The organism is Peribacillus sp. NPDC097295, from assembly GCF_044761665.1.
Taxonomy (GTDB): domain Bacteria; phylum Bacillota; class Bacilli; order Bacillales; family DSM-1321; genus Peribacillus.
Window position 1 is genome coordinate 370,693 of sequence record NZ_JBIWCW010000003.1, and the last position, 57,671, is coordinate 428,363.

55 protein-coding genes, 1 tRNA gene and 1 pseudogene (1 of these 57 running past the window's edge) are annotated in these 57,671 nt (G+C 39.9%); 45 read left to right on the plus strand and 12 right to left on the minus strand.

Going from position 1 to position 57,671, the window contains the following annotated elements; all coding sequences use genetic code 11:
- From spoVAD to spoVIF, 4 genes are all read left to right on the plus strand, one after another.
- Positions 1-1,016: the 3' portion of a stage V sporulation protein AD gene (spoVAD, locus tag ACIQXN_RS08160; RefSeq protein WP_402964430.1), read on the plus strand. The gene continues 10 nt to the left of window position 1, outside the view; 1,016 of the gene's 1,026 nt are visible here — the last part of the coding sequence; its start codon lies beyond the left edge, outside the window; the stop codon is at positions 1,014-1,016.
- Between the two features lie 16 nt (positions 1,017-1,032).
- Positions 1,033-1,389 carry a stage V sporulation protein AE gene (gene spoVAE / locus ACIQXN_RS08165; protein WP_402964433.1) on the plus strand — a complete coding sequence of 119 codons (357 nt, stop codon included), beginning with the start codon at positions 1,033-1,035 and terminating at the stop codon, positions 1,387-1,389.
- Positions 1,390-1,495: 106 nt separating this feature from the next.
- Positions 1,496-1,648, plus strand: a complete 153-nt coding sequence (locus ACIQXN_RS08170; protein WP_402964436.1) for a YjcZ family sporulation protein — start codon at positions 1,496-1,498, stop codon at positions 1,646-1,648.
- 99 nt (positions 1,649-1,747) lie between these two features.
- Complete coding sequence (gene spoVIF / locus ACIQXN_RS08175) at positions 1,748-2,002, plus strand: sporulation-specific transcription regulator SpoVIF (protein WP_402964439.1); 255 nt, start codon at positions 1,748-1,750, stop codon at positions 2,000-2,002.
- Between the two features lie 53 nt (positions 2,003-2,055).
- On the opposite strand, the gene ACIQXN_RS08180 is transcribed toward spoVIF, so the two are convergent.
- Entirely contained in the window at positions 2,056-4,329 is a 2,274-nt protein-coding gene (locus ACIQXN_RS08180) for an ATP-dependent helicase (protein ID WP_402964442.1), read from the minus strand.
- A 150-nt stretch (positions 4,330-4,479) separates the two neighbouring features.
- Between ACIQXN_RS08180 and ACIQXN_RS08185 the strand changes: the two genes are divergently transcribed.
- The gene (locus ACIQXN_RS08185) at positions 4,480-4,776 is read left to right on the plus strand and encodes a hypothetical protein (RefSeq protein ID WP_402964445.1); all 297 of its coding nucleotides are present in this window, start codon (positions 4,480-4,482) and stop codon (positions 4,774-4,776) included.
- A 53-nt stretch (positions 4,777-4,829) separates the two neighbouring features.
- On the opposite strand, the gene ACIQXN_RS08190 is transcribed toward ACIQXN_RS08185, so the two are convergent.
- From ACIQXN_RS08190 to ACIQXN_RS08210, 5 genes are all read right to left on the minus strand, one after another.
- Positions 4,830-5,318, minus strand: coding sequence for a spore coat protein (locus tag ACIQXN_RS08190; protein ID WP_402964448.1), 489 nt, complete (start codon positions 5,316-5,318; stop codon positions 4,830-4,832).
- A gap of 239 nt (positions 5,319-5,557) precedes the next feature.
- Positions 5,558-5,818 carry a hypothetical protein gene (locus ACIQXN_RS08195; protein ID WP_402964451.1) on the minus strand — a complete coding sequence of 87 codons (261 nt, stop codon included), beginning with the start codon at positions 5,816-5,818 and terminating at the stop codon, positions 5,558-5,560.
- A 146-nt stretch (positions 5,819-5,964) separates the two neighbouring features.
- A complete protein-coding gene (locus ACIQXN_RS08200) occupies positions 5,965-6,393 on the minus strand; it encodes a GNAT family N-acetyltransferase (RefSeq protein WP_402964454.1) in 429 nt (142 codons plus the stop codon).
- A gap of 4 nt (positions 6,394-6,397) precedes the next feature.
- Complete coding sequence (locus tag ACIQXN_RS08205) at positions 6,398-6,913, minus strand: YjcG family protein (protein ID WP_402964457.1); 516 nt, start codon at positions 6,911-6,913, stop codon at positions 6,398-6,400.
- An 80-nt stretch (positions 6,914-6,993) separates the two neighbouring features.
- Complete coding sequence (locus tag ACIQXN_RS08210; RefSeq protein WP_402964460.1) at positions 6,994-7,716, minus strand: alpha/beta hydrolase; 723 nt, start codon at positions 7,714-7,716, stop codon at positions 6,994-6,996.
- A gap of 182 nt (positions 7,717-7,898) precedes the next feature.
- Between ACIQXN_RS08210 and ACIQXN_RS08215 the strand changes: the two genes are divergently transcribed.
- A complete protein-coding gene (locus ACIQXN_RS08215) occupies positions 7,899-8,456 on the plus strand; it encodes a phosphatidylglycerophosphatase A family protein (RefSeq protein ID WP_402964463.1) in 558 nt (185 codons plus the stop codon).
- Between the two features lie 38 nt (positions 8,457-8,494).
- On the opposite strand, the gene ACIQXN_RS08220 is transcribed toward ACIQXN_RS08215, so the two are convergent.
- Positions 8,495-8,716: a hypothetical protein gene (locus ACIQXN_RS08220; RefSeq protein ID WP_402964466.1), complete on the minus strand. Its 222-nt coding sequence runs from the start codon at positions 8,714-8,716 to the stop codon at positions 8,495-8,497.
- 213 nt (positions 8,717-8,929) lie between these two features.
- Between ACIQXN_RS08220 and ACIQXN_RS08225 the strand changes: the two genes are divergently transcribed.
- The 5 genes from ACIQXN_RS08225 to ACIQXN_RS08245 all read left to right on the plus strand — a co-directional run bounded on the left by ACIQXN_RS08225 (position 8,930) and on the right by ACIQXN_RS08245 (position 12,724).
- Positions 8,930-9,001, plus strand: a tRNA-Val gene (locus tag ACIQXN_RS08225).
- A 194-nt stretch (positions 9,002-9,195) separates the two neighbouring features.
- Positions 9,196-10,104 carry a UDP-N-acetylmuramate dehydrogenase gene (murB, locus tag ACIQXN_RS08230; protein ID WP_402964469.1) on the plus strand — a complete coding sequence of 303 codons (909 nt, stop codon included), beginning with the start codon at positions 9,196-9,198 and terminating at the stop codon, positions 10,102-10,104.
- 201 nt (positions 10,105-10,305) lie between these two features.
- Positions 10,306-11,328: an SMI1/KNR4 family protein gene (locus ACIQXN_RS08235; protein WP_402964472.1), complete on the plus strand. Its 1,023-nt coding sequence runs from the start codon at positions 10,306-10,308 to the stop codon at positions 11,326-11,328.
- Positions 11,329-11,751: 423 nt separating this feature from the next.
- Positions 11,752-11,979: a hypothetical protein gene (locus ACIQXN_RS08240; protein ID WP_402964475.1), complete on the plus strand. Its 228-nt coding sequence runs from the start codon at positions 11,752-11,754 to the stop codon at positions 11,977-11,979.
- Between the two features lie 220 nt (positions 11,980-12,199).
- The gene (locus tag ACIQXN_RS08245; protein WP_402964478.1) at positions 12,200-12,724 is read left to right on the plus strand and encodes a type 1 glutamine amidotransferase domain-containing protein; all 525 of its coding nucleotides are present in this window, start codon (positions 12,200-12,202) and stop codon (positions 12,722-12,724) included.
- A gap of 55 nt (positions 12,725-12,779) precedes the next feature.
- Here the strand turns inward: ACIQXN_RS08245 and ACIQXN_RS08250 are convergent, their stop codons facing one another.
- On the minus strand, positions 12,780-13,946 hold the full coding sequence (locus ACIQXN_RS08250) for an ROK family transcriptional regulator (RefSeq protein WP_402964481.1): 1,167 nt from the start codon (positions 13,944-13,946) through the stop codon (positions 12,780-12,782).
- 168 nt (positions 13,947-14,114) lie between these two features.
- Between ACIQXN_RS08250 and xylA the strand changes: the two genes are divergently transcribed.
- From xylA to ACIQXN_RS08290, 8 genes are all read left to right on the plus strand, one after another.
- Entirely contained in the window at positions 14,115-15,437 is a 1,323-nt protein-coding gene (gene xylA, locus ACIQXN_RS08255; protein WP_402964484.1) for a xylose isomerase, read from the plus strand.
- A 170-nt stretch (positions 15,438-15,607) separates the two neighbouring features.
- Positions 15,608-16,996, plus strand: a complete 1,389-nt coding sequence (xylE, locus tag ACIQXN_RS08260; RefSeq protein ID WP_402964487.1) for a D-xylose transporter XylE — start codon at positions 15,608-15,610, stop codon at positions 16,994-16,996.
- A gap of 87 nt (positions 16,997-17,083) precedes the next feature.
- Positions 17,084-18,586 (plus strand): xylulokinase, encoded by a 1,503-nt coding sequence (gene xylB / locus ACIQXN_RS08265; protein WP_402964490.1) that lies wholly within the window; start codon positions 17,084-17,086, stop codon positions 18,584-18,586.
- Between the two features lie 37 nt (positions 18,587-18,623).
- Entirely contained in the window at positions 18,624-19,679 is a 1,056-nt protein-coding gene (locus ACIQXN_RS08270) for an aldose epimerase family protein (RefSeq protein ID WP_402964493.1), read from the plus strand.
- A 456-nt stretch (positions 19,680-20,135) separates the two neighbouring features.
- Positions 20,136-22,238 carry a YhgE/Pip family protein gene (locus ACIQXN_RS08275; protein WP_402964496.1) on the plus strand — a complete coding sequence of 701 codons (2,103 nt, stop codon included), beginning with the start codon at positions 20,136-20,138 and terminating at the stop codon, positions 22,236-22,238.
- Positions 22,239-22,565: 327 nt separating this feature from the next.
- Complete coding sequence (locus ACIQXN_RS08280; RefSeq protein ID WP_402964499.1) at positions 22,566-23,408, plus strand: ABC transporter ATP-binding protein; 843 nt, start codon at positions 22,566-22,568, stop codon at positions 23,406-23,408.
- Positions 23,341-24,096: an ABC transporter permease gene (locus ACIQXN_RS08285; RefSeq protein ID WP_402964502.1), complete on the plus strand. Its 756-nt coding sequence runs from the start codon at positions 23,341-23,343 to the stop codon at positions 24,094-24,096. The genes ACIQXN_RS08280 and ACIQXN_RS08285 overlap by 68 nt, the downstream gene beginning before the upstream one ends.
- A gap of 35 nt (positions 24,097-24,131) precedes the next feature.
- Complete coding sequence (locus ACIQXN_RS08290) at positions 24,132-25,145, plus strand: aliphatic sulfonate ABC transporter substrate-binding protein (protein WP_402964505.1); 1,014 nt, start codon at positions 24,132-24,134, stop codon at positions 25,143-25,145.
- 58 nt (positions 25,146-25,203) lie between these two features.
- On the opposite strand, the gene ACIQXN_RS08295 is transcribed toward ACIQXN_RS08290, so the two are convergent.
- Positions 25,204-26,142: a DHH family phosphoesterase gene (locus ACIQXN_RS08295; RefSeq protein ID WP_402964508.1), complete on the minus strand. Its 939-nt coding sequence runs from the start codon at positions 26,140-26,142 to the stop codon at positions 25,204-25,206.
- Positions 26,143-26,410: 268 nt separating this feature from the next.
- Here ACIQXN_RS08295 and ACIQXN_RS08300 point away from each other — a divergent pair, with 268 nt between their 5' ends.
- From ACIQXN_RS08300 to rhaS, 12 genes are all read left to right on the plus strand, one after another.
- The gene (locus tag ACIQXN_RS08300; protein WP_402964511.1) at positions 26,411-27,178 is read left to right on the plus strand and encodes a DeoR/GlpR family DNA-binding transcription regulator; all 768 of its coding nucleotides are present in this window, start codon (positions 26,411-26,413) and stop codon (positions 27,176-27,178) included.
- A 186-nt stretch (positions 27,179-27,364) separates the two neighbouring features.
- Positions 27,365-28,405, plus strand: a complete 1,041-nt coding sequence (locus ACIQXN_RS08305; RefSeq protein WP_402964514.1) for an autoinducer 2 ABC transporter substrate-binding protein — start codon at positions 27,365-27,367, stop codon at positions 28,403-28,405.
- Positions 28,395-30,224 (plus strand): cache domain-containing sensor histidine kinase, encoded by a 1,830-nt coding sequence (locus tag ACIQXN_RS08310; RefSeq protein WP_402964517.1) that lies wholly within the window; start codon positions 28,395-28,397, stop codon positions 30,222-30,224. Before ACIQXN_RS08305 ends, ACIQXN_RS08310 begins: the two co-directional genes overlap by 11 nt.
- Positions 30,208-31,860 (plus strand): response regulator transcription factor, encoded by a 1,653-nt coding sequence (locus ACIQXN_RS08315; RefSeq protein ID WP_402964520.1) that lies wholly within the window; start codon positions 30,208-30,210, stop codon positions 31,858-31,860. Before ACIQXN_RS08310 ends, ACIQXN_RS08315 begins: the two co-directional genes overlap by 17 nt.
- A gap of 542 nt (positions 31,861-32,402) precedes the next feature.
- Complete coding sequence (locus tag ACIQXN_RS08320; RefSeq protein ID WP_402964523.1) at positions 32,403-32,570, plus strand: hypothetical protein; 168 nt, start codon at positions 32,403-32,405, stop codon at positions 32,568-32,570.
- A 27-nt stretch (positions 32,571-32,597) separates the two neighbouring features.
- Entirely contained in the window at positions 32,598-32,765 is a 168-nt protein-coding gene (locus ACIQXN_RS21540) for a reverse transcriptase domain-containing protein (protein WP_483878337.1), read from the plus strand.
- 19 nt (positions 32,766-32,784) lie between these two features.
- Positions 32,785-33,000: a hypothetical protein gene (locus ACIQXN_RS21545; RefSeq protein WP_483878338.1), complete on the plus strand. Its 216-nt coding sequence runs from the start codon at positions 32,785-32,787 to the stop codon at positions 32,998-33,000.
- Between the two features lie 165 nt (positions 33,001-33,165).
- Positions 33,166-33,429, plus strand: a complete 264-nt coding sequence (locus ACIQXN_RS21550) for a group II intron maturase-specific domain-containing protein (protein ID WP_483878335.1) — start codon at positions 33,166-33,168, stop codon at positions 33,427-33,429.
- 664 nt (positions 33,430-34,093) lie between these two features.
- Entirely contained in the window at positions 34,094-35,602 is a 1,509-nt protein-coding gene (locus tag ACIQXN_RS08335; RefSeq protein ID WP_402964526.1) for a sugar ABC transporter ATP-binding protein, read from the plus strand.
- Between the two features lie 30 nt (positions 35,603-35,632).
- Positions 35,633-36,670 (plus strand): ABC transporter permease, encoded by a 1,038-nt coding sequence (locus ACIQXN_RS08340; RefSeq protein WP_402964529.1) that lies wholly within the window; start codon positions 35,633-35,635, stop codon positions 36,668-36,670.
- Positions 36,671-36,674: 4 nt separating this feature from the next.
- A complete protein-coding gene (locus tag ACIQXN_RS08345; RefSeq protein ID WP_402964532.1) occupies positions 36,675-37,712 on the plus strand; it encodes an ABC transporter permease in 1,038 nt (345 codons plus the stop codon).
- Between the two features lie 55 nt (positions 37,713-37,767).
- Complete coding sequence (rhaS, locus tag ACIQXN_RS08350) at positions 37,768-38,808, plus strand: rhamnose ABC transporter substrate-binding protein (protein ID WP_402964535.1); 1,041 nt, start codon at positions 37,768-37,770, stop codon at positions 38,806-38,808.
- Positions 38,809-38,937: 129 nt separating this feature from the next.
- On the opposite strand, the gene ACIQXN_RS08355 is transcribed toward rhaS, so the two are convergent.
- Complete coding sequence (locus ACIQXN_RS08355; protein ID WP_402964538.1) at positions 38,938-41,007, minus strand: bifunctional aldolase/short-chain dehydrogenase; 2,070 nt, start codon at positions 41,005-41,007, stop codon at positions 38,938-38,940.
- A 369-nt stretch (positions 41,008-41,376) separates the two neighbouring features.
- Here ACIQXN_RS08355 and rhaB point away from each other — a divergent pair, with 369 nt between their 5' ends.
- The 5 genes from rhaB (at position 41,377) to ACIQXN_RS08380 (ending at position 46,665) form a co-directional block, all read left to right on the plus strand.
- Complete coding sequence (rhaB, locus tag ACIQXN_RS08360; RefSeq protein ID WP_402964541.1) at positions 41,377-42,837, plus strand: rhamnulokinase; 1,461 nt, start codon at positions 41,377-41,379, stop codon at positions 42,835-42,837.
- Entirely contained in the window at positions 42,821-44,080 is a 1,260-nt protein-coding gene (rhaA, locus tag ACIQXN_RS08365) for an L-rhamnose isomerase (protein WP_402964544.1), read from the plus strand. Before rhaB ends, rhaA begins: the two co-directional genes overlap by 17 nt.
- A gap of 26 nt (positions 44,081-44,106) precedes the next feature.
- On the plus strand, positions 44,107-44,421 hold the full coding sequence (gene rhaM, locus ACIQXN_RS08370; RefSeq protein ID WP_402964547.1) for an L-rhamnose mutarotase: 315 nt from the start codon (positions 44,107-44,109) through the stop codon (positions 44,419-44,421).
- A gap of 76 nt (positions 44,422-44,497) precedes the next feature.
- On the plus strand, positions 44,498-45,778 hold the full coding sequence (locus ACIQXN_RS08375; RefSeq protein ID WP_402964550.1) for an MFS transporter: 1,281 nt from the start codon (positions 44,498-44,500) through the stop codon (positions 45,776-45,778).
- 521 nt (positions 45,779-46,299) lie between these two features.
- Complete coding sequence (locus ACIQXN_RS08380; RefSeq protein WP_402964692.1) at positions 46,300-46,665, plus strand: hypothetical protein; 366 nt, start codon at positions 46,300-46,302, stop codon at positions 46,663-46,665.
- Positions 46,666-46,746: 81 nt separating this feature from the next.
- Here ACIQXN_RS08380 and ACIQXN_RS08385 read toward each other — a convergent pair.
- Positions 46,747-46,824, minus strand: a pseudogene (locus ACIQXN_RS08385) (CotG/ExsB N-terminal domain-containing protein); the annotation flags it as partial.
- Between the two features lie 152 nt (positions 46,825-46,976).
- On the opposite strand from ACIQXN_RS08385, the gene ACIQXN_RS08390 reads away from it, so the two are divergent.
- Both ACIQXN_RS08390 and ACIQXN_RS08395 read left to right on the plus strand, forming a co-directional pair.
- Positions 46,977-48,068 carry a CotH kinase family protein gene (locus ACIQXN_RS08390; RefSeq protein ID WP_402964553.1) on the plus strand — a complete coding sequence of 364 codons (1,092 nt, stop codon included), beginning with the start codon at positions 46,977-46,979 and terminating at the stop codon, positions 48,066-48,068.
- Positions 48,069-48,225: 157 nt separating this feature from the next.
- Positions 48,226-49,179 carry a TRM11 family SAM-dependent methyltransferase gene (locus tag ACIQXN_RS08395; RefSeq protein ID WP_402964556.1) on the plus strand — a complete coding sequence of 318 codons (954 nt, stop codon included), beginning with the start codon at positions 48,226-48,228 and terminating at the stop codon, positions 49,177-49,179.
- 174 nt (positions 49,180-49,353) lie between these two features.
- Here the strand turns inward: ACIQXN_RS08395 and ACIQXN_RS08400 are convergent, their stop codons facing one another.
- Positions 49,354-49,653 carry a hypothetical protein gene (locus ACIQXN_RS08400; RefSeq protein ID WP_402964559.1) on the minus strand — a complete coding sequence of 100 codons (300 nt, stop codon included), beginning with the start codon at positions 49,651-49,653 and terminating at the stop codon, positions 49,354-49,356.
- Between the two features lie 146 nt (positions 49,654-49,799).
- On the opposite strand from ACIQXN_RS08400, the gene ACIQXN_RS08405 reads away from it, so the two are divergent.
- From ACIQXN_RS08405 to ACIQXN_RS08435, 7 genes are all read left to right on the plus strand, one after another.
- The gene (locus ACIQXN_RS08405; RefSeq protein ID WP_402964562.1) at positions 49,800-50,738 is read left to right on the plus strand and encodes a DNA-binding transcriptional repressor DeoR; all 939 of its coding nucleotides are present in this window, start codon (positions 49,800-49,802) and stop codon (positions 50,736-50,738) included.
- Positions 50,739-50,971: 233 nt separating this feature from the next.
- The gene (gene deoC, locus ACIQXN_RS08410; protein ID WP_402964564.1) at positions 50,972-51,637 is read left to right on the plus strand and encodes a deoxyribose-phosphate aldolase; all 666 of its coding nucleotides are present in this window, start codon (positions 50,972-50,974) and stop codon (positions 51,635-51,637) included.
- Between the two features lie 106 nt (positions 51,638-51,743).
- Entirely contained in the window at positions 51,744-53,090 is a 1,347-nt protein-coding gene (gene fucP, locus ACIQXN_RS08415; protein ID WP_402964567.1) for an L-fucose:H+ symporter permease, read from the plus strand.
- A 103-nt stretch (positions 53,091-53,193) separates the two neighbouring features.
- Positions 53,194-54,207, plus strand: coding sequence for an aldose 1-epimerase family protein (locus tag ACIQXN_RS08420; RefSeq protein WP_402964570.1), 1,014 nt, complete (start codon positions 53,194-53,196; stop codon positions 54,205-54,207).
- A 13-nt stretch (positions 54,208-54,220) separates the two neighbouring features.
- Positions 54,221-55,141 carry a ribokinase gene (gene rbsK / locus ACIQXN_RS08425; RefSeq protein WP_402964573.1) on the plus strand — a complete coding sequence of 307 codons (921 nt, stop codon included), beginning with the start codon at positions 54,221-54,223 and terminating at the stop codon, positions 55,139-55,141.
- Positions 55,142-55,423: 282 nt separating this feature from the next.
- Positions 55,424-56,419 carry a 2-hydroxyacid dehydrogenase gene (locus tag ACIQXN_RS08430; protein WP_402964576.1) on the plus strand — a complete coding sequence of 332 codons (996 nt, stop codon included), beginning with the start codon at positions 55,424-55,426 and terminating at the stop codon, positions 56,417-56,419.
- A 5-nt stretch (positions 56,420-56,424) separates the two neighbouring features.
- Positions 56,425-57,660, plus strand: coding sequence for a multidrug effflux MFS transporter (locus ACIQXN_RS08435; RefSeq protein WP_402964579.1), 1,236 nt, complete (start codon positions 56,425-56,427; stop codon positions 57,658-57,660).
- Positions 57,661-57,671: the final 11 nt, after the last annotated feature.

The following is a 57,671-nucleotide window of genomic DNA, read 5'->3' on the forward strand; positions in this document are numbered from 1 at the left end:
GGAAACAAACGTGGACGTTCGCTAATAGACCTATCATTTTGGGTACGGGGGTAACAGGAGGACCTTTTGAAGCAAACGGTGATATTCCAGGTGACTTTGATATTCTGTATAGCGATTTATGGATGGAGCAGGATTCATATGAGAAAGCTCATCGTCATCTGTTGGAAAAAGCAATGGAGATTGCATTGGAAAGAGGGAAAATTAAAAAGGAAGACGTACAGTTTCTCTTGGCAGGTGATTTAATCAACCAACTCACTCCGACCAGCCTAGCTGCCAGGAGCAATGGAATTCCGTACTTTGGTCTGTTTGGTGCCTGCTCTACCTCTATGGAGGGCCTTGCACTGGCTGCTTTCATCACAAATTATGGAGGGGCAGACTATATACTGACGGGTGCTTCGAGCCATAATGCAGCTGTTGAGAAACAATTCCGCTATCCGACGGAGTATGGGGGACAAAAACCTCCCACCGCTCAATGGACGATAACGGGTGCTGGAGTTGCGTTGGTGACTCCCAATGGTACAAGGCAGGAGGCATACCCTCATATCGTTTCCGCCACCATTGGGAGAGTCATTGACATGGGGTTAAAGGATCCTTTCAATATGGGTGGAGCCATGGCTCCAGCTGCAGTAGATACCATTTTATCTCATTTTGAGGATACGGGGCTAACTCCTGATGATTACGATTTAATCGTCACTGGAGACTTAGGAAAGATAGGAAGGTCGACCGCATTGGATCTGTTAGCGGAAAAAGGATGTAGGATCAACCAGGAAAAATTCAAGGATTGCGGACTGATAGTTTATAAAGAAGATCAGCCTGTTTTAGCAGGCGGCAGTGGTGCTGGTTGCTCCGCCGTAGTGTTATATGGACATTTGTTTAATGAGATGAGTCAGGGAAAATATAAACGAATTCTGATGGTGGCGACAGGGGCATTATTATCACCGTTAACGGTTCAGCAAAAAGAAACCATTCCATGCATTGCTCATGCGGTGGCCATTGAGTATGGGACCAATGCATGATAAAGGAGAGATTTAGATGTTAGCAATGTTTTTTTGGGCCTTTGTCATCGGAGGTTTAATTTGTGTCATCGGTCAGTTATTATTTGATGTGGCTAAGCTGACACCGGCGCATACATTGAGCTTATTCGTAGTCATTGGAGCCATATTAGGTGGGTTTGAATTATATGAACCGCTTGTAGACTTTGCAGGTGCCGGAGCGACCATTCCCATTGTTTCCTTTGGAAATTCCCTTGTGAACGGAGCGATGTTAGAAGCTGATAAGCATGGGATTGTCGGGGTCCTAACGGGCATGTTTGAAATCACAAGTTCTGGGATTTCAGCGGCCATCATCTTCGGATTTATCGGGGCATTGGTATTTAGACCGAAAGGGTGAAGCCCTTCAAAAGAAATAGGCATGGCGATTAGGACATGGCCTATACATAATGTCCCACCCTACATATAGTATCAGTAAGCTCAATTTGAGAGCGAGGTGATAGTATATGTTTGGTTATGGTGGCTACGGATGTGGCGGTTGTAATGAAGGCTATGGATATGGCGGGGGCGGTTACAGTGGCGGCGGTTATGGCTCCACGTTTGTCTTGATCGTTGTATTGTTCATCCTACTAGTTATTGTAGGGGCTTCTTTCTGCTAGAAGTAATTGGGATAGGCTTAAGCCTATCCCTTTTTTTATGGTCCCTGCACAAATTCCGGATTCCCCCATAAGATAGATACAGAAAAGGAGGGGCTTAGCATGGATAATAATTTGTTTAAAAACATAGAAGGAAGAACGGGAGTAAACATGAAGGATGTAATGGAATTGGCGAACTCCCTACAAGGTGCCAATTTTAAAGATGAAGCGACGGTTAGGACTATCATTAAACGGGTTTCTCAAATCGCTAATAAACCCGTCAATAAGGAAATGGAAGACAAAATCGTACATTCTATCGTTGCAGAGGGAAATAAACTGGATTTCGGGACGATTTCCAATATGATGAATAAAAAATAATAAAGAAAACAGGAGCCTAAAGTAAATGGGGGCTCCTGTTTTCTTTGGTATCGCTAAAAATTCAAGAACCGTGACGGCTGGGCTGTCCGTCCACGTCTCGTTTGTGGTACCGAGAGATAAAGGTTCTTTTTGGCCCTGGTCGCGGCCACATAGAGTAATCTTCTTTCCTCTTCAAGTGGGTCAAGATCGCCCTTTCGGTATGAATCCAGGGCAAAATCATGAGGGATGCTGCCGTCAACAGCGGCCAGGACATAAACGGACTGGTATTCAAGGCCCTTAGAACGGTGGATCGTCGTGAGCTGTATGGCATCTTTAAAGTGCTTGGACAGCTGTTTTACTTCCTGAACCATGGCCGTCATATGATCGACATGGTCCAGGAAGGCAGCGACGGTTGGGAACCGATTTGCGGCCACCTTCAAATCACGAATATCATCCGAACCCTTTTCAAGATTTGCTTCATTTCCCCGTTTTTTTACATACTCCTGATACCCCAAATCCTTTTCGATGATTTCTATGGCTACAAGGGGAGACATGGTTTTAATAGAACGGATTTGCGCAGGTATCGCCTTTAGCTTTCGTTCCTGAAAGGCATGACCCGTTTTCACAAAGGCAAATGCGTCAATGAAATCACAATCTTGCAGGATGGTTTGTGCTTTTAATTCCTGTAAGACACCTTGCCTTAAAAACAAGGAAGAAAGGACGTCTGAAGCTGCCTTGCTATCCTGAGGATGCAGGCTTAACCGCATGAACGCAAGCATGCCATGGATGACCCGGCGTTCATAAAAGGAATCGGCATCCTTTTCAATCACGAAGGGCAAATTGGAAGAAGCTAACCTTTCAAAAATGGCACGCGACATCGTATGCGTTCTATAAAGGATGGCAAAGTCACCAGGATTGGCGCCTTTGGAAATCTTTTCTTGAATGTCAGTAACGATCATCGTCGCTTCTAACTCTTCATCATACGGATAAAATAATACGGCTGGGTTTCCCTGATTATGCTGGGCACGCATCGTTTTATCCATCCGGTGCTGATTTCGTTTTATCATTCGGTTTGCTGTCGCAACGATCTCATGGGAGGAACGATAATTTTCGGTCAACTTCACAATTTGGGAACCAGGGAAATCATGTTTGAAATTCAGTATATATTTCGGATCACTACCACGGAATGAATAGATGGCCTGATCGTCATCTCCGACCGCACAAACATTTTTTGTTTCCGCAGAAAGGAGTTTTATCAATTCATATTGAACTTTATTAATATCCTGGAACTCGTCCACTAAAAAATAGCGGAACCGTTGCTGATATTTGAGTAACGATTCAGGGTGGCTTTTCAAATATACATAACAACCGACTAGCATATCATCGAAATCGTATTTGCTTGTTTGTTCTTTATAGGCTTCGTATTTTTTATATAAGAATAGACAGGATTTCTCCCAATCATCATTCGGTTTGACATCATCCGGAAAGATTAATGAGTTTTTCCAAAGCCCGATTTGCTGAAGGGCCTGATCATAGGCGAATTCCTTTTCATCAAGCTCCAATTCCCGACCAGCTTGTTTCAATATTTTTTCTTTTTCCCAATTCCACTTCAACAAGAATTCCCGTTGCCATTTTGCAGGTTCATGAAAGATCAGGATTTTATAAAAAATGCTGTGGAAAGTACCACTAACAATTTGAGAGACGAGGGAAGGGGTCATATAAGGATAGCTGATTAGCCGTTGTTGCATTTCCTTGGCAGATTTGGCTGTAAAGGTTACAAGCATGATGCTTTTTGGATTAATTTTTTCGACAGTTAGCATATAGGCAGTCCGTACCGTCAATACTCTGGTCTTGCCACTTCCTGCCCCGGATAAAACAAGAACGGGGCCTTCAATCGTTTTGGCCGCCTTTAACTGTTCATCATCCAGTATTACCCCGTTAGAAGATAGCTCCTGAAAGTAGGGGTCCTTTTGTTCAGTGCTGACGGATGTTTTATTTAAAAAGGGAGAATTGCCTGTAATGGTCCTACTTTTTAAAAATGGTTCGATGACTGGCTTTGTTTCTGTAATCGTTCGTGATTTAGGCATCTTGAATCCGTTTCGTTCCATGTATTCTAAAGGTTTAGTCTCATTTTTTTGTATAAAACTTGGCATTTCACAAGCAGTTCGTGAAGGGTCACTGTGATAAAAATAAGGTGTTTCATGAATCCCAATGAATAATTTCACGGATTTATCACATATGACACAAGAAAGCTGATCACGTTTTCCTTTTTCAAAAAGTGTCTGCAGCTCACTAGCCGAAACAGTAAGTAGATGTACGATTTCATTTCCTGATTTAGCTTGATTCATATAAATGGATACCTCAAATCTATTAAAAAATATCGGCAATCTCCATTTTACCAGAGAAATAGAAAAAAAGAATGTGAAAAAGATGTTTCATATTATTCTGAAGTGGGTAAGTGAATGGAAGAGAATCTTTTATGTGAGGAGGGTTAATAAATGGGATACATAGCGCCAATAACACAATTCGAGTATATTCAATATGCGAACCGGACAGTTGAAGCGGGGAGGAAACCGAGAATCGTTGATGGAACGACACCCATTCAGCCAATTCGTTTTGACCAAGTACTAGAAGACGAAACGAAACGGTCCGAAAAATTTGACCAAGTCACGAACGTGAAAGAGGATGGTTCTTCAAGTACAGGTAAGTATAAGAATCATTTAATGATGAGGGCTCATGAAGAAATCCAGGTAGAAATGACAGGAAAAGGCGGGTATGTAAACGAGATGGCTTGAATTTCCCATGAAAATACAAAAGGACACGAAGAGTGTCCTTTTTGTGCTTTCTTTTAAAGAATGTCGATTTCAACGATTAGAGCTAGTAACAATTGTAGTAAAAGTTGAATGTTAAGAGCAATTTGAGCATCAGTTGTTGTCACTTCAATATCACGGCTGTTTTCTACAATTGTTTTTTGGCGAGTGATTTGTTTTACATTAGAAGATTGGATCAACTCTTGGGTAATGCGATCAGCATTATCGGCATCTGCAATGGAAATGCTGACGATTACTGCGATTGCTGCTTGGAGGGCCGCTTGTAAAGAAAGTGCAGCTTTTACATCTGTAGAAGTGATATTTACATTACAAGAATCTTTAATGTAAATGAGTTCTTCAGAAAGCTGGAGTTGTGAATTATCCTGTTTTGCCTCTTGGTCAATCTGTGTGTCATCATTGCCGCAAAATCCAGTTAGTGGATGGTTGGAATTAGAATCTAGGGCTGACCATGATCTGTCAGAGCCTTCGTGTGTATTACAATTGCTACGATATACATTTTGGTTCATGTCATTTTTCCTCCTTAGGATATATACTCCCTATTAAAATATGCGTAGATGATAAATCTGGTTGGACGAATAAATCATTTCAATCGTTTATTTTTTTGTGAGTAAGGAAAATTTTAAGTTTAGTGAAAGTAATTTTTAACGAAGCTAATATGTTAGGGATGAAATGTAAGAGCTGCTCAGTCATGTTTTATTTGTACTGTCTTATCGACAAGTAAGGTTTTAGATGAAGAACAATGATGTTATTGTTCTTTGGAATCTTTGTACTTAGTTTGATAGGAATTCGTGACTGGGTTGACGTCATGTTCGGTTATTTTCTTTTCTTTATTGATGAGAATTTGAGACTGTTCTTGTAAATAGCGAACGGTCTCTTTAAGGTTGTTTCTCTCTTTTTCGGTCAGATCGACTTTATCTTTTTTGAAGCCATGCTTCCTCATAGTCCGTGAAACAAGCAATTCCATTAGCCTTTTTTGTGATTCCTCTAAATTAAATTCATTACTCATGAAATTTTCCCTCCTTCTTACTTTCTATATATAGACTATGTTCATTTGCAGAGATTGACATAGAACGGAACTGTTTTTTTATAATAAATGGGTAGGTAAAAAAAACGCTGTTCCCTTAGCGAAATCAAAGGGAACAGCGTTTTTTATTATGAAATCTGTTTAATCATCGTCTTGTGTGCAATGCCAGCATCCATAAATTCCTCGGAAATGATGTCATAACCTAATTTTGAGTAAAAGGGGATGGCATGCAATTGAGCATCTAGCTTCAGTTGGGAGATGTCTTGTGAAACGGCATATTGTTCAATGGCATTCATGACCATGGCACCGGCCCCGGTCTTGCGGGCCGGTGGAAGTACACAAATGCGCTGAACCTTACCAATGCCATCTATAATCCGGAATCTACCCGCACCGACAGGGAGTTCTTCATCGTTATATAAAACGAAGTGAATGGAATCTTCTTCATATTGATCGATCTCTTCTTCAAGTGGGACATGTTGTTCCTCGACAAAAACTTTTTTTCTAATGGTATAAGCATACTCACGTTCTTGGTCGTTCTCGACAATTTTTACAAACACGAAATTATTCAGCTCCTAAACGAAATGTTTCATATACGGTCCACGTACCATCTTCCAGTTGATATAATAAATGAATTCTTTTGACTTCCTCTTCGTGGCTTACATCAAGCATGCTCAATTGGCCTAACACATCCGAATGTTCATTATCCGATAAATCTTGTGCAATCGTTATATGTGGAATAAAAGCATGTTCGGAGTCAGTTTTGAAGAACTTTTCATCATGAAGGATTTCATGTAACCCTTCAAGTTCCTTGGACATCTCTACCTTAAAATAAATGGTGTTGCTGACGGGTTGGAAAGATTTCGCTTTCGTAACATTCAAGGTGAAAGGCTGGAACTTCCGTGCAATGTCCTCCAACCGTTCTGCAATTGCGGAAATTTCCGTTTCAGTCGCTTCAAACGGTTGTTTAAGTGTTAGATGTGGTGGAATAAAAGCATACTTCGTATCATACCGTTTTCGGTAGGAGTTTGCTAAATCTTGAAGTTTTTTTGAAGGGAAAATTGCAACACCATATTTCATATTGTGGCCTCCTAGGATTATGATTTAATCTTTTGAATATTTAGGTCAAGGAGTCTGTCCTTATAGCCTAATGTAATACTTTAGAACATTTCTAAAAGGGCTCTTTTTAAATCTGCCTGCCAAAACTTCCAAGTGTGATTACCTTCAAATTCCTCATAGAAACAAGTGAACCCTTTTTGATTAAGTAAGTTATGCAATTCCCGATTGGGTACGATGAAGTTTTCCCGATTCCCATCTGTTGTTGGAACGTCGGTCTCTTCTGTTCCAATCACATGATAAAGTTCAAGTAGATGAGGTTCCTCGAAATTACGGACGGCATCCATCACAACTTCATTGGCAAGCGGTGACTGCATGATGCATTTGCCGAATGTATGAGGATATTTAAGTGCGGTCAGTAAAGAAACTGTACCGCCAAGAGAATCCCCTATCAATGCCCGGCCATGCCCCATTTGATAGGTTGGGAATTCCTCATCTAAAAACGGAACAAGTTCATGGGCTAGGAAACGTATGTAGGCGTCGTGTTGTTCTCCATCAGGATGATACTTCCTTCTGCGGTCAAACCGATCTTTATAAGGAATACCGATGATTATAACATTCTCAATTTCATCGTTTCCTAATAGTTCATCCGTCACACGACCAATTCTGCCCATTTGGAAGTAATCGCGACCATCTTGAGCAATGACGAGCGTATATTTATAAAGTGGTGAAAAATTAGCCGGTAAATACACAAGTAGCTCTAATTCCTCAGATAATGCTTCACTTCTAAACATATATTCTTTTATCGTGCCTTTGCGTAAACTCATTTCCCGCACCTCTATGGATTTATATTGAATATTAACCTTACTTAGTTATTTTAGCATAGCCTAGATTCTTTTTCTCCTATGAAGGATAGGGAAAAGTGAATTTTTGTTTTATTTTCTAAATATTTAAAATATAAAATGTTATAATGAAAAGATATAAAAAAATAAATGGGGAGGCAGATAAAATGGCAGATGTACGCGTCCATAGCAGAGAAGTTACAAGAGCGGCTAAGCAAACATTAATAGACCGGGGTGTCAGTGTCGAAGCTATTGCGGAGATTGTCTATGAATTGCAATTCCCATACAAAGCTGACTTGAAACGGGAGGAATGCATTAAAAGCGTCGAGCGGGTGCTTCTAAAAAGAGAAATTCAGCATGCTATATTAGTCGGTGTTGAACTTGATAAACTCGCAGAACAAAAGAAGCTCTCGGAACCGTTACAATCCATTGTTGAATCTGATGAAGGGCTGTTTGGTGTGGATGAAACGATAGCGTTTGGTGCGGTACTCGGATACGGTAGCATTGCCGTCACAACCTTTGGGCATTTGGATAAAAATAAAATCGGTGTCATTCATGAGTTAGATAAGAAGCAAGAGGGAGTGGTGCATACATTTCTGGATGATATCGTTGCAAGCATAGCCGCAAGTGCCGCATCAAGATTGGCTCACCGTCTAAGAGATGACGAAGAGTCTTTAACGGAGCAGGAGAAGGATATTCAGGAAGAAGAGGAGTTAATCGGATAAACTCGGGACCTAAAGCGATATGTTAGGGGGTTAAAGGCTCATCCTGACCTCCCATATCTGGACTTAATAAGGCGGGCAGAAAGAATATTATCCATTTTAAATGTTCGTTTTGTTCGCCGCAGTAAACAAAAGGCACGAATATAACCTGGATATAATTCAAGTACTTCAATTCTTCGCTGCGTGATCTTTCCGCTTTCTGAAAGGTAAATGATTTCCATAGGAATCTCTTCGTCCATATGCTTACGAATGATATAGTTCATTCCGTTAACCTCCATTTCCATTATTTCTTGTTTATATTATACGCGAACGTTCGTTCGGTATGCAATAAAAAAACGAACGTTTGTTCTTTTTATATTTATTGCTTTTTTAAATGGTACACGGAAAACTTTTTCAAAATAATTCGTTGACTTTTGTTGAAAAAAACTTATAATAAATTATGTACTTAAGTAATAGAGCAAGCCCATTTTACATACGACTTGTTAGCTCAGTGGGAGAGCACTTCCTTGACAGGGAAGGGGTCGTGGGTTCGAATCCCTCACAGGTCATCAGAACGGTGGAAGCATTGTAGAGACAATGTTTTTGCCGTTTTTTTGTTATTAGCAGGTCAAAACTAAAACTTAATCATTGTTTTCCCTACATTCCAAGAATATAATGAAACATCTAACATATTAGTTTTACAAAGGGGAACTGCATCATTCGGTCCTCTTTTTCTAAAATATTTAAATGGGAGTTTATATAAATGAGTACACAAACGTTTTCAGACCTTCAGAAGATTGTTCATCCAAGTAATGTGAAAATGAATGAACCGCTACATAACTATACGTTTACTAAAACAGGCGGTAAAGCGGATTATTTCGTCACACCTAAAAGCTATCAAGAGGTCCAAGCTATTTATACGTATGCGGAGAACCATCATATACCGTTAACAATCGTAGGTAATGGGTCGAATATGATTATTAAAGATGGGGGCATCCGGGGAATTGTAATGACCCTTATTCAGCTAGATAGTATGCATACCAACGGTGAGGAACTGACCGTTCAAAGTGGAGCAGCTATTATTCAAGCTTCACGATATGCTTTAGAGAATCATCTTACAGGTTTGGAATTTGCTTGTGGGATACCTGGTTCGGTTGGAGGAGCCCTCTATATGAATGCAGGAGCATACGGTGGAGAAATATCCGATGTCCTCAAAGATGCTCTTGTTATTACGCATACGGGAGAATTAAAGACCTTACATAAGGATGAGCTAGAATTGGGTTATCGATCTAGCCGCTTCTCAAAAGAAAAATTACTGGTCCTCGAAGCTACTTTCTTATTACAGAAAGGCGAATATGAAGACATCAAAAGTAAAATGGATGAGCTAACTTTCCAGAGGGAATCTAAACAACCACTTGAGTTCCCGTCTTGCGGAAGTGTCTTCAAACGGCCGCCTGGTCATTTTGCAGGTAAATTAATTCAGGATAGCGGGTTACAAGGTAAGCAAATCGGAGGTGCCCAGGTTTCAACTAAACACGCTGGATTTATTGTGAATGTAGGATCCGCTACAGCCACCGATTATTTGGAACTCATTCAATACGTTCAAAAAACCGTTAAATCTAAATTTGATGTAGAACTTGAAACCGAAGTTAAAATAATTGGAGAAGATTAAGCCTTTAAAAAGACTTTCGCTTATGTAAAAGCGGAAGTCTTTTTTTTTGTAGGAAGAGTCCTTAGAAAATTATGGTATAATTGTCCGAGCTGTAGATATAAATTTTTAGTTGAGAAGCCTCCAGGAATCTATTTTTGGAAGACGAGGATTTCAATATGGATGACTCATTCAAATAGATATATATATTAGGGAAGTGATTTAATGGCAAGTGTCTTTTGGGAAGAAGAGGATGACTATTTTAAGTTAGAGCCGTTAACAGATGAAATGGTAGAAAAAGCTGAACAAGATTTAAAAGTAAAATTACCGCCTTCCTATATAGATATCCTCAAAGAACAGAATGGAGGATTTACTAACTTTAACTCGTATCCTATAGATTTTCCAACCTCGTGGGCAGAAAATCATATTCGCGTAGATCATATTTTTGGGATAGGTGAAAAAAACAGCATATTAGATAGTGAATATCTCATTAAAGAATGGGAAATGCCCGAAGGACTGATTTTGTTTAATGGAGATGGACATACTTGGGTTGCCTTTGATTATCGAAATGTTGATTCTAACCCTTCCATTGTGTATGTAGATAACGAAGACGAAACGATTATAAAAATTTCGAATACGTTTGATGAATTTTTAGAACGATTGTATATGGAAGAATTTGAACCCCCTGAAGAAGATGATGATGACTTTCTAATGAAACATTATGGTAAGGATGATTTTGAGATCCTTTTACAACAAGATGATGTAGAAGAACTATTCTATGCTATCATTTATGTTTCGCAATTTGAACGGGATGTTGAATGGGTGAGTAAGCAATTTTTAAAGTTAAGCAATCATCCTGATGACCATATAAGAAATGGCATTGCTAATAATGTATGGAACACTTTAAGTTATCAATTAGATGATGAAACCATCCAGACTTTTATAGAGATTTTCAAGAATGATTCCGATAGCGATGTACGAATGTATGCAGAGATGATTATCGAAAAGATGAATTATTCGTATGAAGAATTAAAAGAGGATTTACAAAAGGACAAACGAGTTAGCTTTGCTTATCAAGATGAGATTTATCATATCAATCAGCATTCTAATTTGTGGCATATTTCCGTGTTCGGTGGAGAAACCGATGTGGATCTACAATCTTTTGGAACAAGAGAAGAATTATTGAATCAAGCCACTTTAGGTGGGCAGCCATTAGAGCAGGTGTGGAACAAAGTAAAAATATTGTAAAAAACTTATAGCACTTTGCTTTGAAGCTATAGGCAGGATAGTTGAATAAGGACATAAATTAATTGTAGCAGATCAGCTGAGCCCACATATTTGCTAACATATTGATTTTGACTATATTCGTTTTAAAGAGTTTTGTTGATATCTATACCGTATAAAGTTGATAGGGAAGGGATTGCTGCTTCGAACCCCTTACATGTCATCAAAATGGTGAAGCATTGTTGAGACAATGCTTCACCATTTTTTTGTCTAAAATTAAAAGACTACCTTGATTTTTTCAGTTTCAATTTTACTTGTGACCATCCTCTGACAAAGAAATCAAAATAAAAATAATAAAGGAAAAGCCTATGGGTAACAGAATGGTTAAGAATTTAATACTCTGATATTAGAAAGAAAAATAAATCAAACAAGAAGGATGGGATCCTCATGGTTGATAAAAATAATCGAAATGACAAGAGGGAAAAATGGAAAAAGCAAATTATGAATAATCTGAGGAAGGAAAGTGTCAAAAATATCATAGCAAGAACAGGAGACCTAGCAAGGTCAGATGCTAACGTCAATAATACTTACACTGTACACATCAAGGATGGAAAGATGGTGAAGCAACCTACAAACGGGAAGTGTGTGGTCATTAATGGGAAAGTCCAGGGTTAGCTGAAAGGGTATAGAGTAGGCTTGTAATCAGAAAGAAAATTGAACAATAAAAAGATAGCGTTTTTCTAAAAAAGGCTCGGTTCCTATTTTTTATGGGACCGAGTTTTTTTATTAACTCATAGATAGAAGTTTATCCGGAGATAAAAGTGTACGAGACAGTAGAAAAGGGAAGGATTCCATTATAGGTAACAAATGAACTAATAAAGGAGGAGAGGGAATTATGCGCTTAAAGGGAACGAAAATCATTAGCCTTGTGCATCATGATTTCGAGGATTTGGAGCTTTGGTACCCCATTTTACGTTTAAGGGAAGAAGGAGCTATTGTCCATCTTGCCGGTGAAAAGGCAAATGAAACGTATATTGGAAAATATGGTGTGCCAGCCGATTCGGATTTTGATTATGGCAGCGTTAAAGCTGATGACTATGATGCGATCCTTGTTCCCGGAGGGTGGGCACCTGATAAGATCCGCCGGTTCCCTGAGGTGATTTCGCTGATACAAAGGATGGAAGAAAGCAAGAAGCCAATCGGCCAAATTTGTCATGCAGGTTGGGTCTTGATTTCAGCAGGTATTTTGAAAGGTAAGAATGTGACCAGTACACCTGGCATTAAAGATGATATGGAGAATGCTGGAGCGCATTGGGTGGATGAGCCTGTTGTGGTGGACGGCAACCTGGTATCGAGCAGACGTCCGCCCGATCTTCCCGATTATTTAAGGGAATTGATTCGCGTGATTGAACAGAAATGAAACAAAAAAGGAGATTTTTCCTAGCGGGAAAATCACCTTTTTTGTTTCATGTAACCTATTGATTTTTTTGGTTCAAGTTGGTTTTCAGGAATTTTTCGATCACATGAGCAGAAACCCCTAATGAAGGGGAATAGGAAGATAAATCGGAAAAGCTGATATGCAATTCTTCTTGATTGAACTTGAGGGCGTGATTTTCGACAATCTCGACGATAGGTTCCCTCAACCATTCCTTGGCCATGGCCAAGCGATTTCCGATGATAATCTGCTGTGGATTAAACGTATTGGAAATATTACTGATGCCAATTCCGAGGTAATGCCCGATTTCTTTGAAAAGTTTACTAATTTCCTCACTATGACTGGCCTGTTCAGTCAGTGATTCGAGCGTGATTCCTTCTGGATGGATAAGTTCAGATGCCAGGTCAATCAATGCTTTTTCGGATGCGTATAATTCCCAGCAACCCTTGCTTCCGCATGTGCATGGCTTTCCATGAACATCAATAATCATGTGGCCCATTTCTCCTGAAAACCCATTCGCTCCACGGTACAGTTCGTTTTTCAGAATAATGCCGACCCCGATGCCCATACCTGCGCTTACATATACGAGATGATCGTGGTCTTTGCCGGCCCCGAATTTCTTTTCTCCATAGGCCCCGGCATTTGCCTCATTTTCTACTATCACAGGGAGACCAAACTCTTCTTCCATTTCTTTTTTTAGGTCAACATTCTTCCAACCTAAGTTCGGGGCAAGCAGAATTTCCCCTTCGTTATCAACAATCCCAGGAATGCCAATTCCGATTCCAACCACTCCGTAATGGCTTTCGGGGGCAGTTTTTATGAAAGAATGAATCATTTCTTTCATGCGCTCAAACGTTTCTTGGTAGTTTGCGTTATTCGTATTTCTACTGATTTCACTTACGATGTCGCCATTGAGATCAGTAAGGATCCCTAATATATAATTTACTCCAAGATCTATCCCAATTGAGTAACCGGCTTTTTCTTGAAACAATAATAGTACTGGGCGCCTTCCACCGCTGGATTCTCCGGGACCTGATTCAAAGGCAAGATTAGCTTCCAACAGTTCATTGACGAGAGAAGATACAGTTCCCTTCGTGAGTCCGAGATGCTGCGAAATGTCTGCCCGAGATATCGGTGCACGTTCCAGGATGGTTTCTAAAATGGCCTGCTTGTTATTCACTTTCATCAGTTGCTGGTTCCAGGTCATCTTTCTACCTCCTTTTAATAACAATGGATTTTAGGTAAGTTTTATTATAACAAAAAAAATCAAAAAAACTTAGTATATTCATTAGACAAACTAAGTTATTGCTGTTATTATTTTCATGAGCAATGAAAGCGATTCCAAATTCATTTTATCTGAGGAGGAAATACTAATATGAGTTATTTCGAAACTATCAACCAAGTAAAATACGAAGGTTCAGAATCTTCGAATCCTTTATCCTTTAAATATTATAACCCGAAAGAAATGATTAACGGAAAGACCATGGAAGAGTTTTTGCGCTTCGCCGTTTCTTACTGGCATACATTCACCGCAGATGGCACAGATCCATTTGGACAACCAACAATGCTTCGTCCATATAATAAATTTACGGGAATGGACCTTGCCAAAGCACGTGTGGAAGCATCCTTCGAATTTTATGAAAAAATGAATGTTCCATTCTTTTGCTTCCATGATGTCGATGTCGCTCCTGAAGGGGACACATTGAGAGAGACAAATAAGAACATGGATGAAATTGTGGCCATGATCAAGGAATACTTGAAGACTAGCAAGACAAAATTACTTTGGAATACGGCGAATATGTTCTCTAATCCCCGTTGGGTTCATGGTGCAGCCACTTCACCGAATGCGGATGTATTTGCCTATGCGGCAGCGAAAGTGAAAAAGGGATTGGAAGTAGGGAAGGAATTAGGTGCGGAAAACTATGTATTCTGGGGCGGACGTGAAGGCTACGATACCCTTCTTAATACGAATATGAAGTTAGAATTGGATAATTTGGCCCGATTCTTCCATATGGCCCTTGATTACTCTAAAGAGATTGGTTTTGATGCGCAGTTCTTGATCGAACCAAAACCAAAGGAACCGACGAAGCACCAATATGACTTTGATGTCGCGACGGGTCTTGCCTTTTTACAGACGTATGGCTTAAAAGATCATTTCAAATTCAATATCGAGGCGAACCATGCCATTTTGGCAGGACATACATTCGAACATGAATTGCATGTTGCCCGTACTCATGGCATGCTTGGTTCCGTCGATGCGAACCAAGGGGACTCACTACTTGGGTGGGATACCGATGAATTCCCGACTGACCTCTACGCAACGACGTTGGCAATGTATGAAATCCTGAAAAATGATGGTCTTGGAACGGGCGGGCTAAACTTTGACGCGAAAGTAAGACGTGGTTCCTTCGAGTATGAAGATTTATTCCACGCCCATATTGCAGGGATGGATAGCTTTGCGATTGGTACTAAGGTCGCTAAAAAGTTACTCGAAGACAAAGTGTTGGAAGACTTCATTGCGGACCGTTACAGCAGCTATACAGCTGGAATCGGCTTGAAGATCGTTGAAGGGAAAACTGATTTCCGTAAGTTGGAAGACTATGCACTTGGTCTTGGTGAAATCCAAAATAAATCGGGCAGACAAGAATACTTAAAAGGCATTTTGAACAAATACATCCTTAAGGCAATTGCAGAATAAAAGATGAATGGGAAGGGAGGAACTAGCATACGATTTAGATTCCTTCATGGTCATATATTCTAATTCAACTAGAGGGGGAGTATGGAGAAGGAGTATATGGTGGAAAGAAAAGAAACAGCTGGGTACCTTGGCGCTTTTCTTTTGCGGGCTTATTCTGACTCTATAAAACTATGAAAAAAAATCGTAACTCACTTTATATTTTTTCACTTACACTAGTAGCGGCACTTGGTGGATTGCTATTTGGATATGATACGGCTGTAATATCAGGGGCGGAAAAGTCCCTGGAAGCCTACTTCATTACGAGTTTAGGCATGGGGTCTTTAGCTCACGGGGCGACGACTTCAAGCGCATTGATTGGGTGCATTATCGGAGGGTTGCTGTCCGGGATGATCTCGTCTAAACTCGGGCGTAAGAATTCATTGATCCTTGCTTCTCTGTTATTCTTTTTTTCTGCTTTAGGGTCCGCTTATCCGGAGTTTTTATTTTTTACAAAAGGCGAACCGACGTTAGGGTTATTACTCACGTTTAACGTATACCGGATTATAGGCGGCATCGGAGTGGGTCTGGCTTCAGCAATCGTCCCTATGTATATAGGGGAGATTGCTCCAGCAGATATCCGGGGTAAATTGGTATCGTTTAATCAATTTGCGATTATTCTAGGGATGTTGGTCGTTTACTTCGTTAACTGGGCCATCGCAAATGGCCAGTCAGTGGAATGGATTAACGATATTGGTTGGAGATATATGTTCGCTTCAGAAGCGATTCCGGCTCTATTGTTTGGTCTGCTCCTGCTGTTTGTTCCAGAAACGCCACGATATTTAGCGTTGAAACATCAAAATGATAAAGCGCTGGCGATTCTAACGAAGATTAATGGGGCTGCTGAGGCCAAATCCATCTTTAATGAAATTAAACAAACGGTGAATGTATCCAGTGGGAGATTATTATCTTACGGTAAACTAGTAATCGTCATTGGGATCCTTCTATCCGTATTCCAACAATTTGTCGGGATTAACGTTGCATTGTATTATGCACCGCGCATTTTTGAAAGCATGGGGGCAGGTAAAGATGCGTCGATGATGCAAACCATCATCATGGGAATTGTAAACGTTATCTTTACTGTGATTGCTATCATGACCGTGGATAAATGGGGACGAAAACCATTACTCGTAGTCGGTTCCATAGGAATGGCGATAGGCATGTTCGGGGTAGCGGGAATGGCGTACGCCAATGTGATTGGAATTAGCACGTTAGTATTCATCATTATATATACGGCTTCATTCATGATGTCGTGGGGACCTATTTGCTGGGTATTGATTTCAGAAATATTCCCGAACAAAATTCGAGGACAGGCGGTTGCCATTGCTGTTGCAGCCCAATGGATCGCTAATTATTTAATATCAGCCACATATCCTATGATGATGGAGTACAGTGGTGCTTTAACATATGGATTCTATGGTTTAATGAGTGTCCTTTCGGCAATTTTTGTATGGAAATTCATACCGGAAACGAAAGGAAAGACGTTGGAAGACATGGAAAATGTCTGGATGAAATCTGCTTGATTAATAGAAGGAAATATTTGATTTGTGTGCTGGGTCCGTATAGGATTTCCAGCACATTTTTCTAAAATGGATGAAGGATGGTGGAGCATGAAATATGTCATCGGTGTGGATTTGGGGACGAGTGCGGTCAAGGTTCTTTTGATGAACAAGCAAGGAGAGGTATGTAAAGAGATTTCGAAGTCTTACCCTCTTATCCAGTTACGATCTGGATTCAGTGAACAAAACCCGGTGGATTGGGTGGACAAGACGACAGAGGCACTAAGGGAATTAGTGGAAGGATTTGTCGGGGATGTAGCGGATATCGAGGGAATCAGTTTTTCCGGACAGATGCACGGTCTTGTCTTATTGGGCCAAAAAGGGGATGTCCTTCGAAATGCGATTCTATGGAATGATACAAGAACGACGGAACAATGCCAACAAATATATGAATATGTTGGGGAAGAAAGGCTTTTGGAAATTACGAAGAATCAGGCACTTGAAGGCTTCACGCTTCCGAAATTGCTTTGGGTTAAACAGCATGAACCGGAAATCTATCAACAAGCAGCTGTTTTCTTGCTGCCAAAAGACTATGTCCGTTATGTGATGACAGGAAAGATTCAAAGTGATTACTCGGATGCTGCCGGAACGCTTCTTTTGGATGTAGCAAAAAAACGGTGGAGCGGTGAAATGTGTGCTCTTGTCGGTGTTGACGAAGCGCTTTGTCCTCCTTTGGTAGAATCGAGTGAATGTGTCGGTGAAATAACGGCAGACTTTTCAGGCCAAACAGGTTTGGCGAAAACGACCAAAGTATTCGCAGGAGGAGCTGACAATGCCTGCGGTGCAATCGGTTCGGGCATTCTGTCCGAAGGTAAAACCCTTTGCAGCATCGGTACTTCCGGAGTGGTGCTTTCCTATGAAGAAAAAGGAGATCGTGACTTTGGAGGAAAAGTTCATTACTTTAACCATGGAGAGGAAAATGCTTTCTACACGATGGGTGTGACCCTGTCTGCTGGGCATAGCCTAAGCTGGTTTAAGGAGACTTTTGCTAACGGGGAAGGGTTTGATATGCTCCTTGATGGCCTTGATGACGTTCCAATCGGCGCAAATGGACTCTTGTTCACCCCTTATCTTTTGGGCGAGAGAACACCTTATGCAGATGCTGTTATTCGCGGAAGCTTTATCGGCATGGATTCTTCTCATAAACGGATTGATTTTGCAAGGGCCGTCCTTGAAGGCATTACTTTTTCATTGAATGAATCCATCGACATTTTCAGGAAAAGCGGAAAGGTAATCGATACGGTCATTTCCATCGGTGGAGGGGCGAGGAACGAAACTTGGCTTCAAATGCAGGCGGATGTTTTCAATGCGACGATTGTTAAATTATCAAGCGAGCAAGGGCCGGCCGTGGGAGCTGCAATGCTTGCCGCTTATGGCAGCGGCTGGTATGGTTCCTTACAGGCATGTGCGGAGGTCTTCACTTCGGTGGATAAAACCTATGAGCCAATAGCCGCTAATGTAGAAAAATATCTCCGGTTATTTGACGTGTACAAAAAGGTGTATGTGCAAACAAAGGAATTGAACGAAGAGCTGAAAATTTTCCGAAATAACTAGAACAAAATGAACTTGATTGTGAAAGTGGGGGGCGAAAATGGAAGTAATCGAGAATGTCTTCGGGGAAATAGATGGAAAGATGGTTAAGTCTTATACTGTCATGAACGGAGCGGGTATGGAATTTACATGTATTGAGTATGGTTGTATCATTACAAAAATCATCGTTCCCGATAAAGACGGTGTGAAGGAAAATGTTGTGTTAGGCTTTGATACGATTGAGGAATATAAGGACCATTCCCAGTACTTTGGTGCCGTGATAGGGCGTACAAGCGGCAGGATTAAAAATGCCGCATTCACTTTGGACGGAAAGGCATATACATTAGCCAAAAATGAAGGTGGGAATTCTCTTCATGGTGGGGTGGATGGCTTTCACAACCTAGTATGGGACTCTAGTTATGAAAGTAACTCAAATGGGGTACATATCACCTTCACCCATAAAAGTCAGGATGGTGAAGAGGGGTTTCCAGGTGAACTTGAGATGCAAGTTATATATACAATCAATGATGCGAATGAGCTTATTATTTCCTATAGGGGTATTTCCGATAAGAAGACAATAGTCAATGTAACCAATCATTCCTATTTCAATTTAAGCGGTAACTTAAAAAGAACGGTTCTTTCACATGAGTTAATGGTGAAAAGCGATCAATTCTTAGAACTTGATTCTACTTTTATTCCAACTGGAAAGGCGATCTCTGTAGAAAATACCGTTTTTGATTTTAGGAAAGGCAAGCAAGTTGGTGATGGTTTAGATTCTAATGATCCACAAATCGACCTGGTTGGTGGGGGATACGACCATCCTTTCCTTTTAACAACTAACAACCAAAATGAGATATGTTTGCGGGACCCTGAAAGCGGCAGGATGCTCCAAGTGGAGACGGACGAACCGTGTGTTGTGGTTTATTCCGGAAATTCACTTGAAATTGATTTTCAAATAAGGGGAGTGCCATCGCAAAAGCACTTAGGCATATGTTTGGAAACACAGGCGCCACCAAACATGATAAATACGCTCGATTTTCCCTCTGCCATATTGGAAGCGAATGAAGTATACTCTACGAGGACGAAGTATACGTTTGCTTTAATAGGAGAGAAGTAGAAAGTAGCTGTCATTTAAACAGTTATTAGACTGAAGACAAACTTGATGAAAAATGTGTTTGTTTGAACAATGTGGACGTTGATTTCCACTTCTGTCACTTGCTTTCCGCGGGCGGTAGGGGAGTCTCCTCTGGCTTCGCCTGCGGTGTCTCCCCTAGACGAGCATTTCCCGCAGGAGTCTCGTACCTTCCGTTCCAATCCACTTAGCATGATCATCAAGTAAAATCTATATAGGGAAGCGTAAAGAAACGATTGAGTATGTTACGCGGACAGAAAGGTATGGGGTGGATTAATTTAAGGGACTTTTTAAAAAAACAGGCGATGCCCTTTTGTCGACAAACCGGTAGCTGTCATTTGACAGCTATTTTTTTATGATCAAAACGATGGATATGTTTGCTAGTATCGAAAGACCTTCATTCCCTTATACTATGGAAAAAATAGTGTGCGGAGGTTTGCCTTGTTAAAGATTTGGGGAATTTTCATGGATGACGTAAAAAGTATTTATAAAAATTTATTTGTGTGCATCATTATCATCTTTTTGATGTTGATTCCCTCCATTTATGCTTGGTTTAATATCCTTGCTTCCTGGGATCCATATGCGAATACGGAAGGAATCCTTGTTGGCGTTTCCAATAAGGATAAAGGAGCGGAGTTGAATGGTCATTCGCTTAATATTGGTGAAGAAGTGATTCGAGGGTTGAAGGGAAATTCAGACCTAGGCTGGCGATTTACGACGGAGGATGAGGCGGTTTCTAAAGTGAACAAGGGTGATTATTACGCCTCTATCATTATTCCAGAAAACTTTTCAGAACGCATTGCGACAATCATGACAGAGGACCCCACTAAGGCCGAAATTGATTATTATGTAAATGAGAAAATCAATAGCATCGCACCGAAAATGACGGCTGCAGGGGCCAATGCCATTGTGGACAATGTAAGCAAAAGCTTCGTCAAAACGGCTAGTGGAAGTATACTTTCCGTTTTTAATGAACTCGGGATCACGTTGCAGAACGAGCTTCCGACGATACAGAAAATGAAGAATATGGTGTATTTTTTAGAAGGACAGCTGCCAGAACTTGAACAAAATTTTAATACGGTTCAAAACCATATGACACATGCTGAGGATATAATATTGAAGGTTCATGAAGGCCTGAAAGCGGTAGAAAATATCACCACACAAAAAGATCAATTGGTATCCGATGTTTCCATTTATTCTGATTCCGTCCATCAGGCGTTCAATGCCATCAATCCCTCTTTGAATGAGAACCTTATTTTAGTGAAGAGCGATAATGAATCACTTATAGGAATAGCCGACCGCTTGAAGAACCACGAGCTATCAAGTAATGAGGAGAATCAACTACTTGACCAAGGGAGAAGTAGGGTCGAAAAAGAAATGTACGTACTAGAAAGTATGCATAATCTATTGGTAAGGGTCAATCAATTCAATGAGCAGAATTTATTGCTGCCCGAAATAGAGTCTATAAATGAGTTGCGTGAAAATACCTCAAAACAATTACAGGCATTGAACGCCCAATCATTTGATACACTTATTGACTATGGTGAAAGTAACAATAGCATATTGACCGAATTACAAAGGGATTATCCCGATAATACAGGAGTGAAATTGGGGAAATTAGCGAATGAAGCCTATGCGCTTTTAGAAAAAGTAAAGTTATCCCTACAAGAAGGGGGCCAAGCCCTACCAGAAGTTAAAGCATTATTAGAAGAGAGCAATCAAACTTTATTGACCCGGTTTGAGGATATCAGCAACTTACAGGATAAGTTTCCAGAGGTAGAAAATAAAATTCGAAATCTTGCTAATAAACTGAGAGAGATAGACAAGAGTTATAATATGCAGGAGGTCATTAGTTTTTTACGTAATGATATGGAGAAAGAAAGCGAATTTTTTTCAGAACCGGTGCTTCTCAAACAACATACTCTTTTTCCCATTCCCAACTATGGATCAGCTATGTCGCCATTTTTCACAGCACTTTCGCTTTGGGTAGGGGGGACCGTATTAATTTCCATACTAAGTGTGGATGTCTCCCAAAAAGTCCATAGTCCTTATCAAATTTATATAGGACGGTACCTGATTTTCTTGATTATTGGATGTATGCAGGCATTAATCGTTTCCATAGGCAATATACTACTTCTGGATGTTTATGTAGCGGATAAGTGGGAGTATATTTTGTTTTCGGTCTTGATTAGTTCAGTATTTACGCTTTTGGTATACACTTTTGTCTCTGTTCTTGGAAATGTGGGAAAAGGGATAAGTGTAATCTTGATGGTCCTGCAGATTTCAAGTTCCGGTGGGACTTTCCCCGTTCAAGTGACACCTCCTTTTTTTCAACATATCAATCCTTTCTTACCGTTTACATATGCCGTTAGTTTACTTCGTGAATCTGTCGGAGGAATCACCTGGTCCACTGCTACAAAGGATATTCTGATTTTGTTCCTCTTCATTGTGATTACTCTCTTTCTTGGTGTGATCCTGAAGAAGCCATTTCATCGTAGGACTCAAAAAATGAAAGACAAATTATATGGAAGCAGACTATTTTAAATCAAATCCATCCCTTATATAAAGAAAAGGTTTCTTTCATTCGGAAACCTTTTCTTTATATTTAGTTGTTGAAAAACATTATATCGAAATAGTCTTATACCCTTTTTTCATCATGATAAGATTGGTTTTTCATTGTTGATTAAATGAGAGTTATGATTCTTACTAAAATATGTAATATTGTAGTATATCTCCAGTAATTGCGCTATGGAATCAAATTACAAATAAGTTAGAATTATTGCATTTTTATTGTTGACAAAAACGATTGGATTAATCATTATTAAGGAATAATGTTAAGTCATTCAGTGATTTAAAAGTGGGGTGTCTTCAGTGTATTTAACAGTAGACGGAATTGAAAAAAGCTTCATGAATGAAAAGAAAGAAAGAATAAAGGTACTTGATGATATAAATATTGAAGTCGAAAAGGGAAGCTTTGTTTCAATCGTGGGACCTTCAGGTTGTGGAAAATCGACACTCCTCTATTTAATAGCCGGACTTGATAAAGCAGATACAGGTGAGATCCGGGTGGCAGGGAAAAAAGTGTCGAAGCCGGGACCGGAACGGGTGGTCGTGTTTCAAGAAGCAGGGTTGTTCCCCTGGTTGACGGTACTTGAAAATGTAACGTACGGGTTGAAGTTGAAGAAGATGCCGAAAGATGTGGCAAAAGCTAAGGCACTGGATATTTTAAAAATGGTTCATCTTAGCCGCTATGTAGATTCTTATCCACATCAGCTTTCAGGAGGAATGAAGCAGAGGGTTGCCATTGCAAGAGCACTTGTCATGGAACCGGATATATTATTGATGGATGAGCCATTTTCGGCACTTGATGAGCAAACGAGGATGGTATTACATAAAGAATTGCTCGAAATCTGGAGAAAAACAAAAGTGACGATCTTTTTTGTCACCCATAATATCCGGGAAGCGGTTCAGCTTTCTGAGAAAATCATTGTCTTTGCAACCCGTCCTGGAAAAATCAAAGAAACTATTTCCGTTCCTTCCATGAAAGATGGGGTAATGCCGGATAGTGTAACGTTGAATACCGAACAAAGGGTGTTATCGATTTTACAGGAGGAAATTGAAAAAGTGCTGAAGGAGGAAATGGGGAATGATTACAGCTTTAAGACGAATCATATTCATCGCGATGATAGCGGGGATATGGGAAGTCACATCTAGACTTTCCAGCCTCCCGGATTTCATGTTTCCAAGCCTGACGCAGGTGCTTGAAACATTATTTAATGGAATAATAAGTGGGCAAATCATCGACGCCGTCGGTAAAAGCATGGGTCGCATCTTGATTGGGTTCACCATCGCCATCGTTATAGGTCTAATATTAGGATACTTCATTTGGCGTTATAAGCTTGTTGAAGATACGCTTGGTTTTGTTGTAACGGCCTTACAGTCAATACCAAGCATCGTGTGGTTTCCGTTAGCGATTATCTGGTTTGGATTGAATGATTTTTCCATCCTTTTCATCGTTACGATTGGTGCGACCTGGACGATGACAGTCAATGCAACAAGCGGGTTCAAAAATGTTCCTCAGTTGTATCAGAGGGTGGCCAAAACTTACGGTTCAACCGGATTTCATTTCTTGCGGACAGTGATCCTGCCCGCTTCCGTTCCACAAATCATATCCGGTCTACGTATTGCTTGGGCCTTCTCTTGGCGTGCATTAATGGCAGGTGAGTTACTAGGCGGAGGCGGAGGTCTCGGACAGCTACTGGAAATGGGAAGGTCGCTCGGTCAAATGGACCTGGTCATTTCCGTCATGATTATCATTGCAATCATTGGGACCATTGTAGACAACGTTGTTTTCTCCCGTTTGGAACGGAACGTTCAGGTTAAATGGGGAGTACAGCGATAGGTTAATAAAATAATAGAATAAGAGGAGAGAGACAGATGCTGAAAAAAATATTATTTGCCCTTATTATGTCCGTATTTTTCATTGGAATAGTAAGTGGATGTTCAGAATCTTCGGATAAAGAAGAAGGGAAAGGTTCTGGAAAGCAAACGGTGAAAATCGGATATTTTCCAAACTTGACTCACAGTGCAACAATCATTGCTCTTGAAAAGGGGTTCTTTGAAGAAGAATTCGGTAAGGATGTTACGATCGAAACCAAAACGGTAGCCAATGGCGGGCTATTCATGGAAGCTATGGCTACAAAAGCTATCGATGTCGGAACAACCGGTCCTGGTCCGTTACTTAACTTTTATGTGAAAAATAAGGAATATCACCTGATTTCAGGAGCTGTAAATGGTGGTGCCGTTCTTGTGTCGGCTGGAAGCAGTAAAATTTCGGATTTAAAAGATCTGGACGGTAAGAAAGTTGCAATACCTGTCATCGGAAGCACGCAGGACGTGATGCTTAGAAAGGCACTCAAAGATGTTGGCCTTAAACCAACTACTAATGGTGGTTCAGTGGAGTTATTTGCGTCAGCACCTGCTGACACTGCAGCGCTTTTTGTCCAAAAACAAGTGGACGCCGCTGCTACTCAGGAACCTTGGGGATATGTGTTGGAAAACCAAGCAAAAGGGAAGCTATTACTTAATTGGGATGAGTTCGCTTGGGGCAAGGATTCACCAAATACCGTCGTGGCTGCGAGCCAAAACTTTTTGGATAAAAAAGGATTTTCCGCTTCTTACTTGAAAGCTCACAAAAAAGCGGTTGATTTCATTCAAAACAATCCTGAAGAAAGCCAAGAACTAGTCATCAAGCACCTTAAGGAATTGACAGGAAAAGAATTAAGCAAGGAAGAGGTGGCCGCTGCCTTTTCACGCTTGGAAGTGACAACGAATGTTAATGAAGAAGTCATTCAGGAAATGGCAGATATAAGCAAGGAAGCTGGGTACATTCCTAGCGCTGACATTAAAGGGTTGATCGATTTATCTACGCTTGAAGAAGTTTCGAAATAGAGAAATAACGCCCGGGCCTTTTGGCTCGGGCATTATTTGTGTAATTTATATGTACAACTTATGGACAAACTTGGTCCAAATCTTGAATGACTTGATCAACTTCCTCCCAAGAGCCGATGGTCGCCCCTGAAGCAAAGGGATGTCCTCCCCCATTAAACTTGCGTGCAACTGAATCGATCGGAATGTTTCTTGAACGGATCCTGACACGGATTTCCTTAGGATATTCAATGAAGAACACCCAAATCTTGACTCCTCTTAATGTGGCAAGGGTGTTAACCAAGTTCGCAGCCTCTGTTCGATCAATCCCAAACTTGTTTAATATCTCCTCGGTCATGACGAAGTAGGCTACTCCTTTATCGGTTTTTATATAGCTCATCAGTATATCCCTTTGGAGATGAGAAGAATGCTTGGTTTTCATATTCAAGAGGTTGTGAATTCTTTCTGGCTGAAAATTATAAGACCGTAAAATCGAGGCGGTTTTTAGGGTACCAGGAGAGATGGCGCCTTTCTGAAAATTACTGGTATCACCAATGATGCCGGTATAAAATGATCTTGCTGCTTCCTTGTTTAGTTTGAGGTCATCCGGATAATCCAAGCACAGGTCAACGAGCATTTCACTGGCTGAGCTGTAAGAGGAGTCCACCCACGAAAGATCACCGAAGGATTCATAGTCGGGATGGTGGTCGATCTTAATCAACTTCTTCCCCTGTCTATATCGCGGATCACTAATCCGTGAAAGATTAGCGGTATCGCACACAATCACTAATGCCTCTCTATAAGCATCATCGGGGATTACATCCATCCTACTAATAAACTGTAGCCGATTTACTTCTTCCCCTACTGCATAAACGAATTTAGTTGGAAAGGATTGCTTTATCACATGTTGAAGTCCGCTTTGTGATCCCAAGGCGTCCGGATCTGGATTAACATGACGGTGAATGATGATCGTTGAATATTGCTTGATCGCATCCACTATTTCCTTCTTTATATCTGCCATTGCAAATCCCCCTTTACGATTAATGGACCTGTCGTTTATCTTTAAATTTTATAGACAGAAATAGAAAGAAGCAAGAAATCTTCGATAGATAAGGAATTTCAGGTGAATAGGCAAGTAAAGTTGAAAGCGAGGTTCTGTCTTTTTGTTTATTTTTGAATTCATAATTACCGGAAGTATTCAAAAGGTGAGTGCCGCATGATATGATTAAGAAAGAGAAGAATGAAGAACTGAATGAACAAAAGTATTTTATTTTAGGAGGATAATTTTAGTGCTTGTAGCGGAAAGACAAAGGAAGATTGTAGAACTCGTCAATGAAAGACTAAGTATAAGAGTATCTGAGTTAAGTGACATCTTTAAAGTCACTGAAGAAACGATTCGAAGGGACCTTGAAAAATTGGAAAAGGAAGAGCTGTTGCGCCGTAGCCATGGTGGGGCAATCAGCTTAGAGAAAAATAGCTCGGAAACTTCTTATACGGAGCGGGAAATTCTCAATGCTTCGGAGAAAAAGGCAATTGCAATCGAAGCGGTTAAATTGATTAATCCAGGAGATCAAATTGTTTTGGATGCAAGTACAACTGCATGGTTTATGGCTAAAGAGCTGGAGGATATGCCATTAACAGTGATAACCAATTCAATAAAAGTAGCGATGGAATTAAGTAAAAAAGAACATGTGAAGGTTATATCCACTGGAGGAATGCTGTTACCTAAATCACTTTCGTTTGCTGGCCCACTAGCGGAACGATCATTGGAAAAGTACTTTGTAAATAAAGCATTTATTTCCTGTAAAGGTGTTCATTTAGAAGAAGGACTAAGCGATTCGAATGAGTGGCAGGCTTTATTGAAGAAAAAGATGCTTGAAATTGCAGATAAAACCATTTTATTGGCCGATTCCAGCAAATTTGGGGTACGTACTTTTGTTCAAATTACAAAAATCAATAACATTGATGAAATCATAACAGATTCAAAGCTTTCTAAAGAATATAGCAATGAGTTAAACGAGAAAAATCTCAATCTTAAAGTGGTACATAAAGGGTAACCAAAATAGTTGATAAACTAGTGTTGGTTCTTCAACGACCTATACATACGTTCATATTGAAAGCTAGTAAGTGACCTATGGAGACATAGGTTATTTTGCTAATTAGATAGCTGATTACTCTTATAAAGAACTGAATATTCTTTTAATTCAATCGATAAAATGTAATATGTAAGGGGAGGGAAGATAATGGTGAAAAATTTAAAAGTCTTTATGGCTTCAATTATATTGATTGTAAGCGCTTGCTCTCATCATGATGGCACTAATTATAGAATTATTTATAAACAAGATATGAATGCTCAAGAAACGATTGGCAAGCAAGAAGAGAAGCAGGCAACCATTGCCATTATCCCTAAGGTCATCAATATCCCTTATTTTAATGCAGTTAAGGAAGGAGTTAATGAGGCGGCGAGAGCACTAGATGTACATGTTATTTATGAAGGCCCGGTCATAGCCGATGCCAATCAGCAAATCGCTATCATTGAAAAGATGATCACCAAAAAAGTCGATGTAATTGCTGTGTCAGCGAATGATCCGCAAAAGCTCATTCCGGTTTTGAAAAAGGCAAAAAAGCAATCTATTAAAGTGATAACGTGGGATGCCGATACCAATTCTGAAGGCAGAGAGTATTTTGTCAATATGGTGAATCCTGAAACATTAGGGAGACATTTAATGGATATACTCGCTTGGAATACGGAGGAGAGTGGTGACTTCGCCATTATGACGGGAGCTTACTCGGCTTCAAACCTGAATGAGTGGTTGAAATGGATTCAAACTCAACTTGATGAATATTATCCGAATATGAATTTAGTGGAAATTGTGGCAACGGATGATGATCCCCATAAAGCATATATGCAAGCTAAGAAGTTACTGCGCAATTATCCCCATTTAAAAGGGATAATTGGGAATTCTTCTGTTGGTCCTCCTGCAGCAGCACAAGCGGTGAAGGAATTCAAGAAAAGTGGGAAAGTATCCGTAGTGGGTCTTTCTTCTCCGAATTCGATGAACGATTATTTAAAAGATGGATCGGCTCAAATAATCACTTTATGGAGCCCGAAGAAATTGGGATATTTAACTGTAGCAATTGCAAACAATCTTAATGAAGGGATTTATCCATATGATAAACAGGAGATAGCTGGTGTCGGTAAAATACAGCTATTGGGCGAAATGGTCATTATGGGTGAACCCATTGATTTTACGAAGGAAAATGTGGACCAATATGATTTTTAACAAACATATTTTTAAAAATTTACGTCTTCGTAATAAACTGATCGTCTCCTATATACTATTGACGGTCATTCCAATGGCTTCATTGGGGTTCATTGCCTATAACCAATATACGAAATCGATTGAAGAGGAAGTTGGGGGATACCTTCCGAGGATTCTTGAACAGGCAACAGAGAATATTAATAAAGAAGTTGAGGATATGAAACAGCTTCCTAACCTCATCTATAACTCCAATCAAGTAATAGAAGTATTAAAAAAGGATACCCTTCAAAATAAATCATCCATCTTAAAAGATGAATTTTTGGTTAATAACTATTTATCCCAGACATATATAAACGGAGGCGGTCAGGATATTCTTGGCGTATTTCTATTATCGAAGAATAGGCTATTTAACCAAACGAAAATACCGTTTATGAATTTCGAGTATGAAAACAAATCGTTTCCATATGGTCAAGATCTGGATTTACAAGGAAAAGACGTAATTATATTACCTCATGAGACCTCCCTTCAATTCGAAGGAAACCCTCCTTATATACTAATCATGAAGCAATTGATAGACTACGATAATCGAAAAAATTTAGGGACTATATTTATTGCGGTAGAAATGACTTCTTTAGCAACCATTTTAGATAAGATGGATGCTGAACATCAATCCGAAAGGTGGATTATGGATGATAATGGACGAATCATCTATCATTCTAATGTTGATTTAATATCCACTACTCTCTCTGAGTTTGACGATTATCCTTCCATTAATGGTAGTTTTCGGACTTTAAATGCTCCAGAGAATAAGTTAATAAGCATCTATAAATCCGAACAGACAGATTGGATATTAGGATACAGTATCACAATGGGATATTTAACAGAAAGAACGGACAGTGTTCGCAATGGTACAATAATTGTTTTCATTGTGTTCATTTTAATTAGTGCCCTTGTATCCATTGTTTTGGCATGGAACGTTTCAAGTCCCCTACATCAACTAACAAAACTGATGAAGAAAGTTGAAAAAGGGGATTTCGATGTTGACTTGCCTATTCAGACTAAAGACGAAGTAGGGATTCTGGCCAAAAGTTTCAACTCGATGATTTGGAAAATCAAAGATTTAATAAGAAAGAATTATCAGATAGAAATTCGCCAGAAAGAAGCCCAGTTAAATGCACTTCAAACACAGGTCAATCCCCACTTTATGTACAATACACTTGAAACCATCGGTATGTCGGTAGAGGAGGGGGATAATGACGAAGCGGTACAAATGGTCACGATTCTAGGCCAGATGTTGCGTTATTCACTGAACAACAAGGAAAAGTTGGTTTCTATTTCACAGGAAATTTTACAAATAAACAGATATTTGACTCTACAAAAATACCGATATGAAGAACGTCTAATCTTTGACATTCATTCTGACTTGCAAACAGACAATTTCTTCACCCTTAAATTTATCTTTCAGCCTATTGTGGAAAATGCCATCAAATATGGAGTTGAACAGGGTAAGCCCGTTCACATCGACATACATATAACACATTATTTCCATGAAGGGGAGGATGCGATTTTAATTACAATCAAGGATGATGGACCGGGAATTAAAGACGAAGTCCTACAGATTTTGCTGAACTCCTTATTATCAGACCCTATGGCAGACCGTGATTCACAATTTGGAATAATTAATGTCCATGGAAGAATTAAGTTAACTTTTGGTAAAGGTTTCGGCCTTAAGGTCGTAAGTGTATATGGCAAGGGTACAGAAGTGAAAATAATCATTCCCAAAATCATTTCCCCTCACATGTTACAGAAAGGAGAAGCCGAACATGAAAAGGAAGATTAAAACAATCATAGTAGAAGATGAAAATAGGATCCGTAGGGGGATTGAAAGATTAGTTACTTCTTGTGGAGATGAATGGGAAGTTATAGGAAGTTACACGAATGGCCGGGAAGCCTTAGAAACCATTTCATCCTTAAATATTGCATTTGATCTTTTAATTACGGATATAAAGATGCCTTTGATGGACGGATTGACACTTATTAAGGAAATGAAAAAACTCTTATCTTTTGAATCGATTGTCATAAGCGGTTTTGAAGATTTTCATTATTTACAAGCAGCTCTTCGTGAAGGAGTGACAGATTATTTAATTAAGCCCATCGACCGGGAGGAATATCGCAAACGTTTGAAGGTCATACAAAAAAAGATAGAAAGTAATGATAAACAACGGCTCCAACTAGGTGAAATTAAAGAAAACACAGAAAAATTAATACATGCTGAACAGCTATATAAACTGAATAATGCCTTTTGGCAGAAGGATACGGACCTTTCCATGCTGGATTGGGTCAGGGATTTTCCTGGGGGCGACTATATCCTTTCTTATCTAAATATCGATCATTTTTTAACTAAGACTAGAGGGTTTGAAAAAGGTGAAGGAGATACTTGGATTTTTGCTGTGGAAAATATCACCAACGAATGGGCCGAGCAGATTTTCAAAGAGGAAAATATAAAGCATTGGCTCTGGAGGGGGAATCATTCGTCATTCTGGTTTTTAGTAAATCATCCGTTGGAAAAAACAAAGGATAATTTAGCCGTGTTAAATCATCAATGTATAAAAGAACTTCAAACGAAGATTAGTCTATACACACCATTCACGATGTCCGTTGCTATGAGTACTATTTTTGATGATTTGTCACTCTTGCAAAGCAAAAGGGATGAATTGATTAGTGCCATCCAGTTACGCTTAATCTATGGAGGAAATCAAATTTACCAATTCCCCTTAATGACTTCGAGGGTGTCGGGAAAAAGAGAAAAGCCAGAAGGCAAACATCTCGAGTTTACTGTAAATAAATATATTAAGACATTGACTGGATATAATTTTAGTGAAGCAAGAAAACATCTCGGAGTATTTTTCGAAGAATTGAAAAAATTAGAGACTCCAGAGGCAATTAATTATGGAATCGGACAGCTTGCTGTTCAGATAACACATCTTTTAATGATAAAGGGATATAACTTTCAAAAGGATTCATGGATGAAACAAATCATGGATTTAACCCAAAAGGCTGCAGACTTAAAGGAACTGGAATATGAGGTAACAAACTGGATGAATGAAGTGATGGGCATCCTATCTATTATCCAAAAAAAACAAAATGAACAATCGAATCAAATTGATGCTGCTAAAAGTTGGATCAATAAAAATCTAGACCAAAGTATCACCATTGAAAAGATAGCCAAACAGGTCTATATGAATTCAACCTACTTTAGCGAATATTTTAAAAATCAAACAGGGGAAACGGTTCTCGATTATGTGACAAGGGTTAGGATTGAAAAAGCAGAGGAGTTGTTAGTGACGACCAATTTTAAAATATATGATATCTCTCATATGGTAGGTTATAACGATACCAAATACTTTAGTAAGCTATTTAAAAAATATTATGGGGAAGTACCCTCTAAATACAAATCGTCCAATCTTCATTTATAAACTACGATTTTATAATTTGGCAGCGGCTTATACGGGGGCGCTGCTATTTTTTGGTGTGCCCGGCATGGGTGCAATCTATAGGGTGTGAGTCCCGAACCATGAAGGCAGTAGGTGGAATCTGAAGGAAGCAAGCGGCAAACCTCAGGTCTGAGGAACACGAACTTCATATAAGGCTAGGTACCATTGGATGAGTTTGCAAAACAAAACAAAGTCCATACTGCCGAAGGTGGTACAGAGTAAATGAAGCAGATAGATGGAGGGAAAGATTGCACTCTTACCCGGGGAGATCTGATGACAGCCAAGTAACTTGGCTGTCATCAGAAGTCAGCAGAGGTCATAGTACTTGTCTACTCGAGAAGATAAGGAAGGACCGAACAGATTAAGGAGGATAAATACTAGGCGTTCGTTATCTTGCAAGAAGCAAACAATTCCAAACGGAACATATTTGAAGGAAGAAGTGGTGAATACACGGGGAACTTCAAAAGGGCGGAGCAGATAAAGGCACAAATAGACCATTTATCCACGTAGAAAGGATATCAACGATGTTAATGGAACAGGTACTAGAGAGGGAAAACTTAATACAAGCATTAAAGCGTGTAGAGAGAAATAAGGGAAGCCATGGTGTCGATGGAATGCAAGTTCAAAACCTGAGACCGCACCTCGTAACGGCGTGGCATAGCATGAAAACATCCCTACTACAGGGTACTTAACAACCACAACCCGTCCGTCGTATCGAAATCCCGAAACCAAACGGTGGAGTTCGGTTATTGGGTATCCCGACCGTTCTAGACCGCTTCATTCAACAAGTGATTGCCCAGATATTGACCAAGATATATGATTCAACCTTTTCGGAAAATAGCTATGGATTTCGCCCTAATAAACAAGGACACCAGGCTGTTCGATAACATTAATCATGAATTACTAATGCGGGCGGTAAGAAAGCACACTAGAGAGTCGTGGATACTGATGTATATAGAAAGGTGGCTCAATGCACCATTCATTGACTCAAAAGGTCATAAGATTGAACGAAACAGTGGGACACCGCAAGGGGGCATAATAAGTCCTGTTCTTGCGAACTTATTTATGCACTATGCGTTTGGATATGTGGATGGTACGAACAAATATTCACACACCGTTTGAGCGATATGCGGATGATGCCATAATAGATTGCAAGACGGAAACGGAAGCAAAAGAGATATTAGGCAATCTAAATCAACGACTGAAAGAGTGCAAGCTTGAAATACACCCGCTGAAAAAAAGATTATCTACTGCAAAGATAAGGATAGGAAAAAGAAATATCCAGTCATGGAGTTTGACTTTTTAGGGTACACTTTTCGGAGATTATTCATTAAAGATAGATTGGGAAGATTACAGTTCAATTTTCTGCCATCGGTAAGTAAAAGCTCTTCTAAAGCCTTTCGAGATAAAATAAAAGCGATGAGAATTCATCGTTTTACAGGAAGCAAAATTGAAATAATTGCGGAAATGATAAATTCGACGGTTAGAGGTTGGCTGAATTATTTCATAAAGTATAATCCGTCAGCGGTTAAATACTCCATTGATTTCTAAATCGAAGATTAGTCAAATGGGCAATGTGTAAATTTAAGAGGTTTAGAGGTCATCGTACACGTGCTGAAAAATGGCGAAAAGAGAACCCAAAATGTTTCAACATTGGGCTCTTGGAATGACTCCTTAATGGCTGAATGATAAGAGCCGTATGAATAGAGAGGTTCACGTACGGTTCTGTGAGAGCCTTTGGGTGAAACTCCCATTGGTTACTAGACGGAGAGGTCGGAGGCTAGGAGCCTCCTCCTACTCGATTCGGAATACTAAAGGATTCACTTCCGTACGAGGTCTAAATAATTTTATAAAATGGCTCAATTTTCATTCTGACTCTCGAAGAAATTTTCGAGACTTTCCCTATCCGCCTATATATGAGAAGACCCACAAATCATTCAGTACTTACTTGTTAAGTACGCATGCTTTTTCAGGTAGGGAACTTGTGTTGGGAAGAATGTGACATTATACCTGGAATTGATCTGTAATAAAAAATAAATAATCAGAAAATAATCCCCCTATTCCGAAAGATATCTCCTTTTAACATTTCCTGTTTTTCTTTATGCTAAATGTAAGCGCATACTTTAGGTCTAGAATGAAGAATGAGGAAGGATAACTTTATAACTAATTGCTGCTAATTATAAAGAAGTCTAACAGGCAGGAAGGTGTGGGTCAGATGTCTGAATATGTTTTGGAGTTAAAAGGAATCACAAAAAAATTCCCGGGGGTTACGGCCCTCGACCAGGTAGAATTCAAATTAAAACCTGGCGAAATTCATGCACTAATGGGTGAGAATGGAGCGGGAAAATCAACTTTCATTAAAGTTATAACCGGTGTACACGCTCCTGATGAAGGAGAAATGCTTTTAAATGGAAAAAGAATAGATTTCTCAAACCCAAGAGAAGCTCAAGCTGCTGGGATTGCAGCGATATATCAGCATGTTACTAATTACCCGGATTTATCCGTGACAGAAAACATCTTCATGGGGCATGAAAAAATACAAAAGGGAACCCGGAGATTACTTTGGAAAGAGATGCATATTGAAGCAAAGAAGATTCTAGAACAATTGGGATCCAACATCGATCCGAAAATGGAAATGAGTGCGTTGAGTGTAGCACAGCAACAAATCGTAGAAATCGCAAAAGCTATTTCCACCGAAGCAAAAATCATTATTATGGATGAACCAACCGCAGCCTTAACAGCAAGGGAAAGTGAAGAATTGTATAAAATTACGGAAAGCCTACGAGATCAAGGAAGCTCCATCATTTTTATTTCCCATCGGTTTGAGGATATGTACCGTCTGGCTAGTCAAGTAACTGTTTTCAGGGATTCGAAATATATCGGCTCATGGAAGGTTGATGAAATATCTAACGAAGATTTAATTGTAGCGATGGTGGGAAGGAAAATCACTCAAGTATTCCCAATGAAGACAACGGAAATTCAGGAAGAGGTTTTTCGTGTGGAGGCACTTGGGAAAATTGGCTACTTTGCAGATATTTCATTTTCAGTTCATAAAGGCGAGATACTTGGCTTGACGGGTCTGGTTGGAGCAGGTCGTACCGAAGTGTGTCAGTCGCTCTTTGGAATTGAACCGTTTGATACAGGAAAGGTCTTTCTGAAGCAAAGTGAAATTACCATTCAAAACCCGAAGGATGCTATGAAATTAGGAATTGGTTATCTTCCTGAGGATAGACAATTACAAGGGCTTGTTCTCGATTGGGGAATCGGGAAAAATATCACCCTTCCTGCATTAACAAGCCTCTCCAAGAATGGGTGGTTAGATGAAAAAAAGGAAGCAGAGGTCGCCAAAAGTCTAGCCGAAAAGGTACAAGTAAAAGCGAATAGCATTTTCGACCTAGCAAGATCGCTATCAGGCGGAAATCAACAAAAAGTAGCTGTTGCAAAATTATTAACAGCCAATCTGGATATCATTATTCTCGATGAACCGACCAAAGGAGTAGATGTGGGAGCTAAATCGGCTATCTATGACATCATTAATGACTTAGCCGATCAAGGGTATGCCATTATCCTTGTTTCATCTGAAATGCCTGAAGTCCTAGGGATGTGTGATCGAATTGTAGTCATGAAAGAGGGAAGGATGACAAGAATCCTAGATAAAGAGGAGGCTACACAAGAGGTGATTCTTGAAGCGGCTATGGGCGGTCAAATATCCAGCGTAAGATGATGATTATTAACAAGAAAAGAGGTGAGAAACATGCAAAATACGGTAGTCCGACAAACTGACAGTGGTCCACGATTGAATGAGAAGAAATCATTCCTTGCCAATTTATCCAAATTCCGCGAATTAGGATTGCTGGGTTTCATTTTAGTCATTTCCGTTGTCGTTCAATTGAGGAATTCAAGCTTTCTCACGATAGAGAATATTACGGATATGCTCACCAATACAGCGATTTTAAGTATCTTGGCTGTAGGAATGATGCTCGTGTTGGTAACACGGGGGATTGACTTATCAATAGGAGCTACATTGGCGTTGTCAGGAATGGTCGTGGCACAGGTTGTTAGTCATAATCCAGAATTGAATCCTCTACTTGCCATCGTATTAGGAATTGTCATCGGGATCTTTTGTGGTGGAATCATTGGAAGTTTGATTTCAGCGCTTGGAATTCTTCCTATTATTGCGACACTGGCAGCAATGTATATTTTTAGGGGATTGACGTTTACCATAAGTGACGGTAAATGGATCAGCTCTTATCAAATGTCAGAAAGCTTTTTAAGGATCGGTACGGGTTCCTTCTTAGGAATCAGGTATTTGGTCGTGATTGCACTAATCATTTATGCAGTCGCCTATTACTTTATTAATCATACTCGAACAGGCAGACAAATTTACGCGGTTGGGAGTAATCCTGATTCGGCAAAGGTCAGTGGTATCAGTGAAACCAAAATCCTTCTTTTAGTTTATTCGGTAATGGGGGGATTGGCTGGTCTTTCAGGTGTTTTATGGGTATCGAAATTTGCTTCGGCTCAAGGAGATACGGCATCCGGTTATGAATTGAGTGTCATTGCAGCCTGTATATTAGGTGGTGTCAGCATTGCAGGTGGTTCGGGTAAACTTTCAGGCGTTATCCTTGGTGCCATTCTATTAGGAATTCTTGATAATGCACTACCACTCCTTAATGTTTTGCCTTTTTGGCAAACAGGAATTGAAGGTTTTATTATCCTCTTTGCAGTCATCGTAAATACTCTTGTTAAGAGAAGTGTGGAGCGAAATAATCTCTTAAGGAGGAAAATATAGACCTATGGAGCAAAAAACGATAGTAAATGATGGATCTATTAAAAGAGAGATTTTAAATAAAAAGACATTTTCTGTGAAAAGCTGTTTTTTACAGTGGGAATGGTTGCTCATCTTCATTCTTTTGCTGGTTTTAGTCATCAATACAATCATCTCGCCATTTTTTTTGACGGGAGCTAGCCTGAGAGATGGGACCATGATTTTCTTGGATAAAGCATTTATGGTATTCCCGATGGCCCTAGTGATCATTCTTCGAGATATTGATATCTCGGTAGGTTCAACTGTTGCGCTATCTTCGGTTGTAATGGGTGTTCTTTTCAACAACATGGGACTCTCAATGGAATTATCGATGGTCGTTTGTTTATTAGTAGGGGCATTATGTGGATATATTAACGGACTGTTAATTGTGAAATTCAAAGAATTATCAGCCGTCATCGTCACGCTCAGTACGATGATTCTATATAGAGGCATTGCTTATATCATCCTAGAGAATCAAGCGGTGGGGAATTTTCCAGAATGGTTTGGTTTTCTTGGCTGGGGCTACGTCTTTGGAATTCCTTTCATTCTCATTTTATTTATTGTATTAGCTGTCGCTTTCAGCTTGTTGCTTCACAAAACAACATTTGGCCGTCAAATCTATGCCATTGGAAATAATCCTGTGGCCAGTCGATATTCTGGGGTGAAAATCGACAAAATCAAAATAATTGTCTTCACTTTGACAGGATTGATGGCTGGTATTACTGCACTCTTTTTATCTTCTAGAATGGGGAGCACAAGGCCCAATGTAGCTTCGGGATATGAGCTGGAAGTCATTGCGATGGTCGCTCTCGGTGGAATCAGTACAGCAGGTGGAAAAGGTAAAATGCTGGGACCCGTTATCGCGGTGTTTATCATTGGATATTTACAATATGGGTTAGGGTTAATCAATATTTCATCCCAAACTCTAATGATCATTATCGGTTTATTGCTAATATTCTCAGTCGCTGTTACAAGACTGGATGTTAAAAAGTATAAAACCGGTAAAAAGAAAAGAGAGGCTAATTAGGCTACATTACAGTATGTAACTGTATGTAAATAAAAAGAAAAAGGGGAATGAAAACATGAAAAAAATAGCTGGTTCTCTACTTTCTATTATTTTGTTTATAGCGATTTTGGCTGGATGCAGTCAATCAAGTCCAGAAACAAGTACAACAACATCGAGTGAAAAGGGCTCCAATACCCATGCTTTCATATTTAAAAACACAGGTAATCCATATGGCGAGAAAATGATGGAGGGTTTCGAAAAAGCCGTGAAAGAAAAGGGTGGAAAAGTCATTCTCCGTTCTCCTGATCAGCCGACTGCTGAAGGACAAATCCAAATCATTGAACAACTTATTACACAGAAAGTAAGTACGATTACGGTAGCGGGAAATGATGTTGATGCCCTTCAGCCTGTATTATCAAAAGCGATGAAGCAGGGGATTAAAGTATTGTCTGTCGATTCAGCGGTCAATGCGAAAAGTCGTATGGTCCACGTAAATCAGGCAAATCCTGAGCGTATAGGACAGGTGCAAATCGAAGCGGTTTCTGAAATGATTGATGGCAAAGGAGAGATTGCCATTCTAAGCGCTACATCCCAAGCCACAAATCAAAATACATGGATTGATTTTATGAAAAAAGAATTAGAGAAACCAGAATATAAAAATATAAAACTTGTGAAAGTCGCCTATGGAGATGACCTTCGTGATAAAAGCGTTTCTGAAACGGAAGCTCTTTTAAAGTCTTATCCTGATCTTAAAGCCATCATTGCACCGACTACTGTAGGTATAGCCGCTGCGGGTAAAGTATTAACGGATAAGGGTCTAGCAGGTAAAGTGAAATTGACAGGACTTGGACTTCCGAGTGAGATGGCTTCCTATATTGAGAATGGCGTTTCGCCTTGGATGTACCTTTGGAATCCGATTGATGTTGGGTATGTAGCAGGATTTACAGCCATTGCATTGGATGAAGAGAAAGTTAAAGGTGAAGTTGGGGAGAAATTTGAATCAGGAGATCTTGGAGAACTGGAAATCGTCGAAGATGGTGATGGAACTCAAGTCATGCTAGGTGATCCATTCAAATTTGACAAAGAAAATATCGGGGAATGGAAAGATGTCTATTAAATAAAAACACATGTGGCATATTGGTTAGTCACATTTAATATGCCTGCAGTATTATACGGAAACAGCCTTACCCAAATGAAGGGGCAAGGCTGTTTTTCATTGAATATGAGAATTAAATATAACTCCTTGTTATCTCGTGAAGGCGGCTGGAACTCCACCATCAACAGTTATCATACAACCTGTTGTTTTCTCTGCTTTAGATGACGCAAAGAAAGTGATGGATTCGGCAATATCTTTTGGATAGATATTCACAAGTAATGTTGTGCGTTTACGATAATGGTCTTCTAATTGATCAGGGTCAATGCCGTAAGCGGAAGCTCGATCCTCACGCCATTTTGAACCCCAAATGGCGGATCCTTGAAGTACAGCGTCAGGTAGGACGGAATTTACGCGAATGCCGAACTCTCCACCTTCCGCAGCGATACAACGTGCTAGATGAGTTTCTAAGGCTTTAACTGAACTATAAGCAGCACTATTTTTACCAGCATATACCGAGTTTTTTGATCCAACAAAGACCATGTTTCCGCCAATGCCTTGTTGTTTCATTTGCTTGAATGCTTCACGGGCAACTAGGAAATATCCTGTACCTAAAACATTCATATTCAAGTTCCATTCGCTTAATGTTGTTTCATCAATTGGATTAGAGGTAGCAAGTCCCGCGTTATTAACGATTATATCTACACCGCCGAAGCTAAGGGCTGTTTGTGCGAATGCAGCACGAACTTCTTCTTCTTTCGTTACGTCCATTTTTAATGCGATTGAACGATTGGCACCATAGGTTGAATTAATTTCTGCAGCAATTTTCTCTGCGCCTTCTAAGTTAAGGTCCGCTACTACAACATGTGCTCCTTCAGATACGAATTGGCGGCACGTTTCACTTCCTATTCCTCCAGCTCCGCCTGTAACGAAAGCAACTTTGCGCGAAAACTCGGCTTCAGCAGGGGCTAAAGAAAGCTTATATAATTCTAATGGCCAGTATTCGACATTATACGATTCATTTTCACTTAATGAAACGAATTTTCCAAGTGTCGTTGTGCCCTTCATGACAGAAATGGCGCGATGATATAGGGCCCCGCTTACTTGTGAGTTAGAGACATCTTTACCTGTATTAATCATGCCGATTCCTGGAATCAAGATGACGCGTGGTGCAGGTTCAACCATGCTATCACCTTCCTGTTTGTTTCTATCGAAATAAGCTCTGTATTCTTCTTTATAGTTTTCAATGCCAGCTTTAACGGCATCCACTAAATTTTTGACATCTTTTGATTCAGGATTCCATTCGATGAATAATGGTACCCGTTTCGTATGTACAAGGTGATCCGGGCAAGCCGCACCGATTTGAGAAATGCTTGCGGCATCATGACTATTCACGAATTGAAGGACATCATCACTGCGGTCGAAAGTTAACAACATTTTTTTCTCGTCACTGACTGCTCCTCGAATGACAGGCATGATCGAAGATAAGATCTCTTTTGCTTCGTCTTCCGAAAGCGTTTGGTATTTAGGACCACCGAATACAGAAGCAACATCTATTTTCTCCTGAATGTATTGTTCCGCTTCATTAATGATTGATATGGTTTGGGCATAACTAGCTTCTGAAGTTTCGCCCCATGTTACCAAACCATGTTTCTCCATTAGTACGAGTTCAGCGTGAGGGTTGTTTCTGACTCCTTCCGCAATCAATTTAGATAAAGTAAAGCCTGGACGCACATAAGGAACCCAAACGAATCGATCTCCAAAAATTTCTTGGGCAATCTCTTTTCCATTGTCAGCACAACATATGCTGATGATGGAGTCGGGATGAGTATGATCCACATGTTTGAAAGGTAAAAAGGCATGAAGAAGCGTTTCAATCGAAGCTCTTGGGTGTTTACTATCAATCATACAATGAGACAAATACTCAACCATCTCTTCATCTGGCATTTCATCACGTTCAATCAATGGTTTAATATCCTCTAACCGCAAACCTGTAAAATTCTTCTTTTCCATTGTTGCTAGGTCAGAGCCACTTCCTTTAACCCACATGACCTCCACCTTACGTCCACGGAAATCCTGTATTGTTGTTTTGGTGGAAGTATTTCCACCACCCCAGTTGCATACAGCACGATCTGATCCGATTAAGTTTGAACGATATACTAATTCTTCTACGCCATTAAGATTTTGTTCAGCATTTTTTGAATTCCATAAATTTTTTACCATTGAATTCCCTCCGTTATCATTTATCTTCTTTATTTATATTTGTTTAATTCTGAATTTATTATATTATATCTTTGTTTGTTTTTGAATAGGGTTTTTGAATTTTATTGTATATGTTTGAATTAAGTTCGATATGCCTATTTAAAAGGTCGGCCAATTATTAAATGTTATAAATTAATCTTATAATTATAATGGCATATGAAGAAAAGTAATGAGATGGTCTAATTATTTGGTTTGTTATGGGTTAATGTATGATTATCAAAACAAATAGTGATTAAACAAAAAAAACTTCGTTGATTCATATTTGTTTTTGTTGTATTATTTGTCTTAGTTAAAAAGTTAGAAAAATCAAAAAAGAAAGGAGTGGAGTTTTTGGTATATGTAGCAGTAGATATTGGAGCTTCAAGCGGAAGGCTTGTTATTGGTGATAGGAAGAACGAAAAATTAGAAACTATTGAAATACACCGTTTTGCAAACGGATTCACAAAGAATGATCATGATTTACTGGTCTGGGACATTGAACATCTATTGAATGAAATAGTAAAAGGGTTAGAGAAAGTGAAGGTACTAGGTTATGAAACTTGTACGCTAGGAATAGATACTTGGGCTGTTGATTATGTTTTGGTGGATGATAATGGAGACTGTTTGCAAAAGCCGATTTCTTATCGTGATAGCAGGACTGAAAATACCATTGAAAAGATTACGGAATCGATTTCAAAGGAAGAAATCTACAGCAAAACAGGTATACAGTTTTTACCGTTTAATACACTTTATCAATTTTATGAAGAAAATAAAGACATGTTACATAGAACAAATAAGATTTTAATGATTCCTGATTATTTAGGTTTTGCATTAACAGGTAATGCTGCCAGTGACGTGACCAATCTTTCAACGACGCAAATGTTGAATTTCAAAACAAGGACTATAGATGAAGAGCTTCTTTATCTAGTTTCCTTGAAAAAAGAAAAATTCCCTGAACTCGTGGAACCTGGAACCATTTTGGGAGAGTTGAAGAAGAATCGTTTCCCTTCTTTCGATTTACCAGATTGCCAGGTCGTGACGGTAGCCACGCATGATACGGCATCTGCAGTGGTAGGGACTCCAGGTGAAGGTGAAGGTTGGGCATTTTTAAGCAGTGGGACTTGGTCGTTATTAGGAATGGAGAGTCCGGTACCTTATACGAATGATAAAGCTTTTCGTAATAATTATACAAATGAGTGGGGTGCTTTTGGGACTACGAGGTTATTGAAGAACATTATGGGCTTATGGGTCATCCAAGAAGTCAGAAGGCATCTTATCCAGGATTATAATTTTTCTCAATTTGTAGAAGAAGCACTAAAAGAAGAGAATTTTAAACAATTTATCGATTTTAACGACGACCGGTTTCTTAATCCCTCCAATATGATCGAAGAAATACAAGGATATTGTCGGGAAACGAATCAGCCAATTCCGGTAACCGCTGGAGAATTGGCATGCTGTGTATTTAACAATTTGGCAATCATCTATGCCATTGCCCTAGATGATTTAGAAAATATCACAGGAAAAACAATCGATCGTTTACATGTAGTCGGTGGGGGAGCCTACAACGACTTGTTAAATCAGTTAACAGCGGATATGAGTGGAAGAGTGGTTTATGCAGGGCCCATAGAAGCAACCGCTATAGGAAATTTGTTAATCCAGATGATTGCAAAAAAAGAAATTAACGATTTAAAAGAAGGTCGCAAACTGGTAAGAGGCTCCTTCGACATTAAACAATATGTCCCAAGCAAAGTAGAGCGTAACACAATCATTAACAAATTTAAGGAGGTCATTAAATATGCACAACCAAATTAAACGGGATTACGAGGCGGCTAGAGAACTGTATGCAAATCATAATATTGACACGGATGAAGTGTTAGAAAAGTTAACGAAAATTAAAATCTCCATGAATTGTTGGCAAGGAGACGATGTAAAAGGTTTTATCAATAAAGATCAAGGACTGACTGGAGGTATATCCGTAACAGGTAATTATCCCGGCGCAGCAAGAAACCCGGAAGAACTTAGAAAAGATTTAGAGAAAGCTTATTCATTGATTCCTGGAAAGCATAAGTTGAATTTACATGCCATGTATACAGATACTGATGAAATAGTGGAATTGGATGAAATTGAACCACGTCATTACACGAAATGGGTGGAGTGGGCAAAAGGCCAAGGACTTGGTTTGGATTTTAATCCTACATGCTTTTCCCACCCAAAATCCGAAGATGGTTTTACATTAAGTCATCCTGAGAAGGAAATTCGGGATTTTTGGATTGAGCATTGTAAGCGCTCCCGTAAAGTCGGGGAATATTTCGGGAAGGAAACGGGCCAACCATGTGTAACTAATTATTGGGTTCCAGATGGATTTAAAGATATACCAGTTGACCGTCTGACACCAAGAAAACGTTTAGAAGAATCTTTGGATGAGATTTTTAAAGAAGCGATTGATCCTCAATATAATTTAGATGCAGTGGAGAGTAAGTTATTTGGAATAGGCTCTGAAAGTTATGTTGTGGGTTCTCACGAGTTTTATATGGGGTATGGCTTAACGCGTAATAAATTGATTTGTCTTGACTCAGGCCATTTTCACCCGACTGAAACGGTTTCCAATAAGTTATCTTCCCTCTCATTATTCACTGAAGGACTACTGTTGCATGTGAGCCGTCCTGTTAGATGGGATAGTGATCATGTTGTGACGCTCGATGATGAACTTCTTGAAATCGCCCGTGAATTGGTCACGCATAACCTGACTGAAAAAACTCATATTGGACTTGATTTCTTTGATGGCAGCATTAACCGCGTAGCAGCTTGGGTGATTGGTACACGTAATACGATTAAAGCACTCCTTCGCGCGTATTTACTTCCTATCGAGAAATTAAAAGCGGCTGAATTAGAGGGTGATTACACGACTCGTCTAGCATTGATGGAGGAATTCAAAATGTATCCATTTGGGGCGATTTGGGATTACTACTGCGCCACTCAAAATGTTCCTGTACGTGAAGAATGGCTCGCGGAAGTAAAAGATTATGAAAAAACATTGTTAGTGGAAAGAGTATAAGTTTCAGTGACGAATGGGGGATGAGCATGATTAGAAAAGCCAGCATTATGACTGTTTATAAAGATCATTATGAGGAGTATCAGAAAAGACATGACGAATTATGGCCTGAAATGGAAGTAGAGCTAAAGGCACATGGGGTTCACAGTTATTCGATTTTTCTAGAAAAAGAAACGGGGAAGCTATTTGCTTATTTAGAAATAGAAGATGAAGAAAAGTGGAGTGAGATGCCTAACACCGCAATAAATAAAAAATGGTGGAACTATATGGAACCCTTAATGGAAACGAATCCGGACAATAGTCCAGTAGCTATTGATCTGATGGAAGTTTTCCATTTGAAGTAAGGGATAGGAAGGTTTCTTGATCGTTTCTGTATCAAGGATACTATTATTTTTTCAACGAGAAGGGGGCAAGTTAGCAATGGCTAATAGCGGGAAAAGCAAAAAAGGTAGCTTGAAATCCACCATTACAGTTGCGATGTCTAATTATTTGGAAGCAGGGTCAATTGTGGCTGGTGCTGGTGGACTTACGCTCTGGATGGAGTATTTAAATCTTGATGATTTTAAATTGGGGCTTCTGGGAGCACTTAGTGCCAATGGCTTTGGAGCGGCGATCGGTGCTTTGTTAGGTGGGTTCCTTGTTGATAAGTATGGTCGTAAATTCATTTATAAATATGATTTGATTGCCTATATGCTAGGTGTATTACTCATCATCTTTTCCTTTAACTTTCCTATGTTACTTATTGGATATGTTGTAACGGGCATTGCCGTTGGCGCTGCCATTCCAGCAGCATGGACATATATTGCTGAAGAGGCTCCGGAGGGAGAGAGGGCGGCGAGGGTTGGTTGGGGTCAACTGGCTTGGTCAATTGGACCGGCGCTCACTTTGTTCCTTTCCGTTGCTTTGGCACCACTAGGATTATTAGGAAGTAGGTTAATCTTTGCCCAATTATTCGTCATTGCATTGGTTACGTGGATATTACAACAGCAGATTAATGAGTCGACCATTTGGGAAGAGGAAAAACAAAAACAGGACAAACTCAAAAAGAGCGGCAAACTTACAGACGTTTCTCTTAAAGAATTGCTTAGTGTGAAAGAAAATCGCAAAGCTTTATTTCTTTTAATCGGAATATATGGATTTTGGAACTTGGTTGCTGGAGTAATGGGTTACTTTATGCCATACATATATGAAACGGTAGGTGGGCTTACTTCTACTCAAGCTAACTTATTGCAGGGAACTTTATGGTTATTAACTGTCATATCCACTTACTTTGTATTTATAAAACTGGGGGATAAAGTAAATAGAAAGATGCTATTTGGAACAGGTGCAGTGATGGGAATCGTCGCTTGGATGATCTTGACTTTCGGTGGTATGGGTTGGACAGAGTTACTATTATTTGTCCTACTATGGGGAACTGCAGCAGGCTTTGGTGCACAAGCGTTTTATGCCCTTTGGTCTAGTGAACTGTTTCATACAAAATACCGTGCAAAAGCACAAGGAGTCATGTTTTCCATAGCTCGCATCGGTGTAGGCCTATTCTCGCTGGTCATCGCGTTATTGATTACCACATTAGGATTTAAGGTAGCGGGGTTCATCATGATTACTTTCCTGGTTATCCATTTAGTCATCGGTCTGTCCATGTCACCGGAAACCCGCGGGAAATCACTTGAGCAAATACAAGAAGAGCGATATGGAGCCTAGGAAAAGAAGAAATCGTATAAGCTTCTTCACCCTATATGATAAATATCTGTAGTATGAAATTAGTTATCGAAAAATTCAAATAAAAATTTCGGGATGATAGTGACTTACCTTGCTGAATGTCTGGCTTGTTTTAAATGAGTATCTAGAACCTTGGCTTTATTCACTAGATCCATTCTTGTCGGAAGACAAGCCAGATAAGAGCCAGTGAAACGTACAATGTAATCACATTGTACGTTTTACTGGCTCTTTTTTATATTTTCGACAATGGGTAAGGCCTTAAATGGCCATGAAACCTTCATGCAAGAAGTCTAGGAATCTGAAGAAGTTAAGGGCAACACTCACCAAATATGTATAGATAACAAATAGAGGGAATAGTGGATAGGAAAAAGAGGTGACAAAAAACCATCACCTCTCAAAAAGGTCAAATAGAGAACGATGACCTGGAATTACTCTTGTTTACATTGCCTAGCTAATCAGAAGTTCCATTTCCAGTTCTTATGGAAATCAAAAGCAGCTTTTCCTTGGAATCTACGGCGATTACATGTGGAGCGACGTCTCCGGCTAGTGCGACGACGAGTGCTGCAAGTAGAGCGGTTCCGGCTAGTGCGACGACGGGTGCTGCAAGTAGAGCGGTTCCGGCTAGTGCGACGACGGGTGCTGCAAGTAGAGCGGTTCCGGCTAGTGCGACGTTGAGTGCTACAAGTAGAGCGGTTCCGGCTAGTGCGACGTTGAGTGCTGCAAGTAGAGCGGTTCCGGCTAGTGCGACGTTGAGTGCTGCAAGTAGAGCGGTTCCGGCTAGTGCGACGTTGAGTGCCGCAAGTAGAGCGATTCCGAGTAGTGCGGCGTTGAGTACCGCAAGTAGAACGTTTTCTGCTATCCTTTGTTGAGCGTCGAGTACTACGATTTTTATCTTTTCTTTTATTTTTCTTATTCTTTTTCCGTGACGAACGGTTTTTTGACCGTGGGTCTTGGAATAGAAATTCATTTAATCCAAATGAATTCGCCCTCTCCACCGCTTTTTGAATGTCTTTAATCATGTTTGACATACAATCATTCCCCCTTTTCACTAGCTAAAATATGCTGCTTGTACGTAAAGTGCTTATGGCAAACACCCGACCTTCCGAAAAAATGGTCGCTTTAGTGGCATTCTTCGCTTTTTTTCATAAATTAAAAATGAAAATGAAAGGGAAGGGTTTTTATGAATACTGACAAGAAACTACCTGTTTATCACCTTTTTATTCCCCCTGTAAATTTAATCGAGCTTCGTAGAGACATTTGGAGTAATGAACCGGTAACCGGCAAATTATCAATTGAAAAGAAAAAAATGGATATAGATATCGTTTACCGTGGCTCTCATATTCGAGGTTTCCGGAAAAAGTCCTATAACGTAGCCTTTTATAAACCGAGTACTTATCGAAAGGCGAAAGAAGTTCATCTAAATGCTGAATATAAGGATAAATCTTTACTGAGAAATAAATTATCTTTAGATTTTTTTGCAGATATAGGAACCTTATCACCGAGGTCCCAATTTGTCTTTCTCAATCTAAATGGAAAGGATGAGGGGATTTATCTAGAATTGGAATCAGTGGACGAACATTATTTGAAAAATAGTAATCTGCCTGATGGATCTATTTTTTATGCAGTCGATGGTGATGCGAACTTTTCATTGATGAGTGATTTGGATAAAGGAATCAAGAAATCTCTTGAAATAGGGTATGAAAGAAAATGTGGGACGGCTCAGGATGATATGTACTTGCATGATTTAATAATAAATATCAATACGATACCGAGAGTGGACTTCGAAAAGGAAATCGTAAAATACGTGAATGTGGAAAAGTACCTCCGCTGGCTGGCAGGGGTCGTTTTCACACAAAATTATGACGGGTTTGTCCATAATTATGCTTTATACCGTAATGGGGAATCTGGACTTTTTGAAATCATTCCTTGGGATTATGATGCGACATGGGGGAGGGATGTAAATGGGAAAGTGATGGAAGAAGACTATGTTGGTATTAAAGGCTTCAATACATTGACTGCAAGAATCCTTGATATAACTACATTCCGTAAACGCTACCAAAGCCTTTTAAAAGAGATTATGAACAATCAGTTTAACGTTAAGTATATGGAACCGATCGTTCAGGGAATGCATAGCCTAATCAAACCGTATGTTCCAAAAGACCGATATGTTAGGGATAATATTGAGGTTTTTGAGAAAGAACCCGATTTTATTTTAAAATATATTGAAGCCCGGGCTAAATTTATTCGTAGTCAATTGTATAAGTTAGAATAAGTGGACAGTCAGAAGCTTCACTGGTATCACATTTATTAAAATAGCAGGAAGACTGAAATCTCAGTATTCCTGCTATTTTTTTCATTTGCATTTCTATCCACTTACGGCTATGTTTGATAGAAAGATATAATCTGAAGTAATGAAGGATGGGAATAGTTTGAACAATGAAAGCTGCATACCGGCGTATATTTATACTTTTACGTGTACCCCGGACGAACGTTCATTATGTGATATGGAAACGCGCTCGCTCTTTGGTCATGAGACCGAATTCAATATTTTAAAAAGTAATCTTAAAATTGACCCGAGCAGAAGTCCTTTTATAAAAGGACGGGTCGATATCATGTACGAAGGGGAAAGCATAACTGAAATCGTTGAACAGGTTAAACAACTTCCAATCACCGATTCAACATTTAAAGTGTTATTTATTAAAATAAATGATTTGAGTATAGAAGACAAAATCGATTATGATGGACAACGGGCAATTGAGAGGGAAATCGGTTGGCATATTAAGAGTAAGGCAGATGTGCGCAATCCGGATCAAATTTATGGCATTGTCCCATTCGAAGGACGTTGGTACTTCGGTGAATTCGTCAAACCGGAACCTGTATGGTTACATCATTTGAAGAAGCCCCGTGAGTATTCAACTGCCCTTAGTACCAGGGTCGCAAGAGCGATTGCCAACATTGCCGTTCCACATCCAGAGGGTGTAAAGGCCATTGATCCTTGTTGCGGGATCGGTACGGTGTTGGTGGAGGCATTATCCATGGGAATTGATATCGTTGGACGTGATATCAATCCTCTAGTCACGGATGGATCGAGGGAAAATATTGCTTATTTCGGATTAGAAGGCGATGTAACGACAGGTCCGATTTCAGAGGTTACGGAACACTTTGATGTAGCCATCATAGATATGCCGTATAATCTTTATACGCATGCAACACCGGAAGATCAACTTTCGATTCTTAAGCATGCTCGGAGCTTTGCAGATAAAGTGGTTGTAGTAACCATCGATACGATGGATGATATGATTCATGAAGCAGGCTTTCAGATTGCAGACCGCTGTCTAGCGAAAAAAGGTGTATTTTCTAGGCAAATTGTTGTATGTATATAAGGGTTAGGTGAATGTTCGACAAAGATATGTCGCTTAACGGGTGATATCTTATCCTTTCCCATTTATATCAAGAAAAACGACCGGAAGCATTTTGCTTTGCGGTCGTTTTTGATTTACTTTACTACCCTGCAATGGTCTGTAGGCAGATTGCTGAATGAGCTTTGATATTTTGCTTCACCTAGCCGTATAAAGGACAACATTTTTACGATAATGTTTATTGATTTTCCCTTTGTAGTCTACGTAATCTAAATGCCCGATGATCTCCGACATGACAAGAGGGAACTCATTTCTATACTCCCCTTTATAAAAGGCCTTGGCAAGTTCATTACCTGTGGTTATCCCGGATTCTAGTAAAGTGAAGAATTTTTGTGATTTCATTTCGATGCTGTTGAGCCTTTTTTCTATTAATGGTCCAGGTTGATAAATGATGTTACCATGACCATTTATAAGGATTTCTAAAATTACCTTTTTCATACTTTTTCGTTAATTGACCTTCTCGCCATACAAATTATAGTATATGGTTAAATATAGTTCTGTGGTCGTTTTACTATGTATAGGGAGAATGACCGAAAATGTTGATCGTCTTTCATGAACGATAGAAGAAGAGAGGGCATGTATGTATGGACCAAGACAAACAAAGGCTCAGTATTGCGGCTGCAAGACTTTACTATGAATCGGATTATAGTCAACAAGAGATATGCGCACGGCTTGGTGTTTCGCGACCGACGGTATCAAGATTGTTGCAATATGCGAAAGACCAAGGTTACGTCAGGATTCAAATTAAAGATCCGTTAGAAGACGTGGATGAACTATCGAAGCGAATAAAAGAGCGGTATGGGCTGAAACATGTAAGCGTTTCATATTCGCCGCTTAATGAGTATGAGGAGATAACGAAGCATATTGGACGGACTGCGGCCGAATTTTTACACAGGATTGTTAAAGATGGGGATATTATTGGCATCACATGGGGGACCACAATGTTTTCTATTGCATCCCAGCTTAATAACAAGAGAGTGAAAGGCGTAGAGGTGGTTCAGCTAAAAGGGGGCGTTAGTCATTCGTATAGTCTTACCCATGCAGATGAAATTGCCAATCTATTTGCCGAAGCTTACTATACGGTCACCCGGTATTTACCTTTACCCGTTATTTTTGACAAACCAGAACTTAAACAGATGGTCGAGAAAGATCAGCATATAGAACGGATTATTGAGATGGGAAAAAAAGCGAATATTGCGTTATTTACAGTCGGGACGGTAAAGGATGATGCTTTACTCTTCAAACTGGGTTATTTAGATGAAAATGAAAAAGCTGAACTCCAACGTACAGCAGTAGGTGATATATGTTCCCGGTTTTTTGACGATGAGGGAAACATCTGTAATGAAGCCATTAATAGCCGGACAGTGGGCATTGAATTAGAAGAATTGCAAAAGAAAGAAAGAAGTATTTTAGTTGCCGGGGGTGAAGGCAAGATCAAAGCCATCCAGGCTGCTTTGATAGGTAAATATGCTAATACCTTAATTACCGACCAATTCACGGCGAAAGCTTTAATAGAGTATTGAAAAGGATACGGCTGGCGCAGCTACTAGGCGCTAACCTTATCTTTTTTTATGTCTATAACCATTCGATATCTATAGGGTCTAAAAAAATAATTGAACAAAATTTCAAATTAAAATTTACATATGTTCCAGTCCATGGTAGTATTTGATTGTGAAAGCGCTTTTCTTATTGAAAAATCAAAAGAATATGAAAAAATAATAGTTAACAAAATATATAGAATGAGGGGCCGTTAAAAATGAATAAAGCAAAATTAATTGATCACACATTTCTGAAACCGGAAGCAACAGAAAAGGAAATTGTTACATTAGCTGAAGAAGCAAAGGAATATGGTTTTGCCTCTGTCTGTGTAAATCCGCAATGGGTATCACTTGCAGCGAAAGAATTAAAAGAGAGTGAAGTAAAGGTTTGTACGGTCATTGGCTTTCCTTTAGGTGCGTCCACTACAGCTGTAAAAGTTTTCGAAACGCAAGACGCTATTTCAAACGGAGCGGAAGAAGTAGATATGGTAATCAACATAGGGCTATTGAAATCTGGAAACGACGAAGCGGTTGAAGCCGATATGAAAGCGGTTGCTATGGCTGCACAGGGTAAAGCTCTTCTGAAAGTAATCATTGAAACATGCTTGTTAACAGAAGAAGAAAAGGTCCGTGCTTGTCAATTGGCCGTAAATGCTGGTGTTGATTTCGTTAAAACATCAACAGGGTTTTCAACGGGTGGAGCCACTATCGAAGACGTTACGTTAATGAGAAAAGTGGTTGGGCCGAATATAGGCGTAAAGGCTTCTGGAGGAATCCGAGATAAAAAAGACTTAGAAAATATGGAACTGGCGGGTGCTACCCGTATTGGTGCAAGTTCAGGAGTCAAGATCATGCAAGGGGAAGTAGTGACCGGGGGCTATTAAATAAGGAAATCCAATCTTTATCCTCGTTTAGGGAAATGATGCATGCATTTGAACAGAACGAGAAAATATCAGTAGGGGTTCTTACTTGAAAAAGGAGATTACAAATATGGCAAAGACAAAAATAATTCAAATGTCGGATGGATACCTTAATCGGACTCCTATTCTACAATTCATCCTGTTGTCCACACTCTTTTCCATGTGGGCCGTAGCGGCTAGTTTGAATGATATATTGATTACTCAATTCAAAAGTGTGTTCGAATTAAGTGATTTCGCCAGCGCTTTAGTGCAAAGTGCGTTTTACGGAGGTTATTTCTTGGTAGCCATTCCTGCTTCTATGGTCATTAAGAAGACCAATTATAAATTTGCCATCATAACTGGGTTATTCTTCTATATCGTTGGGTGTTCTCTATTCTTCCCAGCATCACACTTGGCGACCTATACGATGTTCTTGTTTGCACTTTTTGCTATAGCGATCGGATTGGGCTTCCTTGAAACAGCTGCCAATACCTATAGTTCCATGATAGGTCCAAAGCAGTATTCTACACTCCGTTTGAACATCAGCCAAACCTTCTATCCTGTAGGATCCATTTTGGGGATTTTACTTGGGAAATACCTGGTTTTCCAGGAAGGTGAAAGTCTGCATGTTCAAATGTCCAAAATGTCTCCTGCCGAAGCACAGGCGTTTGGGATTGAGATGTTGCAGCATACATTAGAGCCATATAAATATATGATTTTCATATTGATCGGAGTGCTTGTGCTCTTCCTTGTCACTAAATTTCCAACTTGCAAACCGGAAGAAAGCACAACGGATTCCACCAAAAGCTCCCCTAATGCCTTAAAAGCCTTGAAGTACTTGGCTGGAAATAAAAGATTTCGCAATGGGATCATGGCACAGTTCTTATATGTAGGGCTGCAAACAACGGTTTGGGCTTTCACGATTAGGTTGGCCTTACATTTAAATCCCAATCTTAATGAAAGAACAGCTTCGAACTTTATGATTTATAGTTTTATAGGATTCTTTATTGGAAAGTTCATTGCAAACTTCTTATTAGCTCGATTCGCATCATCAAAGATCTTGGTTGTGTATTCTGTAATCGGTTCAGTTTTGTTGGCTTACGTAGCACTCGTACCGAATATGACTGCTGTATATGCTGCCATTATTGTTAGTATGCTCTTTGGACCATGCTGGGCGACGATTTTTGCTGAAACGTTAGCGGTTGTTGATAAGAAATATACAGAAATAGCTGGTGCCATCTTGGTTATGTCAATTGTGGGTGGAGCTGTCATACCAGCTCTTCAAGGGTTGGTGTCCGATAGCGTAGGCTCCATGCAATATGCCTTTGTCGTTTCGATGTTATGTTTTGTATATATAGGGGTTCATTTTTTCAAAGAAATGAAAAGGAATGCCAAAATGAAAAAAGTTACAGAACAAACTGGTGAATTCATTGCTTAACTGAATATATTCCTAAAGAAAAAAGAGGCAGGAAACACAAGATGCAACAGGGTTTCCTAAGGGGGACCCTGTTAGCTGTTGTTCGAAGGGGAGGAAGAATAGTATGATAGGAACGATTGAACTACAAAGAGGGTTCTTCAAAGATAACCCCACAGTATTTTTTAGAAATGCTGAGTTTACTGTTACTTTGTTTCGTTATCCATCCGGAGTGGAAGCGATAGAACTAAGAAACTCCCGTGGGAAGATGGTGGTTCTGCCTTATTTAGGACAAATCGTGTGGGATTTAGTCTTTGACGGAATAAATCTTAAGATGAAAAATATGTTCTCTCAACCGAAACAAGTAGATGAAATTGTGGATACATACGGATGTTTTGCTTTTCATTCCGGTTTGCTGAGCAATGGCTGCCCAGGACCTACGGATGATCACGTCTTACATGGTGAGATGGCATGTGCCACTATGGATCGAGCCTGGATAGAGGTTACGGAAAATGGTGTGAAAATTGGTGGGTTGACTGAATATGTAAAAGGGTTCGGACATCATTATATCGCTAAACCCAGCGTAACGATGTTTTCGGGGGAAGCTCACATTGAAATGGGCATGTATGTGAAAAACTTATCAGGGGCAGAAATGCCTTTACAATACATGTGTCATACCAATTATGCTTATTTGGAAAATGCAGTGATGAAGCAAAACATTCCTGATAGCGCGTTTGAGTTACGTGAGTCTATTCCCGATCATGTTCATCCTACAAAAAAATGGTTGGAATTCAATGAAGAAATCCTTGCAGGCAAAGAACCGATTTCAGTATTGGACCGACCGGATATGTATGACCCGGAAATTGTATTTTTCATGGATGGATTGAGGGGTCATCAAAAAGAAGCAAGCTTCGAAATGACGTCACCAAACGGAACTACATTTTTCACCAAGTTCTCTACGGATGAATTTAATTATGCCACTCGGTGGTTACTTTTTAATGAAGACCAACAGGTCGGAGCATTTGTGCTGCCCGCTACCTGTAGGCCTGAAGGATTCATGGCGGCACAGAATTCGGGCAGCTTAATCAAGTTGACTTCAGGTGAGGAAAGAACATTTACAATCATTACGGGTAAGAAATAAGGAGGAATTAGAAATGGATATAGCGGTTATCGGATCCAATATGGTGGATTTAATTACATACATTGATCAAATGCCAAAGGAAGGGGAAACCCTCGAGGCACCAAGTTTTGAAATTGGTTGTGGAGGAAAAGGCGCCAACCAGGCGGTGGCCGCAGCAAAAATGGGTTCTAAGGTCATGATGCTAACTAAGGTCGGAGACGATCTTTTTGCGGATAATACGATCAGTAACCTGGAACGTTATGGGATCGATACAGAATTTACAAGTAAGGTTCCGGGAACATCAAGCGGTGTCGCACCCATTTTTGTCGATCCTCAATCGAGGAACCGGATATTGATCATCAAAGGGGCAAATGAAAATCTTCTACCAGAGGATATTGATAAAGCGGCTGATAAGCTTAAGAAGTGTTCTTTAATCATTCTTCAATTGGAGATTCCGTTACCGACAATATACAGGGCCATTGACTTTGGTAAAGAGAACCAAATCCCTGTTGTATTGAATCCAGCTCCTGCTTCAAAAGAGTTAGACTTTGAATATGTTTGCAAGTGTGATTTCTTCATACCTAATGAAACCGAATTGGAAATCCTAACTCAGATGCCAGTAGAAACAGATCAACAAGTGCAAGAGGCGGCCTTATCCCTTATCGAACAAGGTGTGAAAAACGTTATCGTGACAATGGGAAGCCGTGGGGTAATGTGGGTGACTGAAGAACATGTGGAACGAATCGATGCGTACAAAGTAGATGCCGTTGATACTACAGGAGCGGGAGATTCGTTCATTGGCTGCTTCGCCCACTTCTATGTTAAAAATGGAGACGTGCTTCATGCCATTAAGATGGCTACTGGTTTTTCTGCGTTGAGCGTGACAAAACGCGGTACCCAAACCTCTTATCCTGATAAAGACCAGCTAGAAGAATTTTTAGCGTTGCAAGTTTGAACGTACTCGAGTAGAAAGTAAAATAAAGAAAGGGCTGCATCCGCTTTTGTCGGAGCAGCCCTTTTTACGTTTGTGGTCAAAATAAATCCCAGGAAACAGAGCGTTTCAGATAAAGAGACTTTGAATTGCCTTGTCTATTAAATGAAAGGAATTGGTATCCTGGTCATTGAGTCTATGTAACGGAATGATTAATCATAGAAGGATAATGGCTTTTGGTATCGAAACTGTAGATATGGAAGTGAAAAGTACATAACTATTAACCTGTAAGTAGGAGGGCTATTTATGAAGCAAAAAGTGTATATAACGAGAAAGTTGCCAGAACAAATCGTGAATGGCCTAAGACAGAATTTCGATGTAACGATGTGGGAGGATGAAGCGATTCCGGTCCCAAGAGAGGTACTGGAAAAAGAAATAGTAGAGGTTGACGGTCTCTTTTGTATGTTGACGGAACAAATCGATGAATCCTTGATAGAGAAGGCGACCAAACTGAAAATCATTGCGAATATGGCGGTGGGCTATAACAATATTGATTTACAAAGTGCCACAGATAAAGGAATCATGGTCACGAATACGCCGGGGGTGCTGACGGAAACGACAGCAGACTTGACTTTTGCCTTGCTGCTTGCAACGGCTAGAAGGCTTATAGAGGCAACAGATTATCTAAAAAACGGTCAATGGAAATCATGGTCCCCCATGCAGTTAACTGGACAGGATGTACATGGGGCAACGTTAGGAATCATCGGATTAGGTAGGATTGGAAAAGCATTGGCAAAAAGGGCTAAAGGATTTGATATGAATCTTGTTTACTATAATCGAAGTCGTAAGTATGAAGAGGAAAAAGAGTTAGGAATCGAATTCGTTTCACTCGAAGAACTGCTTAAGGTTTCGGATTTTGTTTGTGTCATGGTGCCACTTACCTCCCAAACTAGCTATATGATTGGTGCAGAGCAATTAGCTTTAATGAAAGAAACGTCCATACTCATTAATACGGCAAGGGGTGACATCGTGGATGAACAAGCCCTGTATCAGGCTTTAGTAAACCGTGAGATTTGGGCTGCCGGGTTGGATGTGTTCGAGAAAGAACCGGTCCCGTTAAATCATCCTCTTTTAGCCCTGCCCAATGTGGTGACACTACCTCATATCGGGAGTGCAAGCATTGCAACGAGGTTGAAAATGGCAGGTCTTGCTGCGGAAAATTTGATGGCCGGCTTAGCGGGTGCCATTCCTGATAATCTAGTGAATTCAGAAATAACTAGCATGTTGAAAGAGAAAGGGTAATCATAATGGAATTGCGAGATGCAATTTACGCAAATAATAACAAGATGAAGACAACTAAAAAGTTATGGTTGGCACTCATGCTCGGTTCCTTTGCAGCAATTGGCCCATTATCACTTGATATGTATTTGCCCGGTCTGCCAACTCTTGCAAATGATCTCAAAAGCACTACGTCCTTGGCTCAGCTCAGTTTGACTGCTTGTTTATTAGGCTTGGCATTAGGTCAAGTATATCTTGGTCCCCTTAGTGATGCGAAGGGGAGGCGAATACCGTTAATTATTTCCTTGTCGGTTTATAGCGTATCTTCACTGCTTTGCGCCTTTGCTCCTTCTATTGAAATGCTTTTGTTATTACGGTTTATCCAGGGGACTGCTGGCGCAGGAGGAATTGTCATTTCCCGGGCCATTGTCCGTGATCTTTTTTCCGGTACGGATTTAACCAAGTTCTTTTCGATGTTAATGCTAGTTAATGGGGCAGCACCGATTTTGGCACCAGTTTTCGGTGGGCAGCTGCTACAGTTCACATCGTGGCGGGGAGTTTTCGTCGTCATTTGTGCGTTAAGTGTTCTTATGGTTGCTGCAGCTTTTTGGGGGATTCAGGAAACGCTCCCGAAAGAACTGCGGAGTGTTGGAGGTGTATCCAATACAATAAGAACTTTCGGGGATTTATTGAAAAACCGTGTGTTTATGGGGTATGCCTTTTCTCAAGGATTCGTTACGGCAGCTATGTTTGCGTATATCTCAGGCTCCCCTTTTGTACTCCAAAATATCTATGATATCTCCCCGCAAACATTCAGCATGATCTTTGCGATGAATGGGATGGGAATCATCATTGCTTCCCAGGTGACTGGTAGGCTGGCTGGGAAGATAAAAGAAGAAAGACTCCTTCAGATAGGGTTATGTCTTGCATTATTTGGAGGTATCTTTCTACTCATCTCTATCATTTTAGGGGTGGGTATTGCAGGAATTTTAATAGCTTTATTTCTATCTGTTTCTAGCGTTGGGATCGTGGGAACAACCAGTTTTGCATTAGCGATGCAGGATCAGAAAAAAACAGCTGGAAGTGCCTCTGCTTTAATAGGCCTTTTACCATTTGTATTAGGTTCGCTCATGGCTCCTTTAGTCGGGATTGGCGGAGATGATTCACCTCTGCCGATGGCGATTGTGATGGTAAGTTGTCATGTTATCGCGATGTCCTCTTATCTATTTATTGCAAGAGGGAGGCTTGGGAAAGCGGTTGAATGACTAATTCATAC

Bases quoted from the DNA above. Each gene is read 5' to 3' on its own strand.
- ACIQXN_RS08315 (WP_402964520.1), top strand. From the start codon at position 30,208: ATGAAAAGGAAGATTAAAACAATCATAGTAGAAGATGAAAATAGGATC.
- rbsK (WP_402964573.1), top strand. From the start codon at position 54,221: ATGGATATAGCGGTTATCGGATCCAATATGGTGGATTTAATTACATAC.
- deoC (WP_402964564.1), top strand. From the start codon at position 50,972: ATGAATAAAGCAAAATTAATTGATCACACATTTCTGAAACCGGAAGCA.
- ACIQXN_RS08290 (WP_402964505.1), top strand. From the start codon at position 24,132: ATGCTGAAAAAAATATTATTTGCCCTTATTATGTCCGTATTTTTCATT.
- spoVIF (WP_402964439.1), top strand. From the start codon at position 1,748: ATGGATAATAATTTGTTTAAAAACATAGAAGGAAGAACGGGAGTAAAC.
- ACIQXN_RS08240 (WP_402964475.1), top strand. From the start codon at position 11,752: ATGGTTGATAAAAATAATCGAAATGACAAGAGGGAAAAATGGAAAAAG.
- ACIQXN_RS08220 (WP_402964466.1), bottom strand. From the start codon at position 8,716: ATGAACTATATCATTCGTAAGCATATGGACGAAGAGATTCCTATGGAA.
- ACIQXN_RS08170 (WP_402964436.1), top strand. From the start codon at position 1,496: ATGTTTGGTTATGGTGGCTACGGATGTGGCGGTTGTAATGAAGGCTAT.
- ACIQXN_RS08375 (WP_402964550.1), top strand. From the start codon at position 44,498: ATGGCTAATAGCGGGAAAAGCAAAAAAGGTAGCTTGAAATCCACCATT.
- ACIQXN_RS08185 (WP_402964445.1), top strand. From the start codon at position 4,480: ATGGGATACATAGCGCCAATAACACAATTCGAGTATATTCAATATGCG.
- ACIQXN_RS08205 (WP_402964457.1), bottom strand. From the start codon at position 6,913: ATGAAATATGGTGTTGCAATTTTCCCTTCAAAAAAACTTCAAGATTTA.
- ACIQXN_RS08345 (WP_402964532.1), top strand. From the start codon at position 36,675: ATGGAGCAAAAAACGATAGTAAATGATGGATCTATTAAAAGAGAGATT.
- ACIQXN_RS08420 (WP_402964570.1), top strand. From the start codon at position 53,194: ATGATAGGAACGATTGAACTACAAAGAGGGTTCTTCAAAGATAACCCC.
- ACIQXN_RS08235 (WP_402964472.1), top strand. From the start codon at position 10,306: ATGGCAAGTGTCTTTTGGGAAGAAGAGGATGACTATTTTAAGTTAGAG.
- ACIQXN_RS08335 (WP_402964526.1), top strand. From the start codon at position 34,094: ATGTCTGAATATGTTTTGGAGTTAAAAGGAATCACAAAAAAATTCCCG.
- ACIQXN_RS08180 (WP_402964442.1), bottom strand. From the start codon at position 4,329: ATGAATCAAGCTAAATCAGGAAATGAAATCGTACATCTACTTACTGTT.
- ACIQXN_RS08405 (WP_402964562.1), top strand. From the start codon at position 49,800: ATGGACCAAGACAAACAAAGGCTCAGTATTGCGGCTGCAAGACTTTAC.
- rhaS (WP_402964535.1), top strand. From the start codon at position 37,768: ATGAAAAAAATAGCTGGTTCTCTACTTTCTATTATTTTGTTTATAGCG.
- ACIQXN_RS08195 (WP_402964451.1), bottom strand. From the start codon at position 5,818: ATGAGTAATGAATTTAATTTAGAGGAATCACAAAAAAGGCTAATGGAA.
- ACIQXN_RS08430 (WP_402964576.1), top strand. From the start codon at position 55,424: ATGAAGCAAAAAGTGTATATAACGAGAAAGTTGCCAGAACAAATCGTG.
- ACIQXN_RS08320 (WP_402964523.1), top strand. From the start codon at position 32,403: ATGTTAATGGAACAGGTACTAGAGAGGGAAAACTTAATACAAGCATTA.
- murB (WP_402964469.1), top strand. From the start codon at position 9,196: ATGAGTACACAAACGTTTTCAGACCTTCAGAAGATTGTTCATCCAAGT.
- ACIQXN_RS08310 (WP_402964517.1), top strand. From the start codon at position 28,395: ATGATTTTTAACAAACATATTTTTAAAAATTTACGTCTTCGTAATAAA.
- xylB (WP_402964490.1), top strand. From the start codon at position 17,084: ATGAAATATGTCATCGGTGTGGATTTGGGGACGAGTGCGGTCAAGGTT.
- ACIQXN_RS08295 (WP_402964508.1), bottom strand. From the start codon at position 26,142: ATGGCAGATATAAAGAAGGAAATAGTGGATGCGATCAAGCAATATTCA.
- ACIQXN_RS08285 (WP_402964502.1), top strand. From the start codon at position 23,341: ATGATTACAGCTTTAAGACGAATCATATTCATCGCGATGATAGCGGGG.
- rhaA (WP_402964544.1), top strand. From the start codon at position 42,821: ATGCACAACCAAATTAAACGGGATTACGAGGCGGCTAGAGAACTGTAT.
- ACIQXN_RS08390 (WP_402964553.1), top strand. From the start codon at position 46,977: ATGAATACTGACAAGAAACTACCTGTTTATCACCTTTTTATTCCCCCT.
- ACIQXN_RS21545 (WP_483878338.1), top strand. From the start codon at position 32,785: ATGCGGGCGGTAAGAAAGCACACTAGAGAGTCGTGGATACTGATGTAT.
- ACIQXN_RS08210 (WP_402964460.1), bottom strand. From the start codon at position 7,716: ATGAGTTTACGCAAAGGCACGATAAAAGAATATATGTTTAGAAGTGAA.
- ACIQXN_RS08190 (WP_402964448.1), bottom strand. From the start codon at position 5,318: ATGAACCAAAATGTATATCGTAGCAATTGTAATACACACGAAGGCTCT.
- fucP (WP_402964567.1), top strand. From the start codon at position 51,744: ATGGCAAAGACAAAAATAATTCAAATGTCGGATGGATACCTTAATCGG.
- ACIQXN_RS08435 (WP_402964579.1), top strand. From the start codon at position 56,425: ATGGAATTGCGAGATGCAATTTACGCAAATAATAACAAGATGAAGACA.
- rhaM (WP_402964547.1), top strand. From the start codon at position 44,107: ATGATTAGAAAAGCCAGCATTATGACTGTTTATAAAGATCATTATGAG.
- ACIQXN_RS21550 (WP_483878335.1), top strand. From the start codon at position 33,166: ATGGAGTTTGACTTTTTAGGGTACACTTTTCGGAGATTATTCATTAAA.
- ACIQXN_RS08355 (WP_402964538.1), bottom strand. From the start codon at position 41,007: ATGGTAAAAAATTTATGGAATTCAAAAAATGCTGAACAAAATCTTAAT.
- ACIQXN_RS08340 (WP_402964529.1), top strand. From the start codon at position 35,633: ATGCAAAATACGGTAGTCCGACAAACTGACAGTGGTCCACGATTGAAT.
- xylE (WP_402964487.1), top strand. From the start codon at position 15,608: ATGAAAAAAAATCGTAACTCACTTTATATTTTTTCACTTACACTAGTA.
- ACIQXN_RS08270 (WP_402964493.1), top strand. From the start codon at position 18,624: ATGGAAGTAATCGAGAATGTCTTCGGGGAAATAGATGGAAAGATGGTT.
- xylA (WP_402964484.1), top strand. From the start codon at position 14,115: ATGAGTTATTTCGAAACTATCAACCAAGTAAAATACGAAGGTTCAGAA.
- spoVAE (WP_402964433.1), top strand. From the start codon at position 1,033: ATGTTAGCAATGTTTTTTTGGGCCTTTGTCATCGGAGGTTTAATTTGT.
- ACIQXN_RS08400 (WP_402964559.1), bottom strand. From the start codon at position 49,653: ATGAAAAAGGTAATTTTAGAAATCCTTATAAATGGTCATGGTAACATC.
- ACIQXN_RS08250 (WP_402964481.1), bottom strand. From the start codon at position 13,946: ATGACCTGGAACCAGCAACTGATGAAAGTGAATAACAAGCAGGCCATT.
- ACIQXN_RS08215 (WP_402964463.1), top strand. From the start codon at position 7,899: ATGGCAGATGTACGCGTCCATAGCAGAGAAGTTACAAGAGCGGCTAAG.
- ACIQXN_RS08245 (WP_402964478.1), top strand. From the start codon at position 12,200: ATGCGCTTAAAGGGAACGAAAATCATTAGCCTTGTGCATCATGATTTC.
- ACIQXN_RS08305 (WP_402964514.1), top strand. From the start codon at position 27,365: ATGGTGAAAAATTTAAAAGTCTTTATGGCTTCAATTATATTGATTGTA.